Source organism: Thermodesulfobacteriota bacterium, from assembly GCA_031082315.1.
Classification (GTDB): Bacteria; Desulfobacterota; QYQD01; order QYQD01; family QYQD01; genus QYQD01.
On sequence record JAVHLC010000005.1, the window covers coordinates 115,344 to 173,014 of the forward strand.

Consider the following 57,671-nt stretch of genomic DNA (forward strand, 5'->3'; position numbering starts at 1 on the left):
CCGATGGCTATTACTACAGCCTCGCAACTCCGCTTTTGACCATCATTCAGTTTAATGCCTTTTACCCGGTCATTTTTGCGTACGATCTCTTTAACTGAATTTTCGGTTATGACCTCTATACCCGCCTCGGCTAAACGGTTGCCGATGATGCTCCCGGCTGTCTGGTCAAAGGCGGTGCTCAATATGCGGTCGGCCAGTTCGACTACAGTGACCTTAAGACCCCGATCATGGAGGCTTTCTGCGGCCTTAAGACCGATAAGACCCCCGCCGATCACCACGATTTGTTTTATTTTGCCGACCAATGCGTCCAGCTTCCTGGCATCATCAAGGGTGGTGAAGGTATAGACATCAGGTCCGTCTTTGCCCTGGATGGGCGGGATAAAAGGCTTCCCTCCCGTGGCGATGAGGAGTTTGCCGTAGGGGACTTTGTCTCCATCTTCCAATAGCGCCCGGCGCGCTGCGACATCGATTTTTGTGGCGGTGCGTCCCAGCAAGAGGGTTACCTTATTATCGCAATAGAATGCCTCCGGGCGGTAGGCCAGGTCTGCCTCACGTATCTTTCCACGCAAAAGGTTGGCGATAAGGGGGCGACTGTATGTGGCATAGGGTTCAGCGGCAATGATAGTAATCGGATTTTGCCGGTCTGTCTGACGAATCCCTTCTACCGCCCCTATGGCCGCTACGCCATTTCCAATAATGACATATTCCATGAATCTATTTCTCCTCGTAAAGTAGGGCCTCGTTGGGGCAGGCGGAAACACAGGCCGGCAGATCGCGGTCCGGACAGAGGTCGCATTTTATCACCTTCCCCCGGTCTGTGTCCCTTTTGATAATTCCATACGGACAGGCCATGACGCATGACCAGCAGCCCACACACTTTTCCGGTATGTGTTTTACTATCTCGGTCGCTGGATCCTTGACTATGGCCCCGGAAATACAGACCTGGACGCAAGGCGGCTCGTCACAGTGACGGCAGTGGACAGAGAACGAGACCGGGCCGCATTCTTCCACGACATTGCGCGCCGGCCTTTTCGCTTCCTGCTTAAAGGCCCTTATGATGTCTTTGGATATGGAATGTTCAACGATACAGGCGATTTCACAGAGCCGGCAACCGATACACACGTCTTCCCTTGCATAGACCTTTTTCATCTTCGCGCACACCTATGCCCCGGCATGTTTAATGCCAAGGATATTTAATTCCACTTCATTCAGCCCTACGCCGCGAAGCTTTTCGCGGTTACCCCGCAGGCTCTCGATGGCATTGAGACCCATGCCGCCCAGCATCTCCTGAATTTCATGCCCCCAGGCCCGGACCAGGTTGGCCAATCTCCGGTGGGCGATGTCCGGATTGATCCGCTTGGCAAGATAGGGATCATTCGTAGCGATACCCCAGGGGCATTTACCGGTATAGCAACGCTGGCATAGAGTACAGCCGACGGCGATCAAGGCCGCCGTCCCGATATATACCGCGTCTGCGCCGAGGGCGATGGCCTTTACTACATCGGCGCTGCAGCGGATGCCGCCCGCCGCCAGCAGGGAGACGCGGTTTCGTATCCCTTCCTGCCTCAGTCTTTCGTCAACAGAGGCCAGGGCCAGTTCAATGGGGATGCCTACATTGTCACGGATCATAGTGGGGGCGGCTCCGGTGCCTCCCCGGAATCCATCTATGGCGATGACATCTGCTCCGGCCCTGGCTATACCGCTGGCGATGGCCGCGGAGTTATGAACCGCGGCAATCTTTACAAAGACCGGCTTTTCATAATCGGTGGCCTCTTTAAGGGCGTAAATGAGTTGCCGCAGGTCTTCGATGGAGTAGATATCATGGTGAGGCGCGGGTGAGATGGCGTCGCTCCCCTCCGGGATCATCCTGGTGATGGAGATTTCTTTTCCTATTTTTTCGCCGGGTAAATGGCCGCCGATACCGGGTTTTGCCCCCTGGCCGATTTTGATTTCGATAGCCACACCGGCATTGAGGTACTTGCTATCCACGCCGAAACGACCGGAAGCGCACTGAACAATGGTATTTTTACCGTATTTATACAGGCTTTGATGCAGGCCGCCCTCGCCGGTATTGTAAAGAATCCCTAATTCTTCCGCAGCCCGGGCCAGACCGACGTGAACATTCAGATTGATAGATCCATAGGACATGGCCGAGAACAGGATAGGGTAGTTAATCTGCAACTGCGGCGAAAACTGCGTTGTGAGTTTAGGCCTGCCTTTTTTCATCTCTATTTCGACAGCATCCGGTTTAGAGCCGAGCCAGGTCCTGAGTTCCATCGGTTCCCGGAGGGGGTCAATGGAGGGGTTGGTCACCTGACTGGCATCTAAGACCATACGATCCCAATAGACGGGGTAGGGATAAGGGTTGCCCATACCGGTCAAAAGGACGCCGCCGGTATCCGCCTGCTTATAAATATTTTTGATAAACTGCGGGGCCCAGAGGGCGTTTTCTCTGAATTCGGAAGGGTTTCTCCTGATAGTCAAGGCCCCGGTGGGGCAGAGGGCCTCGCAACGGTGGCAGCCGACGCATTTGGTTTCATCTTCGGTAACGCGTCCTTCTTTTTCATTGTAGATATGCGCGCCGTAAGAGCACTGACGGACGCAGACCTGGCACTGGATGCACTTTTCCGGATCACGCTCGATGATGAAGTCGTGGTAATTTTTAGTTATTGGCTGGTGTAACACTTTTATGTGCTCCTTAGAGACCGGCTATATAGGATATGCGCATTTTTGTGCATACATTAATGCCGTCAAAATTTCTTCCCGGGGAAATAAAAAAACGTCCGCTGGATACGCGTATAAATAATAAGTCCAGTGGACGCCTTTGTCTACCTCTGAAATACCACTCCGTACCCCAGATATAGATACAATTACTGCAATATACAATTTTGTCAACAAGTTTGTTATCTAATTCACATTTACTCCCATTGCCCGTTCCGGCCTTTTTTCATCTCGATGTGTTCAATCTTTCCCCGGGAGTTAATGAATATGTTCATTATCCAGCTTACGGTACTTATAATCAAGGCGCCCCAGACCGCCGGCCAAAAGCCCTGGACCTCAAAGCCCTTAAGTATGGAGGCTACGATTTTGAGCATAAGGCCGTTTATGATAAAAGTCAGAAGCCCTAAGGTAAGGACGTTTAGAGGGAGGGTTAAGATCAGTACAACCGGACGAATAAAAGTGTTCAGTATTCCAAGGATCAAGGCGCCGACCAGGGCCGGTAGAAATCCGGTGATCTCTATCCCATCTACCACATGGGCAGCGAGGAAAAGGGCGCCGGCGTTTATGATCCAACGGATGAGAATGCCTTTCATTTTGTTACCTGGAGTTCATCCGGTCTGCGACCAGCCATAGGCCGGAAGCCCCGGGATTTACCTCTTGATGGGGAAAGTATCCAGACAGACAGATTCTATCCACTTTTCTATCTGGTCCTGATAGGCTTCTTTTTTCGTCTCTTGTCCGCAATCCTTGCAGACTACCCGGGCATTGTATCACTTTCCCAGGATAGCGGCTTCTCCACCGCAGAAGATGCAAGTCAGTTTTTCCATTTACGATGTCTCCTGTTTCTCCATGGACGTGATCATGTCGGCAATGGTCATCTTGATACGTTCGCCAAAGCCGATTTCCTGGCGTAGTTCCTGCTCCAGCCTGGCCAGATCTCTATAAAATCGGCTGCGGTCAAGCTCACGGCGGGCGGGCTTCTCTATAGTATGCCCCGGCGCATCTCCGACCGGCGGGACCAGTTTTGGACAGCCTTCACCCCGAACCAGCGCCAGGTCCGGCCTGCGATATGAGTGTGGGACTCCGTGCAGCCGGCATATCATCGGACGGAAGGCATACAGGCCGCAGAGACCTCTATCATTGAGCGGGCACATCAGGTCAATTTTTTTCCCCTCAGCCTCCAGCCGGTCGCGGTCCTTTACAAATTCACGGGCGAGACGCCGCACCTCATTTTGTCTTTCCGGGCTGAGGGTCTGGAAGCCCTTCGCAAGGTAGAGATACTCCGCCACCGTATAATGGAAAAAGTAACTCGTGCAACAATTGCCGTCACAACCCGCACAGGAGCAGCCATAGTAAGCTGTTATCTCATCGTAAGCCTTGTCCATGGCCTGGTAGATAGTCTTCAGGCGCTCCATGAAACGGCCAAGCCCCCGGGCCAATTCTGTTATTGCCAGTTGTACAGATGACATTGATAAATTTTGTGCCAGTTTACAAAATGAACGATAAAGTAAAACACCCACATTTAAATTAATATAACATATTTTTTATCAATAAAAAATCACATATGAAACACATATGTCGCATAGCGACATAAAGGACAATGAAAATAATTTATTACGCCACAGTCGCAAAAGGGGGAGAATTACGCCCCCCTTTGCAACAAAAAGGGTCTCCGGTGAGAGAGACCCTTTTTGTTGTAGATATTTTGCTGGATGCCGTGCCTATTTTTCCATCCTTACCACCAGCACCGAGCAGGGGGCGTGATTAACCACCCGCGAGGCCACGCCACCCATGATAAAACGGGCCGTAGCCCCTAACCCGCGGCTGCCTACGGCAATAAGGTCAAACTTGCCCTTTTTGGCCGTCGAGATGATAGCATCGGCTACCGAGGTTGATGCCATCATGAGGGTCTTTGGAATTAATCCCGTTGTACCAAGCACTTTTTCGGCCTGTTCCAGGACATTTTCTCCATAAGCCGTGGTTTTCTGTTCCAGGGATTCCCGTTCACGGGCCGTATATTCGATATCTATATCGGCAATAGAGGGCGTTACCGTCATAAGGGTCACCTGAGCGCCCGTGGCCTTGGCCAGCTCGGAGACCATCTTGACCGCCTCCATGGCATATTTGGAACCGTCGATCGGCACTAATATCTTCATTTTTACCTCCTGTCTTAGATTGTAGTACTGTCAAGAATCTTGCCACAGAGAACACAGAGATATCATCAGGTTAAGACAGCATCTGGTTCCTCCCTAGCTTCTCCAATGTTCTTGTTTGTCCCTATAACATGGCTTAATCACAGCCCTGGAGAGTGTACAGGTACCGGAAGTGCCATAAAACTATTTCTTTTTTCATTGCTCTGTCTTTTTCTTTTGATTTCTTTACCTTGCTCTGTGCACTCTGTGTCCTCTGTGGCTTATTTCTCATGAAGCTTTTGACATTACCAGGTTTTTTTATTCCTTCTTGGCCTTGGATTTGGTCATGGTCAGGCCCATCCCATTAAACAATTCATAGATGGAATAACCAAACCACAACGTGTAGATGACGTAGAAAACCAGCAACGCCACCAGGAGCACCACGTGGTCTTTGACTTTCTCCGGTTTTATCCCATAGAAGTTATATCCGGGCTCGATAACCTTGGTCAGCACGTCGCCCAGGAAGATCGATCCCTCAAAACGCTCCTGCTTTTCCAGCTCCTTGATCAGCTTCGTGAAAGCAGTGTGCCAGATATACATGACTTCTTTTTCATTGAAGCCGTATTTCGCGGCCACCTCGTCTCCCCGGTTGTTGAACATAAAGTCCGCGTCGTTCTCCGCAGCCAACATGGTCTTACCATAGTCGCCACCGGTCAACGTAACTTTCTCGCCCGCCACCGTAACAGTGGATCCGTTCTTGCCGAAGAGAATGGCGGCTTTTTCAGCCTCGCCGGCAGCTTTCATCTTGAAGCTCATTTCCAGCGGTTTGCCTACGAACTTCTCACTCTTCTCCATGTACTTCGGTATGAAGTTCGTCGATCCCTTGGCCAGGGAGTTGAACATGTCGTCCGCGTAGATAATGACCGTTTTGTTGTCAACAAGCGGTACAAACATGATGACGTAGAAGACAATGAAAAAGGAAATCATCAACATCAGTCCGAGATTGAATGTCTTGGGGTTTTTCACTAACATGGTTTATCCCTCCCCTCTCAGTTCTTTCATGTTTCCGAAGAATTTGCCAAAGACAAACACGCCGAAGGTCGTGACCACTAAAAAGAAGAGGACTATGCCTATGGTATCAAACATGTTGCCCATACCTTTGGATATCTCTATCCACCCCAGCTCGCCGAACTTCTTCGGAAGGGCAAAGAGCCGGTTGACAAAGCCGGCCAGAACGGCCATGGCATAAAAGGCCCGGATATAGATACCCCGGACAACCTTCGTGGTCAGAGCGCCGACCTGGATGCCGATAAGCGACCCCAGGAGCATACCCATAGCCAGGGTATAGAAGACAAAGCCGTAGATGGCGTACTGCGAGATGGAGGCGAACCCGGCCGTCATGATGATCTGGAGGATGTCCGTACCCACCGTGGTGAACGAAGACACGCCCAGCATATAGACAAAGATCGGGAAGGTCAAGAAGCCGCCGCCGACACCCATGATGGCCGCTACCAAACCCACAAAGGAGCCGCAGATTCCGACGATCCAGGCCGATATTTTCCTGCCGCCGGGAACAAGGTCCTCATCAAAGGTGAGTAGGGGAGGAATTTTCAAGGCCTGCATCTTCACCGGCAGTCCGGTCAATTCAGCCACCGGGCCGCCTCCGTGGGCCCCGCCGGTGTCGCCGGTCTTCCTGGCTTTGAGAAAGTCAGCCAGCGAGTAAATACCCAGGAAGCCGAGGAGTACCGCATATATGATGCTGATGAAGGTGTCGCTGATAACCGGGTTCATGTTGTAAAGGGCCCGGTTGAGAAGCCCGCCCGCCAATGCCCCAGGGACCGAACCAAGGACGAAGGCCACCGCCAGGCTGACAGAGACGTTACCCAGCTTCTTATGCACCGCCGTACCCATGATGGCCTTGGCAAAGATGTGGAAGAGGTCCGTACCCACCGCCGTGATACCCTTGATTCCGGCGCTCATCAGGGCCGGGGCGATGACAAAGCCGCCTCCTGCGCCAATGCAGCCCGTAATCAGGCCGGCGATGAGGCCGATAGCAATCGAGGACAGAAATATAGTAGTCGTATAGGTGGCCGGGGCGTATGCCTTCTTGCCGCCCAGGATGTGCGGAAGGTCTGCCGCCGAGGCCACCATTACGGCCAGGATCGGCAGCGACAGGGCAATTAATATCAGCAATTTTTTCCTGTTTTTCAAGATGGACAGGGACGTCTCATAGTCCCATCTGGCGTGCGCGGCGGACGCCATAACTAACGCCTGATAAATTGTTTTGAATAGTTTCATTCAGAAAACCTCCTTGCTTCGAGAGATTGAGAATCATCATAAAAATAACAGAACTTCTTTGGTATGTTTATGCCCTCCATATTTAGAGAAATCTTATTCTGACCATAAGGCCCTACCTCCTTTTAAATAATAGTGAAATTTTATGTGATAACCTGCCCTGCCGGTGGTTCTGCCCTTCTTAGCGTGGGAGAGAGGAGGCATTTCCCTACCTCCTTGCGGAGGTCCCTGGCCATGACCGGCTTAATAATATACCCGGAGACCCCGAAATCGAACCCCTTCTTCATGGCTTCCAGCTCCTCCAGATATCCCATGATCAAGATCGTTGTTGCCGGAGATATCTCCCGTATCGTTCTCAGGAGTGCAAAGTTATTGTAGAGAACCATCTGGACATCAAGCAGCATGATGGCAAAGGATATCTCCCGGATTTGACGAAGCAAATCCTCATTGTCGTCACTTGTGTAACATGAGACAGAACTGTCTCCCTCCAGTATCCTTGTAAAGAGTTCCAGAATCTCCGTCTGTCTGTCGGCGATAAGTATCCGTGGGATCAAAGTAAGATCATCTCCCCTAACAAAATTTGGTAATCAGCTCATTAATCTCCTGGATTATCCTGCCTACATCCACCAGGCCCACTACGGTATCGTCCTCTAATACGGGTAATTCCCGGCGGTTGGTTTTGAGAAACAGGTGGATAACCTTGATCAATCTGTCCTCAGGTTCAAGGCGGGGGACTTCCTTATCTGCCACATCTTCTACTTTAAGCCCGGCCAGTTTCTGACATGACTCCAGCAAAATACCGTTCCAGGTTACCACGCCCCGCTGGTTTGAACTTTTCATAAAAGACGGGCGTACGCTTTCAAGAACACATTCCAGGGTAAGCAGCCCCCAGAAAGATTGATTCTGGTCAAAAACAACAATGGCCCCGGGCACAGCACGCTTTCCGCGGACACTACAAAGCATCTTAATCGCTTCCGGGAGAGTCTGAGATTTAGCAGTAGTCAAAAAATCTTCCGACATAATCTCCCGCATACGTTTTTCAACCATCTGGTATTCCCTTTCCCATCTGCCCGCTTCCATATTCAACACTTGTGCCATCATGACAAAATAAGGTATATTTTTCTTATCTTGTTGTTATAGCGTAATAATAAACAAGCGGTAGTATCCCTACCGAAGTGGAGTTAAGGATTTAAGTGAAACATTCAGATGACAGTTGATATAAAAAATGGACGGGGTACCCAAAAAAGGAGGGAGATAGTCTCGGATAGTTATTATTCTTGCGCGGCCTTAAAACCGGCCGAATGGATGCCGTAGTCTCTCATAAGGCGGTGCAGGTACTGCCGTTTTAATCCGGATTCCATGGCAGCCCGGGATACGTTGCCCGAATGCCGGGCCAGGACGTAGGAAATATAGCGGCGGTTAAATTCTTCGATCGATCTTTCCCGGGCATCCTTGTATGGAAGGGTAAGAACCGCGTCTGTGGTTTCTTGCGGCCCTGAGACGGAATCGGCGGAAAACAGATTTTCCGTGTCGAGCCGGTTGCCTGAACAGAGTATCACAGCCCTTTCGATCACATTTTCCAGTTGTCTGATATTGCCGGGCCAGTCATGTGACTTTAAAGCGGCGAGCACCCCCGGAGAGAAGCCCTTGATGTCCTTGTTATTGAGGCTGCTGTATTTAGCCAGGAAATAGTGGGCAAGGATAGGGATGTCTTCCTTGCGGTCGCGTAGCGCAGGCAGGTGAATATGGATGACATTAAGACGGTAATAGAGGTCTTCCCGGAAGGTTCTCTCCTTGATCATTTTTAGAAGGTTCCGGTGGGTGGCCGATATGATGCGGACGTTGGCCTTAGTGATCTTGCTATCACCGACCTTTTTGAATTCTCCTTCCTGGATAACACGAAGGAGTTTGACCTGGATAAGCAGACTTAAGTCACCAATTTCGTCCAGGAATAGTGTACCGTTTTCGGCTTCTTCGATCAGGCCCTTGTGTTCCCTTATCGCACCGGTAAAGGACCCCTTCAGATGTCCAAAAAGCTCACTTTCAATCAAAGACTCAGGGAGGGCGGAGCAGCTTACAGGGACAATTTTATAATTACTACGGAGGCTCTGGGCATGGATGGCTCTCGCCACTAATTCTTTCCCACAACCACTCTCCCCGGTAATCAAGACTGTCGCGGATGTCTTGGCAACCTGGTTGATTTTTTCATAAATCTGCTTCATAATCGGACTCGATCCAATGATCGTCCCGTATTGCATAGTTTCTTCGAGTTTCTGCTTTAGGCGCTCGTTTTCAGTACGTAGTCGGTGCCATTCGAGGGCCTTGTCAATGGTGACGAGAATCTTCTCCTTGCGGAAAGGTTTGGTGATATAGTCAAAGGCCCCTTTGCGCATGGCGTCAATTGCAGTCTCGATCGTACCGAAAGCGGTCATGATAATGACCGCTGTGCTTTCATCTAATTGTTTGACTTGTTCGAGGGTACTAATGCCATCCATCCCCGGCATCTTAAGGTCTGAAATGACTAGTGCACACGGGTTCTCCTTCAGTAAGTCCATAACGGCCAGCGGATTAGAGCAGGTCAAGACTTCATAGGCGGTGTTTTTCTCTACAATCCTTCGGAGAAGTTCCAGCATATCGGACTCATCATCCACGATCAATATCCGTTCTGACATCTTGTGCTCCTTCTGAATATAGGCAACTTTATGGTAAAGTTAGTCCCCGATGGCTTGCCAGTTTTGCTTTCACAGGAAATATTCCCACCGTACTTTTGTATAATTCCATAGCTTACAGAAAGGCCCAATCCCGTCCCTTCGCCTTCCGGTTTGGTGGTGAAAAAGGGATCAAATATCTTATCCAGGCATTTTTCGTCTATGCCATCCCCGGTGTCTGAAATACGGATAAAGACGTGAGAAGACCCGTCCATCCCGGTCGAGATGCCAAGCGCCCCCCCGTTCTTCATAGCCTCAACAGCATTGGTGATCAGACTCAGAAAAACCTGTTGAAGTTGTTTGGTGTCTCCACAGATCAGGGGAAGAGAAGGGGCGAGGTCTCTCTCCACAGTAATGCCGTGGATGAGCAGGGTATGGTCTATTATACCCAGAATCATTTCCAGGGCATGGTTGACATCTGCCGACACCTCGTCTCCTTCCGCAATGCGTGCGAAGCCGAGAAGATTTTCCACCACCTTCTTACAGTACAGCCCGTGACGTTCAATGGTCCGAAGGTCCCGATGAATTAGACTCTCCGTATCTGTCTTTTCGAGCAAGAGATCACAAAAGCCCAGGATAATCGACAGGGGGTTATTTATCTGGTGAGCCACTCCCGCGGCCAGCGTGCCCAGCGAGGCGAGTTTTTCGGTGGTTATCAGTTGTTTTTCAAAATTACGGGTCTCGGTGATGTCTCTGGCAATGCCCAGGACGCCGCATACATCTCCTTTTTCATCTCTGATGGGTACCAGGTTGGCGCTGAACAAGAAGGCACCGTCTCCTTTCCGGATAGTAAATTCCGCTTTGACACTCTTTGTGCCGGCGTATATCTGGTCGATTAACCTGATCTGTTCCTGGGCATCCACCTCCGGCATGAATGATAAAAGGGAATGGCCGATAATCTGTTCGACGTCCCTGGAAAGGAATCGGGCCATCCATGGATTGATAAAGGTATAGCGGCCCTTGCGATCCAGAATATAGATCAGGTCTTCTGTCCCATCAATTAAGGCACGACAGATTTCTTCAAAGTGGGCGACTCTTTTTCGTTTGCAGTGTTTCATAACTCCAGCACCAATATCTCCTTGACTAATAAAGAAATTTAAGTAATTAATAATTTGCTTAAGTCTGTCACCTTTTACCACACATCGCCTTGGTTTTCAAATTGAACTGCATAGATAATCGCAAGTTAAGCCTATGACGACTACCCCAAAAACCACTTCCCCCTATAGAGGGAAGAGTATAGCCATTGCTGTCTATGCGGCTATGGTTTTATTACTCGGCGGGGCGCTTTTTTTGAGCATCTTTTTAGAGAAGCGGACGCGAAAGATCGCGGTGGAGCAATTCAATCAACAGCAACTCCTCCTTGCCCGGTACGCAGCGCGGCAACTACAGAATAACCTTGAACTTATTTGCGACGAGCTGCGGGTGTTAAACTATTCTCCTTCCATCCAGTATCTTGAATCCGTGGCATGGGCGAGGCGGATAGAGATAACCATGTCTGTTCTGAAGCAAAGCGGTGTCCTCTTGATCTCCCGCATCGATCAGGATGGAAAGAAGGAGTATTCCGTCGATAACCATGGGAAACACTCCATTTTGGATCTTAGTCACAGGGCGGGTATAAGAGATACGCTTGAGCTTGCTTCGGTAACAGACAATAAAGACAAGGTCTTCATCAGCAATGCCTTTTGGGATGAGGAGCGCTATCCGGGAAGGTTGCTTCTCACCATGAGCATACCCACCTATCAGGAGTCGATCGATGAAGCGCATCCGGTGCCCACGGGGAATTTCGTCGGGATAACACAGGTTACCCTGGATATTACGACCTTCGTAAAAAGGATTGTAATGGATATCCGTTCAGGAGAGACCGGCTATGCCTGGGTGATCGATGACCGCGGGGTCTTCTTATATCATCCACTGGCAGAGTTCATGGGTGCGAACGCATTTGAGGTGCGCCCGAAAAAAGCGCCTAAAATATCCTTTGTCCGCATCCATCGCATTCAAAAGGAAAGGATGCTCGCGGGCCGGGAGGGAACCAGTTGGTATATTTCCGGCTGGCATCGGGAGACCAAAGGTCCTATAGAAAAGCTGATCGCCTACACACCGGTAATTGTCGGTCATCCCGGGTCGCGGCCTTCCTGGTCGGTGGCTGTGGTCGCCCCGATAAGTGAAGTAGAAGAGGTCATTAAGAAGGATCTGACGCGGCTACATGTTATGCATGGCGTGATTGTCCTATCCATCATTATGATAGGGCTGACCGCTTTTATGTACGAGCGGCGCTGGGAAAAGAAGCTTTCCGAGGAAGTAGAGGAAAAAACACGGAGCCTGAAAAGATCTGAAGAACGTTATCGGTCGTTAGTAGAGAATGCTGAGGACATGATCTATTCTCTGGACAGGGATGGAAATATCATTTCCATCAACCGTTATGCCATAAACCTTCTTTCTGGTAATCTGTCCGGTGTCCCGCCCGGGTCCATTGAAGGGCGGAATTTTCTCAAAATGTGCGTTTGCGATAAATTAACCTTGGCGACCATCCATAGGGTATTTGACGCTGGGGAACCCGGGGACCTCGAACATCGGGCCGAGATCGGAGGGAAAGAATACTGGTTTAGCACCCACTTAATCCCTATAAAGGACACAACTGGGGCGGTAAGGGCCCTGCTTGGCATCTCACGCGATGTTACCGAGCAAAACAAGATGGCCGGTCAGATGGCCAACACCGAGAAGCTCGCGTCACTGGGACTACTGGCTGCCGGAGTGGCCCATGAAATAAACAATCCGATCGCTATTATCATGGGGTTCTCCGAAGTCCTGTTGGAAAAATGTCCTCCCGGAGACGAGCGGCATGATATGTTAAAAAGGATAATCCACCAGTCACAGGTATGCGAAAGGATCGTATCGCAGCTTTTGAGTTTTAGCCGCGCCTCCGAGTATGCCGAGGATCTTACGGATATCAACCAGGAGCTGGGAAATATCATTAAGGTAGTTGGGAACACACTTCTGATGAAAAAAATCAAGGTTAACCTGGACCTGGTTCCTGATCTGCCTAAAGTCAAGGCGGATCCCACACAGGTTCAGCAGGTCTTCCTCAACCTGATAAACAATGCCATAGGGGCTATGCCGGGTGGGGGAGAACTGGCTGTTTCTACTGCCTTTGATACGGATAATAATTTGGTCCGGATATGTTTTTCTGATACCGGTTGTGGTATCCCGCCAGAGTCCAGGACAAAGATATTTGATCCATTTTTTACTACCAAAAGGACAGGGGAAGGGACTGGTCTGGGACTCACGGTTTCCTACAATATAGTCAACGGTTACGGAGGAACGATTAACTTCATAACAAAGACTGCGGAGGAGGCAGGTGACAAAAAAGGGACGACCTTTATCGTGTCTTTGCCTGCTTTCTTGTGCTCCTTTGATAGATAGGAGAACTCATTATAGTTGGAGGAAAAGACATCATGACCGAGAAAATTCTGATTGTGGATGATGAACCTGATATGCTTAAACTGCTTGAGGTCATTATCACTGACAAAACCGATTATAACGTAACAACTACAAGTAATCCTCTGGAAGTTCCCGGATTAATTGCCGGGGGGGATTTCGACCTGGTAATCACAGACCTGCGCATGCCTGAAAAGGATGGGATGGAGATCATCGAAGAGGCTCAAAAGAGCGGGCTGGAGATACCGTTTGTCGTCATCACCGCTTATGGAACCATTGAATCGGCAGTTGAGGCGATGAAAAATGGCGCCTTTGACTATATAACCAAGCCCTTCCGCAAGGAGCATATCCTGCTCACAATAGAAAGGGTTATGAGGTATCGCCGGTTACAAAAAGAGAACATCAGATTAAGGAAAGAGGCAAGTCAACCGTCCGGTACGCCTTCTTAAAGTTAACGTCTGCTCCGGCACTGGATATGGCTGTTCAGCAGATCAAAACCGATCTTCCCCGTTTTAACTTTAATCCTCACCCGATTAGCCGGTCTATCCCTGAAACCGGCTAATCGGAAAACCGCCCAGGCGAAGCAGTTAGCCATTGGGTGTGCTTTAAACTCCATTACCGTCCCGGCTGTGCCTGGATATAAGGGGTATCTGTCCGCCTCTTTCTAGGAACGTCCATAGGTTGATCTGGTTCGTTCATGATCTCCCTTGCCGTATCGAATTCTCCGACCTCAGCAAAAGTAATCGCCACCATCCACTGCTCAAATCTTCTAATTAATCCTTTCATGGCATCCTCCTCTGTTAGTTGATATTTTTGACAGGGTTTATCTCCCGCCGGGTTCGCAATGCTCAAATAACCAGCTTTTGTTTATATTAATAACAAGATTCGTGCCAGATTTGTCTGGTTATGGACATAAGTATAACTAACTGTAATAATTTGATTTATGTTAATAAGAAACCCTGCGCGGGAAACTTACGGCAGGTTTTTTGAAAATACCAGGTGACAGGTGAAACTAAAAGGAGACAAGCTATAGAATACAGGGGGCAGGAGGGGAAAGACGGAAGTCAGGAGTCAGAAGAATGACAAATTCCAAAGCTCAAAGTCCAAATGACTAAATGGAGGCTCTATTGGTATCTTTTGCCAGTAACAAAGGACTACTGACTACTGACATTCACTATAATCGTCCGGCGACCGGCAACCGAACCTACTCCAGGACTATATCTACAATTTCTGTAAGGTTATCAACAAAGACAATCCTAATCCCATCTTTTGCGCCAGCCGGCAGCGTATCCACGTCTACTTTGTTCTTTTGGGGCAGAATGACCACTTTTACCCCGGCCCTCCGCGCAGCCAGTATCTTCTCTTTGATGGCCCCCACGGGTAAGACCCGGCCGGTTAGGGTCAACTCTCCGGTCATGGCCACGTCACGCCTGGCCGGTCTTTCAGTGAGTGCGGAGATTAGGGCCAGGGCTATAGTGATCCCGGCCGATGGCCCTTCCTTAGGTGCAGCGGCCGCTGGAACATGGATGTGGATGTCCTGGAAGTCAAAGAAATTCTCTGCGATATTAAAAATACAGGCATTGGACCGTATATAACTGAGAGCCGCCTGGGCGGACTCCTGCATAATTTCGCCAAGCGAGCCGGTCATAATAAGCTTCTTGCGACCTTTCATCTTGGTAGCTTCGACAAAGATGATATCACCACCGACCTCCGTCCAGACCAGTCCGGTCGTTACGCCGACGCGGTTCCTGGCCTCTGTGGCCTCGAACAGGTACTTGCGTGGCCCAAGGTAATGCTCAATTGAATCCGGGAATATGGTCCGCCGAGACATATTATGTCCTGGCTCTGTAACAATCGCCCGCGCCATCTTTCGGCAAATAGAGCCAATTTGTCTCTCTAAGTCACGTACCCCCGCTTCCCTTGTATATTCACGAATAATTTTATATAGAGCCACATCTGTAAACTCCGGCGGATAGGCCGTTAGGCCGGTTTCCCTGATCTGACGCGGGATAATATATCGCGTGGCAATGTTTTTTTTCTCCTCTTCCGTGTAACCGGAAAGTTTCACTATCTCCAGGCGGTCACGGAGCGCCCCGGGGATACCATCAGCGGTGTTGGCCGTGGTGATGAATATGACCTTTGAAAGATCGAAAGGGACATCGAGATAATAATCTGTAAACTTATCATTCTGCTCGGGATCGAGTACTTCAAGGAGAGCAGATGCCGGATCGCCCCTGAAATCCTGACCTATCTTGTCTATTTCATCCAGCATAAGCACGGGGTTTTTATACCCGGCGCGGCGAATTTCGTGGATAATTCGTCCGGGCATTGCTCCGGCATAGGTGCGGCGGTGGCCTCTGATTTCAGCCTCATCCTTCATGCCGGCCAAGGAAATCCGGACAAATTTGCGTCCCAGGGCATGTGCCACCGACCTGCCGAGGGAAGTCTTTCCGGTTCCCGGCGGTCCCATAAAACAAAGAATGGGGCTTTTTGTATCCTGGACGCACATCTTTCTTTGCAGGGCGTTCTTAACGGTTTCTTGTAATTCCGACGTGTTAAAGGGTTTGGACAGGTAATGAAAGGCGCTTTTTTTTATGGCCTCTACAGCAGAGTCGAGAATAGCATACCGGGACATCATGATGAATTCGGTTTCCGGCCAGGTAGCCTTGGCCTTTTCCAGAAACGCCAGGCCGTCGAGACCTTTCAACTTTAAGTCAGCCAATATTAAATCAAACTCAGAAGACTCGATTAACCGGAGGGCCCCTGTTCCATCGGTAGCAGTAACCACAGTGTAGCCTTCCTTTTCGAGCATATCCTGCAAATTTCTACGGACGTTCTCGTCTTCGTCGGCCACCAGGATGCGGTATTTAATCTTAGATCGCAATACCCGGACGGCGAGGTACTCAAGAATCCTGGCTTTTATATCTTCAAGTCCGTAGTGATCCTGGTGAAGTATCGTTTCGGCACGGGCAAGGTCTAAATTGTCTTCAGTTGTCTTATCCCACGGCAGGGAGATCAGATACTCCAGGTAGTTCAGTATGATGCCATATTCGGCGGTCATCTGTCCCATTTTGGACAGTTTTTTCAACTCATGGAGGGCAACTTCCTGCACCTCGGCAGGCATGTGCGCCTTATCGATGGCCAGGCGTAGATCCTCTATTTCTGCCTCATGCGGCATCTGCTCAGATTTTTTAGAACCAAAAAATTTCATGATACACTTTTAAAATAGGGATCGGTATATAACCCTTATTACTAAAGCCGGTTATTTTAAACCGCAGTAATCGCCTGCGCTCAAGCTACGGATATTAGCGTGCTTCCATATTAACCGGTTTAATCGGCAAGGCAATAGTAATCTTGGTCCCCTTTCCTTCTTCGCTCTGAACAGAGATTTCACCCTCATGGTCTTCCATGATCTTGCGAGAAACAGCGAGTCCCAGCCCAGTTCCCTTTTTCTTGGTCGTAAAAAATGGATCGAATATCTTCTTGGCCACCTCATGGGGCATACCCATACCGCTATCCAGGACTGCAACCTTAACCTGCCCGCCCTCACGCCCGGACGAGACAACCAGTTTACCACCCTCCGGCATAGCCTCAATGGCATTCTTGATGAGGTTAATCAATACCTGCTTGACCTGCTGAGGATCAAAGAGTACGTCCGGCAGGCGGTCATCCAAGGCTTTTTCATACTCAATGCCCTTATCAATCATTTTGTTCTCCATAAGGGCTAACGTGTCTTCAATGACTGAATTGATATTTTGCAATTCCTTTTGCGGCCTGGCCGGACGCGTAAAGTCTCTGACCTCCGCCAACATCAACTCCAGACGTCTGGTCTCGGCCTGTATTATCCCTAATTTTTCCCGGTTGGCATCATCGTCTGAAAGGGATTTCTCTACCTGGCCGGCGAATCCACCAATAAGCATCAAAGGATTTTTTATCTCGTGCGAAAGGTAAGCAGCCGCCTCTCCTATGGCCGCAAAACGCTCCGAACGGACAAGCCTCTCCTGCATCTCGATGAGTTTTTGCATACTCTCTTTGACCTTATCCCTCTCCTGCCGCACCTCCGCCTCAGAAAGCCTCAAGTCAGCAGTCTTGGCGTCAACCTCCGCAGCCAGAATCCGTGACCAGCGCAGGGAAAGATAAATGGCCACACCCAGGCAGGAAAATACTATTAATTGAAAGATGCCTGCAATCAGCCATTGTCTTATGATGGCCGACTCTATGATTCCATAGACCTCGGTTACGGGGGCGGTCACCCCCACTGACCATAGATTGCCCCGATCCTCTTTGGATAGGAAAACAGGGCTATAGGCAAATAATTTTTTCATCTCACCGGTTACCCCGCGGTGCCATCCGGAGATATACCAATCCGTTCCTTCCTTGCCTTTGAGCAGATACTCTCGCACGATCCGGTTTATCCTCGCATAGGAGATATCCGGGTTCTTCTTTTGTCTGACGGTAAAGGAATCCTCGCCAACAAAGGTCTGCTCGTAGTGCGCCAGAAAAATCCCCCGGTCATCAACCACCCATCCGTAGCCTGTCGCACCCGAACGGACGCCCCGGGTATAGCGCTGCGCGATCCCTATAGGATCAACGACAATAAAAGTCAGGCCCTCAAACCTCCAGGCCGGAACGCCCTTTTGTCCGGCGGCACGTTTCCAGGTGGGCGTGGCCATTAGCATCAGCCATCTGCCTTTAAAAATACCTTTTTCCGCCCGAAAGGTCCGGCCGATTATTATGCTGTCTCTGTGTTCCGGGCGATCGCCCCATCGCCGGTAATCGTCATAATAGATTCCTAATCCCTCCGCGCCGGTAAATCCCTGCTCGGTAAAAACCACAGGGAACTTTTCGTCCCGGCCGAAATGCACAATCGCCAGGACATCCCAGCCCCTGAGCAGCGGAAAGAACGAGGTGATATCCCCCTTTATCGCCTCCATATTCCTTCCGCCCCGCTGCCAGAACTGATTGATGCGCCGTAAGATGGTATCGAGAAAATTAAAGTGGTTATTGATATCATGGGCTATCTTCCGCGCCAGGAGTAGCTGCTGCCGATTGAATTGATCCGTTACGGTTTTTTCAATCTCCTGATTGGCGCTATAGCCCAGATAACCGATGATGCCGGAGACAAGAATGAAAACGCCTACGGCAATAATGAGAAACTTCTTAGCTCTGATAACCGGCCCCTTACCCAGTGTTATAGCTGTCATCTTATGCATATCCGGCGAATTTATCAAGCTTAATCCAGCGTGTAGGGGCGGCTTATATCCTCCATCTCAAAATCTTCGGACGGCGTTTTTGCCGCGCTGTCCCTTTTTAAGCTTAATCCCGGCGGTGGATATGCCATGGTATCTCTGCTGCAGAAAGAACTGGTACATAATCACCATTGGCTGACCAACAAGGAGTCCATTGACGCAATTGCCATCGGACAGGTGACACCCCGCAGGTGACAGATATCTCGAAGCCGGGCCAGGTATCCCTGGCTCCCGCGCAGCAAAGGAATTAGGGCTGAAAAGGCAGTATCTCCATCGTCTGATGCGGGGAACAAACGTCGATTCCAAGACATTTTAAAATAACCCCTCAGAAAGTAACCACCGGTAACGCAGATAATTTATTTAATAACAAGGGTTAGATAAGGTTTATCTAGAAACCCCATCCGCAGGACAAGTGGGACGTTTGTCCTACTTAATGATTCTTAATGTTATTCTCTTTGGGCTCTGTTGTTAAAAAGAATATAGGCATATTTATTGCAAAAACAATTGTGAGTCGAGATTCATTTTGGCCGGTGGAAGCCTAACTTTTACCGGCTTGGCAGAAAGCTAACTAAAAGAAAGGGGGGATGACTTGAGTATAGGCTTAGTTCCGAAGTAATTTTTGAAAACTTAATTTTATGAAAAGGGAGGCGATAGATGAGGAGGGTATTTTTTATTTTTATAGTATTGGTGGTCTTTCTGGCTTGGCACGTGCCGGCCATGGCTGAGACCAACCAGGATCTGTTGGAGGAAATGAAGGCCATAAAGAAACAGTTGGATGACATGAAGGGCCTTCAGGAGAGGCTAAAGACTCTCGAGAAGAAACTCGAGGAAGCAGAGAAGGTAACCACCCAGATACAAAAAGAAGAGGCCCAGCTAAAAGAGGATAAGAAGACCCGGGCTATCTCCTACTGGAGGGACGGCTTTAATATCGAGACCCCGGACAAGCAATTCAGGCTGCAACTGGGGGGCGTCCTCCACTTCGACTACCGGCAGTTTGAGTCCGGCCGCAGCGCCAGCGGTTTTGATATACGCCGCGCCCGTTACGATATGCGCGGCTACCACTACCGGGGCGATCTGGAGCACATCTTCCGCCTCCAGATCGAGATGGCCGATAGCCCTTACCTCCGGAATGCCTACTGGATGTTCAAGCCCAATCCGGATCTCAGCTTCCAGATCGGGCAGTTCAAGATACCTTCCGGCGGGGCCGACTGGCTGACCGAAGAGGCCCACGTAAACTTTGTGGAGTATGCCACCGGTACGCCCGTCAGCCCGTTCTTTGATCGGGGCATCCGGGTCCAGAAAAACTTCCTGGGCAATAAAATCCAGGCCACCCTGGCCGCCTTCACCGGCACCGGTGTGGACGTAGATGTAAATCAGGGTGACTACGATAATAACAAGGACTACGTGGCGCGGCTCCTGCTCGTACCCTTTAAGGATGCAGAATATCCCTACCTGAAGGGGCTGCACCTGGCCGGAAGCTATCAGGACGGTATCCAGTCCATCAGGACCATACGGGGTGAGGCCACCAACCGGACGGAAAACTATGAATCCCGGTGGTATCGGTGGAGACAGACCCGTTTGGACCTCGATAAGCGTAAACGCTATGGGGGCGAACTCCACTGGATCTGCGGGCCGACCGCATTCAGCTACGAATTTAACCGCGTGGAATGGGAAGATATTACAGTTCGTAATTCTACTTCCCCCTATGCAGTTATACAGAATTTGCGAGACCGCTACCATAGCGACGTCCACCAGGTGTGGATAAGTTACTTCCTGACCGGAGAGGAGAAACAGATTGAGGATGTCTTCTTCTCCTGGAGACAGCCCAAGCCCAAGAAGAACTTCAGTCTAAAGGAAGGTACCTGGGGGGCCTGGGAGATTCTGGCCAGGTACGCCTTCCATACCACTTCGGATGCCTTGTTTAGCGACGGTACAGGAGCTACAACAAACGCCGTCTTGCAAGGAAGCCGACAAGGTTACTCCATAACCGGCGGCGTGCGCTGGATATGGAACCCCAAATGCCGAGTCATGCTCGATATCAACCACTGCAAGAGCACCGAGGGTTCGATGTACACTGATGAGGCCAAAAGCGGAGGCACCGACACCACGCGTGCCATGGACAAGGAAACGGCCGCCATGTTCCGCATTATCCTGACCCCGTAAACTGTTCCGCCTAGTAACACGAAAAAGCCGTCCGCCTCAGGCGGACGGCTTTTTTTGTTGAATTAATACGACTCCGACATTTTTCACCCTCCCCTTAATCCCCTCCCATCAGAGACCGTGTCATAATCCTTATTTGCCATGGCGAGCGGCCAAAGGGAGCATGGCAATTTCTATGATTGCAATACGTTGTGAGATTGCGACACAACCTCTCAAGGGAAGGGAAAATACCCTCTTGAAATAATAAAGAGCCAAAAATAGATGGTGGATTGGGTCTGACAAGAAGCGCACAGCGTACCGTGCCAACACTCTTAGAACAGGAATGCCCCCAGGATGCCGGAACCGATGATGATGAAGGTCGGATCGATCCTGGTGAAGGTGATGAGTCCGAAACTTACGACGGCTATGGTTCCCAGAGGTATGTCGGTGATGGAACTCCTTCCCAGAAAGATGAGTACAGCCGCCAACAGCCCTACTACCGCCGGTTTGATCCCTGCGAACGAGCCCTTGACGATCCATGACTCTTTGTACTGGAGGTAGTGTCTCGTTACCAGAGTGACAATGATGATGCTCGGCAGGTAGCTGGCCACCATGGCTATGATCGCCCCAGGCAGGCCCCCGACCTTAAAACCCATAAAGGCGTTCATGACCGTAAGCGGTCCCGGTGTAACCTGGCCAATGGCGATTGCGTCGATGAATTCCTTGTTCGTCAGCCAATGGTGATTCTCTACCAGCTCTTTTTGAAGCAACGGCACCATGGCATATCCACCGCCGATAGTCAGGCCGTTTATCACAAACAAGATAGCAGCAAGCTTCAGTATTTCCATCTTAGCGCCTCCAATTGAGAATCAGGCCAAGAACACCAGCCGCCAGGATGATGCCGATGGGGTTAAGCTTAAAAATGGCCAACGCGCCAAAGGCGCCAACTGCCAACGCCACGCTCTTATAGCCGGTGACCAGCTTCTTTGCCATCTTATAGATGATAGACCCCAGGAGTCCAACCACCGCTGCGGCCACGCCCTTCATCACCGACTGGAGGAGCGGGTTATCCTTTGTCTGGAGGTAGAAGGCCGCCAGTATAATAGCGAGTACCGTCCCGGTAAAGGCCTGTCCGAGTGTGGCGGCAAGCACTCCGCGGAGCTTCCGCAGCTTGTAGCCGATGCAGATACCCGTGTTGACGATGGGGGGGCCAGGGGTCATCGAGCCGAGAGCAAAGCTTTCTATGAACTCATCATGGGTAATCCACTTACGCCGTTCGACCAATTCGCGCTCGAAAAACGCAATCATGGAATAGACGCCGCCGAAGGAAAAGGTGCCTATTTTGAAGAAGGCCAGGAAGATATTTCTGAGGGATGTCATGTTCGTGCTCCTTTAAGGAATTGAGTCGGGTTTCCTGTCACTGAATGGCTCTATGCAAAGCAGTTTTTTGCCGATTGCCCAGCAATTATTCCAAGGTATCCAAAAGGCACGGGTATCTCTATATACAGACTACCCCTCTTTGTTGCTCAGCTTATCATATACAAACAACCCGTGAATATAAAAATCCGCCGCCTGTGTGATTTTTTATGCGGCTTGATTTTGGAAAGGGAAATATATTTGAAATGGCTGCCGGAGGATTTCTTGGGATGTATTGCGGCGCGAGGCTGCAAAAATTTGTGCCGCCTACGGCAGGTCGCATACCGGCCAGACATGAAAATGTCCGGCCTCTTTATGGCCTACCCCTACTGCTCCTTTATGCAAATAAAGCGCCCAGGCCCAGTCCGGCTCGAATACACTGGTCGTGGATGACCAGTACACCTCCTGTACCTCTCCAAAAGGATGGCCGGAAGGAAGGGCCGGGCCGTGTGCCGAACAATCTACAAGCGATTCCAGTTCGTTTATATTCGGCAGACGCCATTGGCTGCTACCGCCCAGGCCAACCTTGTTTAACGAATCTACCGCCTTGAAGGCATCCGGCCAGGCCACTCCGCGTCCGGCCAGATCCGCCTTCCGCATCCATCTGAGCCCGGTGAGGCGGTCTATAGCCGTTTCACCCTGGACGTCGAAGCGGGGCACAGGCCAGGGACAGCCGGATTCTATCTCCCCGTCCTGCCCACGAAAGACCGCAGGCATCTCCTGGCCGCCGCAGCCGACCTCCCGACCCTCTGCATCAAAACAACGCCTCTGCCCTGTAACCGGCAGAACACTACTTTCTCCCCGCACCGGCCAGAGGAGATGATACTCATCTTTCCGGCCGTAAAACATGCGGCCCCCTTCCATGTGCACATACCAGGCATAGGCGGGGTTAATGGCCGCGCTTGTAGAGGTCCAGTACCAGCCGGGAAAGACATTGGTAAAAGGGTGGCCATCGGACAGGGCAGGTTTCCTGGTCTGGTGGCTCAGGAGGCTGCGCAGCTCCCGCCGGTTGGGCAGCCGCCAGTCCGTAACCCCCAAGGCACGCTCGCCGTTCATAGCCTCTACAAAGTCCAGGGCCTCCCCCCACGGCAATGGAAACCCGGCCGGGTTTCCATTGCGATTCCATATTAACCCGGTCAGGCGGTCCAGAACAACCGCTGTCTTGACCGCAAAACGCTCTTCCGGCCATGGTATGCCTTTCTGAAACTCGGCATCCTGGCCGCTTCCTGCGCAGGAGATCTCACGGCCGGCCGCATCGTAGCACCGGACCTGACCTGTCTGGAGGTAGCACGGCATTGCCATTGTTATCTGTATCCTGTACTTGTATTATAGTCGATAGTCAAGAGTCGGAAGTCAGTAATTGATAGATTAAGTCATGAGTGATGCGTTATGAGTTCCAAGTTTCGGGTTAAAGAACTCGTAACTCCCAACTCATAACTCAAATGGCAACGGACTACTGACAACGGATAGTGAATACTAAGCGGTGAAATGATTTTTTACAAATTGATCGGAAACTAACCCCTTTTTTCTTTATAATCGCATTCTTTTTGCGGACAGCGGACCTGTTTGGTTCCGTTCTTGTCAGTTTTGAGGAGCAGGAAAGGGGCTTTGCATCTGGGGCATTCTTCGGCTACGGGCTGTTCCCAGGTGGCAAACTGACATTTTGGATACTTGCTGCAGCCATAGAAAACCCGCCCCTTTTTCGTACGTTTTTGAATGATCTCTCCGTCACAGTCCGGTTCAGGGCACTTTATTCCGGTACCCAGAGGCCGTGTGTTTTTACAATCAGGATAACCGGAACAGGCCAGAAACGCCCCAAACCGGCCACGTTTCTGCACCATGGGCCGTCCGCACTTTTCACAGGTCCCGTATGACGTTTCGTCCTCTTTTTGTATCTCGATCTTTCCGTTTCGATCGCGATTAAAATCCTTGGTGTTTCTACATGCCGGGTAGTTAGAGCAGGCCAGGAAGGGGCCGCTTTTGCCTGTCTTAATTACCATGGGATTTCCACATTTATCGCAGGTCACATCCGTGGGCAGCCCTTGCCCCTTAAGCGAAACCATATTGCTCTCAGCCTGGTCCAGCCGCTCCTTAAAGGGACCGTAGAAGTGGCGCAGGGTGTCCGCCCAGTTGGCCTGGGCCTCTTCGATCTTATCTAGTTCATCTTCCATCCGGGCGGTAAACTTCACATTAAGTATATCCGGAAAATGATTGACCAGGAGGTCGGTGACCAGAAAGCCCAACTCTGTAGGTCTGAAGCATCCTTTTTCAAGGCTGGCGTATTTCCGGACCTGGATGTGTGAAAGGATGGTGGCGTAGGTACTTGGCCGGCCGATACCGCTTTCCTCCAGGGTCTTTATGAGGGTGGCCTCAGTAAAGCGGGGCGGCGGCTGGGTGAAGTGTTGCTTGGGAGTCAGGTTCAGGAGTCTTAATGCCTCTCCGGCTGCAAGTTTGGGGAGGGTTACCTCGCCCGCCTCTCCGTTTTCATCCAGTCCTTCTACATAGAGGGCCATAAATCCAAGAAATTTCATTATGCTTCCGGTGGCGCGGAATCTGTAAGAACCGGCCTCTATATCTACCATGGTCTGATCCATAACGGCTGAGGACATCTGGCTGGCCGTGAATCTCTTCCAGATCAGGTCATATAATAGGAAATGGTCTTTAGAGAGGAAGCCTTTTACCTTTTCCGGTGTAAGCGATGGGTCAGCCGGCCGTATGGCCTCATGGGCCTCTTGAGCGCTTTTACGGCTTTTATATACATTGGGCCTGGCAGGAAGATATTCCGGGCCAAAGGTTTGTTTTATCGTCTCTCTGACGGCCGTCACGGCCTCGGTGCTAAGGCGCGTAGAGTCAGTACGCATATAGGTAATGAGACCGACCGGTCCCTCCTCGCCCAGGTCTATTCCTTCATAGAGTTGCTGGGCCAGGAGCATAGTCTTTTTGGCGGAAAAACGCAGCTTGCGGTAAGCCTCCTGCTGCATGGTACTGGTTATGAAAGGCGGGTTGGGATGACGTTTTTTCTCCTTACGCTCCACGTTTGCAACCCGGTAGGCATGTCCCTCCAGGTCTTTCAGTATGTTTTCGGCCTGGGTCTGGTCATTGATCTTTATTTTTTTCTGGTCAATGGCGACCAGCCTGGCCTCGAAGGAAGGGGGCTCCTTACCTTCTAATCCGGCGGTAATAGACCAGTATTCTTCAGGCACAAAGGCCTGAATCTCCCGCTCCCGTTCACAGACAATGCGCACTGCTACAGACTGTACGCGGCCGGCCGAGAGGCCCTTTTGCACCTTTTTCCAGAGGAGGGGGGAAATCTGGTAACCGACCAGGCGGTCCAGTATCCTCCTGGCCTGCTGGGATTCAAACTTGTGTATATCAAGAGAGGCGGGCGTTGCCAGCGCCCCGGCAATAGCTTTGGGCGTAAATTCATTGAAGAGCACGCGATGGAAGGTCTTGCCGGTGGACTTTAATTCATCTTGGATATGCCAGGCTATGGCCTCACCTTCACGATCCGGGTCAGGGCCAAGGTAGATGTCCGTTGCCTCCCTGGCCGCCTTTTTCAATTCCTGGATGATCTTTGCCTTGCCCTTTATTACCTTATACTCAGGCTGAAAGTTATCCTTAATATCCACGCCCAGGCTGTTTTCCGGGAGGTCTTTAATATGACCTACCGAGGCCTTTACCGTGAACTTCTTCCCTATGTATTTTTGTAGCGTTTTGGCCTTGGTCGGCGATTCCACAATGAGAAGCGACTTGGACATATTATCCCCTGTTATTTTCTGACAAATAGTTTTCCGGGTAACTGCTGAACCAGGCCCTTTAATTCTAAATTAAGAAGTATGCTGCTTACTTTTTGCACAACTAAGTTTCCTCTTCGGACTAATTCGTCAATATGTTGAGGATATTCTTCCACCAGCGCCAGAATATCCCTTTCTTCAGGCAAAATATCCTGAGGAGGGATACAGGCCGGTGGGCAATTTGTAGTTTTTTCGCCCTTTAATGCCGGCTCCATGGAGAATTTTTTCGGGGGGCGCAGTTCTTCTACTATGTCCTCGGCAGATTCAACGAGTTTTGCCCCCTGCTTAATAAGCTTGTGTGTTCCACTGCTCCGGAGCGAGTTTATGCTCCCGGGCACGGCAAATACCTCGCGCCCCTGCTCAAGGGCTAAGTTGGCGGTTATTAAAGAGCCGCTTTTCCCGGTGGCCTCTACGATAACCGTACCCAGGGCCAGGCCACTGATAATCCGGTTACGGATCGGAAAATTTTTAGGTTCAGGGGGCGTGCCCAAGGGATATTCGGATATAACCGCCCCGTTTTCAGTTATACGTTGATATAGGTCCTTGTTTTCCTCGGGATAGACGACGTCCAGTCCTGAACCCAGTACCGCTATGGTTCGGCCTTTGCCCCAGAGGGCGCCCAGATGGGCAGCCGTGTCGATGCCGCGCGCCATACCGCTCACGATGGTCAGGCCATGGCCGGCCAGAGAGCGGCAGAGCCCTTCCGCTGCCTTCTGTCCATAATAGGTGGCATGACGTGATCCGACCACTGCCACGCTAAAGGTATCGGCCTCACTCAAATTCCCCTTAATGTAAAGTAGGGCCGGCGCGTCATAGATATTTGCCAGATTTTGAGGATATGCCTTATCCTGAAAGGTGAGTATCTTTACCCCATATTTACGTAGTAATTTTAGTTCCTGTGCGGCACGTTCTTTGGAGGCAAAGTTGCGTATAGCCTCTATGGTCGCCGACCGAATTCCTTTTATTGCCGTAAGCTCAGTTCCTTTGGCCTTGAATACTTCTTCAGGTGTGCCAAAAACCTTGATAAGCTGCCGGTAGGTGACACCCCCAATCCCGGGGATCAGGTGGAGGGCCATCCAGTAATACAAGTCATCTGTCATATATTTTTAAAATAGCAGTCAAACGGGGCTGACTATAATAGATAGGGCAGAAGTGTCAAGTCCTTTCTGGGGCAGCAGTACTACAAATAAAAAAGGGATTAGCCATCATGACTAATCCCTTAACTTTATTGGCGGGGCCGACGAGACTCGAACTCGCGACCTCCGGCGTGACAGGCCGGCGTTCTAACCAAACTGAACTACGACCCCGACGATTGTTTTAAGGCAAGAAATGGTAGGCGGAACAGGGCTTGAACCTGTGACCCCCGGCTTGTAAGGCCGATGCTCTCCCAACTGAGCTATCCGCCCCTGATCAGGTTTGTACTATTAACAACTCCATTTTGGCAAGTCAAGCAAAATGTACATAAAGCTATAAGAAGCAATATATCAATGGGCGGTAATTTCTGGAAGAACTTCTCCCTTAGGGAAAACACCTACCGGAGAGGATGCCGGACCCTTGAATAAAGACTCCGGGTCATCCAATACCAGCGCCTTCTTGAGCACCTCATCCATGCTTTCAACCATTTCCACTTGGATAGATTTAATCAACCTAGGGGGAATATCTTTGAGGTCTTTTTCATTCTCACGAGGGATAAACACCGCACTCACATTACTCCGCCTTGCCGCCAGCATCTTTTCTTTAAGCCCGCCAATAGGCAGTACACGGCCCCTCAATGTAATTTCGCCCGTCATGGCCGTATCTTTATGGACCGGGATCTTAAGCAAGGCCGAGGTTATAGCCGTGGCCATGGTAATACCGGCCGACGGACCATCTTTGGGGATAGCTCCTTCCGGCACATGAATATGGATATCTATCTTCTGGTAAAAATCAGCATCCAGTCCAAGGCTTTCAGCCCTGGAACGGACATAGCTGAGGGCGGCTCTGGCCGATTCCTGCATGACATCGCCCAGCTTACCTGTGATGGTCAGGTTGCCTTTCCCGGGCATGATAACTGCTTCAATCTGCAGTATCTCCCCGCCGAACTCTGTCCAGGCCAGTCCGGTAGCCACCCCGATCTCATCCTTCTCTTCAGCCAGGCCATAGCGGTAACGAGGAACACCAAGATATTTCTCCAGGGACTGGGCATTAACCACTGCCTTTCGCCTCTCCTCTTTGTTTTTGGCAATCTCCTTGGCCACCTTACGGCATATACTGGAAATCTCCCTCTCTAAGTTACGGACGCCGGCTTCCCGGGTATAACGGCGGCTGATCCCCAGAATAGCATTATCTGTAATATCCAGGTCACCCTTCTGAAGACCATTAGCCTGAATCTGCTTTGGGATTAAAAATTTTCTGGCAATATTTAATTTCTCTTCTTCCGTATATCCGGAAAGTTGAATAACCTCCATCCTGTCCTGTAAGGGAGGTGGAATAGCGTGGAGAGTATTAGCCGTAGTTATAAAGAGAATTTCCGATAAATCATAATCGATATCGAGATAATGGTCATTAAAGCTATAATTTTGTTCCGGATCAAGCACCTCCAGGAGGGCAGCGGAAGGATCGCCGCGAAAATCCATGCTCATCTTGTCCACTTCATCCAGACAGAAGACCGGGTTATTGACTTTGGCCTTGCGCAAAGATTGTATTATCTTCCCGGGCATAGCCCCGATATATGTCCGCCGGTGACCGCGGATTTCCGCCTCATCCCTTACTCCACCCAGAGATAAGCGGATAAAGTTTCGCCTGGTAGCCCGCGCTATGGACTTGGCCAGAGAAGTCTTTCCTACTCCGGGCGGGCCTACCAGACAGAGAATCGGCCCTTTCATCTTTTTGACAAGACTCTGGACCGCCAGGTATTCAATAATCCTTTCCTTCGGCTTCTTAAGACCATAATGATCCTCTTCCAGGATCCTCTCTGCCTCGTTAATATCTATCTGATCCCTGCTCTTTTCATACCAGGGGAGGGAAATCAACCAGTCTATATAATTACGGACAACAGTAGCCTCAGCGGACATAGGCGACATCATCTTCAGTTTTTTGAACTCATTACGCACCTTGGTTGCGGCCTCTTTTGACATCCGCTTCCGTTTAATCTTTTGCTCGAGTTCATTCAGCTCATTTTTAAAGTCATCTTTGCCGCCCATCTCCTTCTGGATGGCGCGCATCTGTTCGCTGAGATAATACTCCTTCTGGGTCTTCTCCATCTGTTTTTTGACCCGGTCTTTTATGCGATGCTCGATCTGAGCGACCTCTATCTCGGCGCACATCAGGTGATAAAGCTTTTCCAGACGCTTGGCCAGATTCAACGTCTCCAGGATGGTCTGTTTGTCTGCGAGGCGCAAGGTCAAATGGGATGCCATGGTGTCGGCTAACTTAGAGACGTCGTCAATAGAAGCAATAGATAAAAGTACTTCTGAAGGTATCTTTTTGTTAAATTTTGCATACTCCTCAAAGGTAGAACGTACGGTGCGCACCAACGCCTCTTTTTCCAGACCATGCTCACCCATATCAGCCATCTCCTCAACTTCAACCAGGAAGAAGTTTTTATGGGGCAGGAATTGCGTTATCTTCCCGCGTCTCTTACCCTCGACCAGGAGTTTTACCGTACCGTCCGGCAGACGCAGGAGTTGTAATATACTACCTATGGTTCCAATGGGTTCTATATCTCTTTCGCCGGGTTCATCTCTTTTGGCATCCTTTTGAGCTGTAAGGAAAAGATCCGCCTTTCGACCCATAGCATCTTCTAATGCCTGGATGGACTTCTCTCTTCCCACAAAAAGCGGCGCTACCATGTGCGGGAAAATCACTATATCACGCAGCGGTAAAAGCGGGACAACGATCTTCTCCCTTTTCAAGGCATCCTCTTTTCCCTTTGCGTTAGAACCAAACATAAATATACCCCTTATGCACTACGCGCTTTTGTTGTCTCATACAGGATAATGGGTTCCTCTCTATTGAGTATTACCTCTTCGCTGATCACACATTCCCTTGCGTCCCCCTTAGAGGGGAGTTCATACATTATGTCCAGCATGGCATTTTCAAGAATAGATCTTAATCCTCTGGCGCCGGACTTCCTCTTCATACTTTCACGGGCCACGGCCACCAGCGCCCCTTCGGTGAAGCGTAAGTTAATATGATCAAGATCGAAAAGCTTCTTATATTGTTTGACCAGGGCATTTTTAGGCTCTTTCAATATCTTGATAAGCGCCTCTTCATCCAGTTCTTCCAGTGTGGCCACGACCGGCAATCTTCCCACAAATTCCGGTATAAGGCCAAAACGCAAGAGGTCTTCCGGCTTGACCTCACCCAGGATATCACCAAGCCTGGACTGAGACGCCCCGCGAATATCGGCGCCAAAGCCCATGGACTTGACTCCGATCCTGTTTCTGATGATGTTTTCCAGGCCAACAAATGCCCCACCGCAGATAAAAAGGATATTAGTAGTATCCACCTTGACAAATTCCTGCTGGGGGTGTTTGCGACCACCCTTGGGCGGGACGTTGGCCGTAGTCCCTTCTATAATCTTGAGTAATGCCTGCTGTACGCCTTCGCCGGAGACGTCACGGGTGATAGACGGGTTGTCTGATTTTCGGGCGATCTTATCGATCTCATCAATGTAAACTATACCCCGCGAGGCCAGGGCCACATCGTAGTCAGCCGCCTGCAGCAGGCTTAAGATAATATTCTCAACATCCTCGCCCACATAACCGGCCTCGGTGAGAGAAGTGGCATCGGCAATAGTAAAGGGGACATTCAGTATCTTGGCCAGGGTCTGGGCCAGAAGAGTCTTCCCGCAACCCGTTGGGCCGACAAGGAGGATGTTACTCTTTTGCAGTTCTATACCCTGGGTATCGACCCGGCTGTCAATCCTTTTATAGTGGTTGTGCACCGCTACGGCCAGTATCTTTTTTGCCCTTTCCTGGCCGATTACATATTCATCCATGATATTTTTGATCTCTCGAGGTTTTGGTATCGAGCCGCTCCTCTTGGCCACCTCTTCCTTCTCATACTCCTCAGCCATAATATCATTACAAAGCTCTATACACTCATCACAGATATAGACAGCCGGCCCTGCGATCAGCTTCTTGACCTCGTCCTGGCTTTTACCGCAAAAAGAACAGAGTAAATCGCTTCCCTTTCTATCACCCTTTTTTGACATTAAATTTCCTCCTTTTTAAGCACAGGCCGTTTAGCTATAACCTCATCAATGAGGCCGTATTCCATGGCCTGCCCGCCGCCCATGAAGAAATCGCGGTCCGTATCCCTGCTGATCCGCTCAATGGATTGGCCGGTGTGATCCGACAAAATCTTGTTCAGCTCTTCGCGCAACCGCAAAATCTCCCGCGCCTGAATATCTACGTCTGTGGCCTGACCTTGGGCGCCGCCCAGGGGTTGATGGATCAAAATACGCGAATGCGGCAGCGCATAGCGTTTGCCCTTAGCCCCTGCGGCCAGGAGTAGCGCGGCCATACTGGAAGCCTGCCCCATGCACAAAGTCACAATATTTGGTTTTATGTACTGCATGGTATCATAGACGGCCAGTCCGGCCGTCACTATTCCCCCGGGGGAATTAATGTACAGGGTAATATCCTTATCCGGGTCTTCAGCCTCCAAAAAAAGCATCTGCGCAATCACCAGATTAGCCAGGTCGTCATCTATTGAAGACCCCAAAAAGATTATTCTTTCCTTTAAAAGGCGCGAATAGATATCATAAGCCCGTTCACCGCGTGAGCTCTGTTCTACAACAATAGGTATTAATGTCATCTTCCAATCTCCATCTATTTTCAATACTTATTCCACAGCAGCCTGAGCCAATTTTATCTTCGCATGTTCTATAAGATAATCCAGTGTCTTCTGGGGTAATATATAATCCGGCAATGATTGCATAAGGTTAGGGTTGGCGCGCAGGTGATTAGCCTCTTCCGGCTTCATGTTGAGTGTGCGGGCGACCTTAGCGAATTCTTCGTCAATATCCTTCTCTTCCACCTTTAGATTTTCCCTGCGTGCTATCTCCTCCAGGATGAGCGAGCCACGGGCTCGCTTCCCCGCCTCTTCTCTAAATTTGTCACGTAGTTCTTTATCGGAAATACCCGTAGATTCAACGGGTATGCCCATTCTTGCCAGCTTACGCCGGGACTCATCCACTATAGCGTCTATTTCTCCTTCCAGGAGACTCTCCGGCAATTCAAAATCACATTTTGCTATCAGCAGATCCATAACCTGGCGCCGCATATCGGCTTCAGACTGCTTTTTTTGAGCCTCAACCAGGGTCTCTTTGACCTTATTGCGCAGGTCTTCGAGGTTCTTAAAGTCAGCGCCCAGATCCACAGCAAATGCATCATCTAAGGCCGGGACAACCCTTTCTTTTATGTCATTTACACCAACCTGGAAATCCATAGTCTTCCCGGCCATTGTTTTATTTGCAAAATCCTCTGAAAAGGTCACCTTTATTTCTGTTTCGGCATTTTTCGACAAACCAATTAATTGCCTTTCAAAATCCGGGTTGAAAAGCCCGGAGCCGACCTCCAGATGATAACTCTGTCCGTTACTTCCCTCCACGGGGTTGCCATCCCGAAATCCCTTATAATCAATAACCGCTACATCTCCCTCTCTGATCGGCCGGTCTTCATCAATGGATTTAAAATGAGCATTCATCTGCCGGAGCTCATCCAGTTTTTTTTCTACGTCCTGGTCGGTAACCGGCGACTCCTTCCTCTCAATCTCCAGTTCCAGGTAATCCTTCACTTCTATAAGCGGCTTAACCTCTACCGTAGCTGTGTATTTAAGATACTCCCCGGGCTTGAATTCTTCCTCATCAATCACGGGCCTGGCCACTGGAGAAAGCCCTGTCTCATGAACGGCCTTGGGGTAGGAATCGTTGAGAAGTTTATCCAGGGTATCTACTTCCACATTTTGACGGTAGTAACGTTCTAAAATCTCCCTGGGGATCTTGCCTGGACGGAAACCCTTTATCCTCACTTTCTTGTTTAAGGCCCTGTAAGCGTTTTCAATCTCCTCAGCCACGACTTCTTGAGGAATCTCAACATAGATCTTCTTGCGGACGGCGCTTATATCCTCAACTCTGCATCTCACGTTTTTTGTACTCCTGACCTCTTGAATTAGTAATGGTGCGAGAGGGGGGATTTGAACCCCCACCCACGGTAGCGGACTGGATCCTAAGTCCAGCGCGTCTGCCAATTCCGCCACTCTCGCTTACGCGTTAAATTTAATGCAGATAATAACTTAAGTCAAGAAGAGAAAAATTCCTGTCAAGCCAATTTAGAACTGTCCTATTTTACTTGATAATCTCCTCACTTATTACGCACAGTCTCTTACTAAAGGGGGGTTAAAAGGATTTTCCGAGTAACAGAGAGGGGGAATAGATGCCTTTTTACAATTTTGTTTGCCATTTATCTAATATTGGTATAGAAACAATGAATTGCTGTTCATACGATCTTAAGTAAGGCTTTTTCGAATAAAAACGGCGAGGAGGGAGGCACTATGAAGACGGCGGGGCTTTTTTTAATTAAGGGGGGGTAGAGGCACGGTAACCAAGGTTTCGTATACAAAATTTACCAAGCGTGGACGTCTGTATTTCGCACCTTCGCCCATGCTATAACTAACCAAACTAACAGGGGGGGATCTTGATGAAAACAACGAGAAAAATTTATCAGGTGTTAGTTATGGCGTCCGCCGCACACGCCAGATGGGACTATGAAGCATCCATGTCCATCTTGAAAAACAGGAAAAAGTTGTTGATATTACTTGCATTGCTGCTGCCGATCCTGGCCGTAATGGTGGCCTCGGCGGCAGACCTTCCGCACATCTTGGGCGGCAAGAAGGCATACGCCCCGGCCACCTATACGACTACTATATTTCTGTCCTCGATAGCCATCGGCCTCATCGCCGGACTGATTACGGGTTGCATCGGCGCAGGCGGAGGCTTTGTTATCGCCCCGGCCCTGATGAGCGCTGGTATCAAGGGTATCACGGCCGTGGGTACGGACCTTTTTCACATCTTTGCCAAGGCCATCATGGGAACGGCGGTGCACAAGAAACTGGGTAACGTCTCCGTGGGACTGGCCATCGCCTTTGTCGGCGGGTCCATCTTTGGCGTGCTTGGTGGCGGGGTTATCAACCGGGCCCTCTACAACATGAACCCGGTTATCAGTGACACCTTTATCAGCATCGTGTACGCCTTACTGCTCGGTTTTCTCGGCATCTATGCCATGCTGGACTTTGTGAAAGCCAGCAAGAAAGGCGACGAGGGTGGGGCACACGGCGGTGGCCCGGTTGGCGAGTTGACCGGCCTGCCCCGAAAACTCCAGGCCATCAACATGCCGCCCATGATCGCCTTTGATGAGGACCTGGTCCCCGGCGGCAGGAAACTCTCGGCCTGGATTGTGGGTATTTGCGGGACCTTTGTCGGTTTTGTGGCGGCCATCATGGGTGTCGGCGGCGGCTTCCTGACCTTTCCGATATTTGTCTACATGCTCGGTGTGTCTTCGTTTACCACGGTGGGTACCGATATTCTTCAGATCATCATGACGGCCGGCTTTGCCTCTATCTCGCAATATGCCATCTATGGATTCGTCTTCTACACCCTGGCCATGGGCATGCTCCTGGGGTCGCTTATCGGCATCCAGGTCGGGGCGTTGACGACCAAGGTGGTGCGCGGTATTTATATCCGTGCCTTTTATGCCATGGCCGTTCTGGCCGGTTTCTTCAACCGGCTCTTTGCCCTTCCGAACAAATTCAACGAGTTAGGGTGGATTGACATAGCCAAATCGACCGCCGGTATGTTCGATACCATAGGCATAGTCCTCTTTTTTGCAGTGGTCACGACATTCGGCGCGTTCGTCTTTGGCAAGTTTTTTGGGAACATGAAAGAACTGAGAGGGGAGGGATAAACCATGTTAGTAAAAAACGCAAAGGCATTCAATCTGGGGCTGCTCTTGTTAGTCTCTTTTGCCATAGTATTTTACGTTATCATGTTTGTGCCGCTTTTCAATGGCAAGACTACCATTATCTATGCGGATGACATGTTCAACTCCCTGGCCAAGGGATCGACCTACTTTATCCCGAAGTACGTGGAAAAGACGCATAAGTTTGCGGGTAAACCCCTGGATATGACCATCAAGATGAAAGATGGATCCGAGGCCGAAAAAGCCGCCATACTTTTCAGTAAAAACGGCTCGAATGCCGTGGTAGCAGGAGATAAGGTCACTCTAAGCGGCGGAGACTTTGGCAAGACGTTGCTGGTCGCGGAGAACGACGCTGATCTTATGTTTAATGACCGGGGGGCGGAGGTGGCCGCCAAATACGGTTACGATGAGAAGGAGGTCATGTATATCTGGCATTCGGCCTTTAAGGGGGTCAAGAAGGATCTGGATAAGCAGGAACGTTTTGAGGAGTCTCTTTTCCTGGATGAGGTAATAGGCAAGGTTATTGAGCCCGGCTACAATTTTTACGGTATAACGCAGGAGAAGGTCAAAGACCACGTGGCGCTTCTGGTGGCGTTGCTGGGTGGCTACGTCATCTACACGTTGTGGTTTGGTTATTCGATCTATGAGTTATTCAACGGAATAGGACTGACCATGACCAAATCCAAGGCCAAGAAGGAATAAAAAACCTAAGACAGGAGGTAAGCATGAAGATATTAGTGCCGATCGACGGTTCCAAATATGCCATGGAGGCGGTCAAGATGGTCTCCGATATGGCCAAGGCCACAGGCGCTCAGGTAGCCCTTATGACCGTAACGCCTTCTATTGCCGATATAGATATTGAATATACGGCCCGTGAACGGGAGTCCCTTGAGAAAAAAGTTACTGCCTATGCAGAAAGGGCGTTAGAAGAGGCTCAGAAGGTTCTCTCAGCGGCTGGTATAAGCCCGAAGACTTCAGTGGTTTCATCAAATTCGGTGTCTGATGCCATCATTACCACCGCCAAGAAAGGTAGGTTTGACATTATTGCCATAGGCAGCCGTGGGTTAGGGGCCACGGCCCGGATCATCCTGGGAGGTGTGGCCTCACGAGTGGTAAACCATGCCCCCTGCTCGGTGCTGGTGGTAAGGATGGAAAAATAGGCAAAGCATCCAGTGGGATATCCACATGAAAAAGGGTCTCTATCACTAGAGGCCCTTTTTTGTGTGAGGTCCATATCCGCGCAAGATACCGTTGATGCGTACACCGGGGCTGGCCTTCTAACTTACAGCCCCTTTCCGGTTGACGTTTTGTGCTGTATAATTCATTATAAAACAAAGGGCCTGTACATTGCATAGCGAGCGCGTTCCCCGCTGCTTGCAGCGGGGAGCTTCAATTTTTAGAGATATGAGGTAGTTGCTTTGGCTTTCTGGGAATCAATAAAAAGGCTTTTTTCAAAAGAAGAACCCCAACAACGTCTGAGCGCAGCGGAGGAAGCGGACTTATATGCCGCCTTTAAGCTCCGTTATTGGCACTTTACGACCCTGCTGGGTTCTAATAATAAAGTCCTTGAAATAATGGCCGACATGGAAAAGATGCTGTACGGTAAGCGCAGTTTCGGCATGGACTTTGTCAGGGCAAACTGTACTGCTATCTCTGTGAACCTGTATAAGATGATAAAGGGTATCAATGAACTGGGGGGAGGCAAATACTGGCGGCTTTTTGAGGCTGCAAAGGACGTGTTCGGTAAGATCGACACCGCGCTGGCCGAACGAAAGGTCCTGGCTGGAGGAGCATTCGTTATTCCCCTTGACCACGTTGATGAAACCATGGCCGAGCAGGTGGGAAGCAAGATGGCAAACCTCGGCTCCATTGCTAAATTGTCCGGTGTACGGGTACCTGAAGGGTTCACTGTTACGGTCGCCGCCTACGAGAGATTTATAATCTACAATAAGCTACAAGATGAAATTAACCGTTGGATCAGTTCCGTAGATCTCTCGGATATCGAGAAACTGGAGAAGGAAGCCTCCAGGATTCGCGCCGCCATTCTTCAGACCCCGCTTCCTCCTGAACTTGAAGAGGCCATCAAGGCTGCCTACCGGCAGCTTGAGGGAAAAACAACACCAGGGGTCAAAGTTGCTGCCAGAAGCAGCGCCCTCGGTGAAGACCAACATAAGGCTACCTTTGCCGGACAGTACCGGTCGATCCTAAATGTTGACGGTACAAACCTTGTCAACGCCTATAAGGAAGTGGTTGCCAGTAAATATTCCCTCTCAGCTATTGCCTACCGACTGAATATGGGTTTCCGTGATGAGGATATTGCCATGTGTGTGGGCGTTGTGGCCATGGTCGATCCGGTAGCCAGCGGGGTGGCGTATTCAAGAGATCCAGAGGACTTCCGCAAAGACCAGATAATCATCAATGCCACCTGGGGACTGGCCAAGGCAGTGGTTGACGGTACGACCTCCCCCGATCTTTTCGTGCTGTCGCATACCAAGCCTGTAAAAATACTGGCTAAAACTATCCGCCCAAAGGGGATAAAATTAGTTCCGGCTGCCGGAGGCGGACTTGGTGCGGTCGAAGTCCCGGAAAAAGAACGTGAGGTTCCCTCTGTTACGGATGAGCAGGCACTTTTTCTGGCTGAGATCTGTTCGCGCCTGGAGGCCCATTTCGGCGGAGCACAGGATGTAGAATGGTCCATCACAGGCGACGGTTCTGTAGTGATACTCCAATGTCGTCCTTTAATCCGCCTGAAGTCGTCCATGGAACGAAGGAAGCCCGTTATACCGAGCGAGGAAAACGGACCTGAGCCACTACTGTACGGTGATATCACGGCTAGTCCAGGGGTGGCTGCAGGTCCGGCGTTTTTGCTACAACATGAGGATGACATGGCGCACTTTCCTGATGGTGCGGTTATGGTTACCAAATTTGCTTATCCGCGTTGGGCCGCAATACTGCACAAGGCCGCGGCAGTAGTGGCTGAACAGGGCGGCGTTGCCGGACATCTGGCCACCGTTTCCCGGGAATTTGGCGTCCCGGCGTTGGTTGGAGTGCCTGCGGCCGCCACTAAGATAAAAAATGGCGATCTGATTACTGTGGATGCGGATAACGGCAGGATTTATTCCGGGCGGATCGAATCGCTCTTGGGCGTGCGACCCGAAAGGCTGAGTCTCATGAAGGGAAGTCCGATATACAGGACCCTCGAGCAGGTTCTCACCAATATCACGCCCCTCAACCTGACCGATCCCGATTCGGTAGATTTTACCCCGTCAAAATGCCGAACGGTGCACGACATTACTCGTTTCATTCACGAGGTATCGGTCCGGGAAATGTTTGAATCCGGCGATCAATATCATCTTTCGCAGAGAGCAAGCAAGAGATTGGTCTGCGGAGTGCCGATGCAATGGTGGGTGGTCGATCTCGAGGATGGCTTCAAGGTCCCAGTCGAGGAAAAGAGAGTTTCAATTGATAACATCGCTTCAATCCCTATGCTCGCCCTGTGGGAGGGGATTACCGCCATACCCTGGAAGGGTCCGGCCGTGGATACCAGGGGCATGGTATCCATTATGTTCGAAGCCACTATGCGCCCGGAGATAGGTCCGGATACGGGGGCAAACTTTGCCGAACGGAATTACTTCATGATCTCCCGGCATTTCTGTAATCTCAGCTCAAAGCTCGGGTTTCACTTTTCCACGGTGGAGGCCTTTGTTGGAGATATACCGGGAGAAAATTACGCGAGTTTTATATTCAAGGGGGGAGCGGCCGACGTGACACGTCGCCAGCGCCGCGTTGCCTTTATCGGTGGGATACTCAGTAGATTTGACTTCCGGGTTGAGGCAAAAGAGGACGTAGTCTCTGCCCGCTTGGAAGGGTGCGATCAGGAATTCCTCAAAGAGCGTTTGAAAGTTCTGGGCTACCTCGTCTTGCATACCCGGCAGATGGATATGATTATGTCCAATGAGGCCCTTGTCAACTATTATCTGAAAAAAATGCTCGATGACATATATTCGTTCGTGAAGATAGAACGAAAGGAAGAGAATACGGCCCCTATTCTAGGGCTGAAAAGTTAACGAGCGTATCTGAGGGGCCAGAGTTTGAAGAATTAAGTCCCTGACAAGGAGTTGGGAGATATTATATGAAAGGCGCTTCCCGACTGCCTCTCCCAACTCCCTAATTGACTCCGAGTAAATTATTGTCTTACTACCAGGATGGGACAAGGCGCTTGTTCGATAACCTGTTGGGCAGTGCTCCCCATGACCGCATGGGTGATGCCTGCACTTCCGTGACTCCCGATAACAATCAGATCGCTCTTCCCCTCTTTTGCTACACGCGCAATTTCATCAGCGGGGTACCCTTCGTCGACCACTATGCCGGTTACGGATAGCCCGTACTCTTTAGCGATCTGTTCTGCTTTCGTCATAATTGCCTTAGATTCCACGGCAAATACCTCGCTGAGGCCGGTCTTGGTGGCCAGGTCAACCTGATCACCGTACACCGGAACGACATTCAGGATGGTAATCTTGGAACCCAGTTCTTTGGCGAGGCGACAGGCCGCGTGAATGGCATGGTTGCTGGACTCTGATCCGTCAGTGGGGACGAGAAGTGATTTGTATTCACCGCGTTTGGGCTCTCCCTTGGCTACCAGAACACTGCATCCCACATGGCCGATTACGTTTGCAGTTAAACTTCCCATGAAAATCTTTTTCAGACCGGCCCGGCCACGCGTCCCCATCACGACCAGATCTGTCCCGAGTTCCTTGACTTTTTCACTGAAACGCACATGCGCTTCACCAACAGACACAGACTCGGTAGCCTTTACACCGTCCCTGGCAGCCCGAGCGACCAGCTCGTCTATGGTTTTTTTCATTTTGGCCCTGAGTTTGTCAGTCAGTCCTGGGGCCGTAGTTTCAAACTCTTCGTTCACATCCACCACCGCTGCTATATCGAGCGAACTCCCGAAGCGTTTAGCTATCGCTACTGCCTCTTCGATTGCCAGGCGGTCCTGTTCCACTCCGTTACTGGCCAAAAGAACTTTTTTCCACATGAATTATACCTCCTGTACTCTAAAACTCCTTAATTTATGATGTTAACATATCATGGTTAGCTATAGGACGGTTATATACTTCCCGGAATTACCAGCACTGCACAGGATGCATGGCCGATTACTCTTTTGGTGACGCTTCCCATTAATAGTTTGGTCAGTCCGGTCCGGCCGTATCTGCCCATTATAATAATATCAACCTTTTTCTCCCTGGCCAGATCCGCTATAACCTCATAGGGCTCGCCTTCACGGACTATTCCTTCGGCTTGGATATTGGATTTGGCGGCGCCCTTTACGACCCTTTCAACGATTTTTTCTGCTTCACTCGTGTATTTTGTAGGTCTCTGGCCTTTAACTACACACACTGCACTAAGTTTGCTGTCGCAGGCTGCGGCAATACTTATGGCCTCCTTCACGGCCGCTTCAGCATATATTGAACCATCCGTGGCCACGAGTATATTTTTCAGACCAACCGATCCTCGAAGAGGAATGACCATTACCGGACACGGTGCATGGCCAATGACGCGAGCGGCTACACTACCCATAAGTAGTTTTTTAAGTCCGGTTCTTCCATGTGTCCCTATGACTATAAGGTCGGCTTTTTTTCTCTTTGCTTCACTAACAATGAACTCATAAGGCTGCTCACCCTCATGAATAACGGTCTCACACGTTATGCCCTTTTGGGAAACACGTTCTTTTGTTTCCTCCAGTAAGGTCCTGGAATCCCTTTCCATCTTTTCTACGGCTTCAGGGGCCAGAGACATAAACTCGGGGTTGAGTTCCACGACGTTTAAGACATAAAGGCTGCTTCCACACTTTCTAGCTATATTCACTGCCCCATCCAAGGCCTTCTCACTATACCTTGACCCATCTGTGGCCACGAGTATTTTTTCGTGTCTGCTCAAAGGGCATAGCTTACAGGTGGTGGCGATAGTCTCCTCGCTTTTCATAGCCGAAATACCCCCCCTCTAACCATAATAGTCTATCTCAGTCTATGCTTATAGGCAACGTCAGTCATTAGTCACCGGTCATTGGTTAACTGTGGAAGATTGCTCTCTTTTATCAGTGACAAATGACTATTGACTAACGACATTCACTATAATTACGCCGGATAATATACGCCGGAAAAGCCCTGATCTGTTCCGGCAGATATATAAAAGACTTTTCAATATTGCGTTTAAAAAGTCAACAAAAAAGTGACAGATGTCAAATCATACTTGACATTGAAGAACAATTCATTTATAAAACGACGCATTGTAATTTTACAACACTGGAGATGCAAAATGAAACGATACTTGTTTCCAATTGCCATTTTTTTACTCGTCTTTCTTTGGATAAGCCCGGCGCTGGCTGCGGTTGATCCGGCCGCGGCGGCGGATGCCGGCGGGCCATGGTGGCAGTGGCCGATTATACTTTTTGTGGTCACCTTTGTCATGGGGATTGTCGCTGTTTTGGGCGGTGTTGGCGGCGGGGTATTGTTCGTCCCGATCATCAGCGGATTTTTCCCCTTTCACCTTGATTTCGTACGCGGGTGTGGTTTACTGGTGGCCCTTTCCGGGGCCCTGGCTGCCGGGCCCGGTCTCCTCAAGAGGAACATGGCCAGTCTGCGTCTGGCTATACCAGTGGCGGTAATCGCCTCGGCCTGTGCCATAGTGGGAGCCATGCTGGGTCTGGCCCTTCCCACGAATGTCGTCCAGACCGCATTGGGGGCAACGATTCTTGGTATTTGTGTTATCATGCTCACCGCCAAGAAATCTGAATTTCCCGAGGTCAAGAAACCCGATGCCCTGTCCACCGCTTTACACATCACAGGCATATATCGCGAGGAAAGCACCGGTAAGGATATCGAGTGGCGTGTACACCGGACGCCTCTGGGACTGGCAACCTTTATCATCATTGGCGTCATGGCCGGTATGTTTGGCCTGGGTGCCGGCTGGGCGAATGTGCCGGTGCTCAACCTCATGATGGGCGCTCCGCTTAAGATCAGCGTGGCTACGAGCAAATTCCTCTTATCCATCACCGACACCTCGGCCGCGTGGATTTATTTGAATAAAGGCTGTGTCATACCGATGATGGTAGTTCCGAGTTTGATCGGCATCATGCTGGGATCTTTGATCGGGGTTAAGATCCTGGCCAAGGCAAAGCCCACCTTTATCCGCTGGATGGTTATCGGCATTCTGGCCTTTGCCGGACTCAAGGCCCTGACCAAGGGATTAGGGATAACACTTTTTTAATGAGATATTAAGGAGGCGACGTCTAATGGCAACCAATGCGATAAAGAAACCGAGAGCAGCCGAGGAACAAGTTGTATATGCCAGTGTCCTTGAAAAGGGCATGCTCGCAGGACTTGGAATCCTGGTTATAACCTTTGTTGTGTACGTCTTGGGTATCTTTGAACCATATATACCGGTAGAAGACTTAAGTCGATATTGGTCTATGAATGTCCATGATTACCTTCAGGCGGCCAATATTACCCCGGGCTGGTGGTGGACTTCCCAACTGGGTAAGGGTGATTTTTTAAACTTCATCGGCATAGTCCTGCTGGCCGGTGTAACGATCATCTGTTATGCCGCTATCATCCCCACCTTGTTGCGGAAAAAGGACATTGTTTATGCCGTGCTGGCCCTACTTGAGGTCATTGTCCTGTCTGCCGCCGCATCAGGTTTAATTGCGACTGGCGGACATTAATGGCATAACGTTGAAACAATGGTTCTAAAAAGCCGGCATGTCTTGCCGGCTTTTTAATTTCCCAACAGTGACGTTCTCGTAAGAAAGCCTTTTCACCGCCGAGCACGCAGAGTCCGCAGAGAAAAACTATAAACTATTCAATAGCTATCTCGGCGTGCTCGGCGTTCTTTGCGGTAAAATTTTATTTTTTACCAAGTTGTCAACAGCCATATTCGCTTATGGACCCATCCGCAGAGAATCCTCTTCTTGTCAGCATTGGGCAAAAAGATTATATTTAGCCTAAGTGAAAGAGAAACAAGTACCCTTAATATCCATATTTCGGAAGACGGTGGCCCGATACGGCATGTTTCGTGCCGGGGATAACGTGGTGGCGGCAGTCTCCGGCGGCCCGGATTCGGTGGCCCTGCTCCATCTCCTGTGCGAACTGAGAGAGACCAGTCCACTCAACCTTTCCATTGCCCATTTTGATCATGGCCTCCGCGGGAGAGAATCTGCAGAAGATGCCATTTTTGTCGGAAACCTGGCCGAGGAACTCGGCTTGCCTTTTCATACGGGCCAGGGCAATGCCCTGGCCTTAAAAGAGAAAGAAGGACTTTCTCTGGAAGAGGCCTGCCGCGAACTTCGTTATAAGTTTTTGCGGGAAGTAGCGGAGAAGACAGGGGCCCGGAGGGTAGCCATGGGACATACGGCCGATGACCAGGCCGAGGAATTTTTATTGCGATTGATCCGGGGGGCCGGGGCCAAGGGGCTATCCGGCATGCCCTTTATCCGGGAAGGGATATTTATCAGGCCTTTGCTCGAGGCCTCGCGAGCCGATATTTTATCTTATCTAACGGCTAATAAATTTTCTTTTCGGATTGATAGTTCAAACGAGGCTCGGGGTTTCCTGCGGAATCGTATCCGGCATGATTTATTGCCCATGCTGGAAACCAATTTTAATCCGCGCATCCGTCGAATCTTGCTTCAGACTGCTTCCATACTGCGGGAGGATGAGACCCTGCTGGCGAGTATGGCTGAGGAGGCTTGGACAGGCCTCGCTAAATTGGAAGAAGGACCGGAGGGACAGGTGATAGCGCTGGATTTGAGGCGTTATCAGGAAATTCCAAGGCCGATTCAGATGAGGGTCATGCAAAAGGGCCTTGAATTAAGCGGGACAAGATTGAAGGACATCGGGTTCAGGCATCTGGAATCTATTCAATCCCTGGCCATGAAAGACGGCCCTTATAGAAGGATTTCTCTGCCCGGCGAAGTAACAGTAGAGAGGATTTATCAGGAGTTGAGATTTAGCCGGAAGAAGATCGATAAGATGCCAAAAGATTTTTTATATGAGATAAACGGCCCAGGGAGGTACTTTTTGCCGGAGATAGGGCGAACTATTTCTTTTGAATTAATGGAGGGATTGGGCGCTTCTTTTGATGACAAATCACGCTCCGCTTCATATTTTGATTATGGGCGGATCTTTTTTCCCCTGGCGGTGCGTAGTTTCCGGCCGGGTGACCGGTTTTATCCAGACGGCATGGGCGGCAGTCAAAAGGTCAAGGACTATTTTATTAACAAAAAAATACCACGGCCTCTCAGGTCAAAAATACCCATAATTGAGCAAGGCGGTCAGATTGTGGGGATACCTGGATGGCGGGTTGATGAACGGTTTAAACTTACCGAAAAGACAGAACAGATACTCAGGGTTTCACTAGACTAAGGTGCCTGTTTAGCCACAAAGGCACCAAGACACAAAGAATGAGTGTGACATTAAGAGAATTATTCTATAATCTTAGTGCCTTGGTGGCTAAATAGCTGCTGAGGGCACGAGGGCATATGTTTTGCTTGCAAAAAATGGCATTTTCCCTTAGTTTAAAGGTGAAATTCTTTTTTGGACGCAGATGAACGCAGATTTTACTTTTTAAATTTCGAATTTCGAAATTACTGTGCTGCGGGTATCGGCGAAAATCTGCGTCCCTATTAAATCTTACTGAGAAGCAGAGCAGGGGAGGACTTTTTGAATACGTTTTATAAAAATTTATCTCTCTGGCTGGTTATCGGCCTGGTAATGATCCTTTTGTTTCAATTCTTCAATCGTCCGGGAGAGGATAGCAGTGAGGTAACCTATAGCGACTTTCTGGATAAGGTGGAAAAGGGAGAGGTGTCGCGGGTAACGGTGCAGGGAGAGCGCATCCATGGGCAGTATGTTAATGGCCGGGCCTTCAAGACGTATGCCCCGAAGGATGTTGACCTGGTTAAAATTCTGCGGCAGGCTAGCGTCAAAATAGCGGTAAAACCGGCGGAAGAATCCCCATGGTATTGGACACTTATTATCTCATGGCTGCCCATGCTGCTTCTCATAGGGGTCTGGATATTTTTTATGCGTCAGATGCAGGCCGGGGGCGGCAAGGCCCTTTCTTTTGGCAAGAGCCGGGCCAGACTCCTTTCCGGCCAGACTGTCAAGACAACATTTGCCGATGTAGCAGGTATAGATGAGGCCAAGGAGGAGCTGTCCGAGATTATCGATTTTTTGAAAGATCCCAAAAGGTTCACGCGTCTCGGAGGACGAATTCCCAAAGGCGTGCTCCTTATGGGAGCGCCGGGGACGGGGAAGACCTTACTGGCTAAGGCCATAGCCGGAGAAGCCGGAGTACCTTTTTTCAGCATAAGCGGTTCTGATTTTGTGGAAATGTTTGTAGGTGTGGGCGCCTCCAGAGTACGAGACCTCTTTGTGCAGGGGAAGAAAAACGCCCCGTGCATTATTTTCATCGATGAGATCGACGCGGTGGGCCGCCACCGGGGCGCCGGACTGGGAGGAGGCCATGATGAAAGGGAACAGACCCTAAATCAGCTTCTCGTAGAGATGGACGGGTTTGAGTCGAATGAGGGGGTTATTATCGTCGCGGCCACCAACAGGCCGGATGTCCTTGACCCGGCCTTGCTCAGGCCCGGCCGGTTTGACAGGCAGATAGTCGTACCCACACCTGATATCCGCGGCCGTGAAGGTATTTTGAGAGTGCATTCGCGAAATATGCCCATGGATAGTGATGTGAATTTGAGCGTCCTGGCGCGGGGCACGCCCGGCTTCAGCGGAGCGGATCTGGAAAACATGGTTAATGAGGCAGCCTTACTCGCAGCCCGGAAGAATAAGGAAAAACTCCAGATGTCTGATTTTGAGGAGGCCAAGGACAAGGTCATGATGGGCACGGAGAGGCGTAGTATGATCATCACTGAGGAAGAAAAACGCATAACCGCCTTTCATGAAGCCGGCCATGCCCTGGTAGCTAAACTCCTGCCCGGGGCTGATCCCATCCATAAAGTAACCATCATTCCCCGCGGCAGGGCACTGGGTCTTACCCAACAACTACCTATTGATGAGAGGCATACCTATCAAAAGGACTATCTGATTAATAATCTCGTCATTCTCCTGGGAGGACGGGCGGCCGAGGAGCTTGTTTTAAAACAGTTTACTACCGGCGCCGGCAATGATATCGAACGGGCTACCGAATTGGCACGTAAGATGGTTTGTAACTGGGGTATGAGCGAAGATATGGGGCCGCTGTCTTTTGGCAAGAAGGAAGAGCACATCTTTTTGGGTAAGGAAATAGCTCAGCACAAGGATTATAGCGAGGCAACAGCGGTTCGGATTGATGAGGAGATTAAACGGCTGGTAACGGAAAGTTATCAACGCGCTAAAGACATTATCCATGAGAATATACAGTCCCTGCATAAGCTGGCCGCCTCCTTACTGGAACGGGAGTCGCTGGATGCGGGAGACATCGACAATATCTTAGGGTTAAACGGAAGAAGAGAGCCGACAGCAGCTTAACGCCAGATCCGCTTATACCGGATGTCATTAGTCAATGGTCAGTTGGCACTGGTAAGAATGGTCAGCCTTCCACACTGAACCGATGACCGATGACTAATGGCCAGTGTGCCTATAGTAAGGGACCTTCCTTACATTTATTTAGTGTTCATCCGGAAATTACTGTTTACGGCTTCACGCTTTCAGCGATCAGCGATTAGCTGTCAGCAAAAATCTAAGACAAGCAACACATTAAGCTGAACGCTGATAGCTGAGTGCTGATTGCTCCGTCCGGAATCCTTGAGTTTCCGGATGGAGCCTAGTTAAAGTATCCGGCCTACGGTCGGCCTATGGCCGGGTGTCTTTTGGTTATCATGGATGAAGAGGGTTTGACATTGGTCTGCAAGGGCAGGGTGCTGTCCTTTGGTGTAAAGACCTATGTAATGGGCATACTTAATGTCACGCCGGATTCATTTTCTGACGGCGGACGCTATACGGCGCCGGATGCGGCCCTTAAGCACGCGGAAGATATGATTGGGGCCGGGGTGGACATCATTGACGTAGGCGGAGAATCCACCCGTCCTTTTGCGCAGCCTGTCTCCGTCCGGGAAGAACTGTCCCGGGTGGTGCCCGTGATAGAGGCTATCCGAAGACGATGGGATGTCCTGCTCTCTATAGATACTTATAAGGCCGAAGTAGCCGGTGCAGCCGTTTCTGCCGGCGCGGACATAGTCAACGATGTTACGGCGCTGCGTTATGACCCGGCCATGGTTGATGTGCTTCTCAAACATCAGGTCCCGGCCATTCTTATGCACATGCAGGGAATGCCGCAAGACATGCAGGTAATGCCTTATTATGACGATGTGGTGGGGGAAGTAATGGCTTTTTTGCGTGAACGCCTGGCCTGGGCTGAGACAAGGGGGATGGATAGAAATAGATTTATTCTCGATCCCGGCATCGGCTTTGGCAAGAACGCGGATCACAACTTAATGCTTCTTCGGTCTATCTCTGCTTTTCAGGAACTGGGGCGGCCCATCCTGATCGGGCCGTCACGCAAGAGTTTTATAGGCAAGATATTGGATATCGACGTTGGGGAAAGGGATGGGGCTACGCAGGCCGTAGTGGCTGTGGGTGTCTGGGAGGGCGCGCATATAGTGCGGGTACATGATGTGCGTTCTGCCGTATACACGGTCCGCATAGTAGAAGCCATCAGAAAGGGCAGCGTTCAGCATACAGCAGTCAGCCATTAGCTATAATGATAGAAAGCACGCAGGAAAATGATTGAATATTTGACTACATTGCGCTGGCAGGATGTCCTGGACATCTTGCTGGTAGCCTTTATTATCTATGAGATAATCCTTTTTATTCGCGGTACCCGGGCAGTGCAGATGGTGGCCGGCCTGGCTATTCTGGTCGTTTTCTATTTCATGGCGCGCGAGGTGGGACTGCAAACCCTGCACTGGCTGCTCGGCACCTTTTTAAGCTCCTTTTTTCTTTTAGTGGTCATCATTTTTCAGGATGACATTCGCCGGGCCTTAATGCAGGTCGGCCGTACCCCGTTTCTAAAGGCAGATACAGCCACGCTGCAAATTTTGGAAGAGGTGGTCCGGTCGGCTGTATCGCTGTCGAATAAGGGAATTGGTGGATTAATAGCTATCGAGAGGGAGGCCGGCCTGAAGGACTACCTGGAATCCGGCGTGCCCATCGATGCCCGGGTCAGCCGGGAGATACTCTTGAGTATCTTTTATCCGACCTCACCCATACATGATGGAGCAGTCATCATTCGTAATGGCCGCATCTCGCATGCGGGGTGTTTTTTGCCTCTTTCCACCAACCCTTTTTTGAGCAAAAAATTAGGTACGCGCCACCGGGCTGCAGTCGGCCTGACCGAGCATACCGATGCGGTGGTAGTAGTGGTCTCGGAGGAGACCGGGACTATCTCTGCGGCTATTGACAGCAAAATAACACGCGATCTCGACGCTGCGACCTTAAGAAATATGCTTCAGGGTATCTGGAGAGAGGAAAAGGACGGCAGGCAGTGGTGGAAGAAACTCATGGGTACAAAGATTAAAAAATGAAGGCCGGCAAGACGCAGAGATTCTGGAGAAAGAATATCGGGCTTAAGCTCTTAGCCCTGGCGTTTGCCCTATTTTTGTGGTTCTTTGTGGTGGGGGAGGAAAAGGCCGAGGTAAGTCTTAGTGTCCCCCTGGAATTGGTTAACATGCCTGATGATCTGGTTATCAGCAATGAGTTTAGCGGCGCGATAGATGTGCGTATCTATGGGCCGCGTAGTCTGGTGCGTGAACTGGTCACCCGGCGTCTTAGCCATGTGGTGGATTTGGCTAAGGCCACACCGGGAAAGATGACATTACATATTACTCCTGAAGGTATCCGTCTCCCGGGGGAGGTCCAGGTAACACGTATTCATCCTTCCCAGGTGAACCTGGTCCTGGAGCCGCTGTCCCGGCGGGAAGCGCCGGTTGAGGCCGTGTTAAAAGGCGCAATAGCCGCTGATTATGAGCTAAAGGGCGTGGAACTTAAACCGGCTAAGGTAGTTTTGTCCGGTGCGGTCAGGGAAGTGGCTAAGGTAAAAAAGGTCTTGACCCGGCCCATTGATATTTCAGGACTTAGTGTAAGCACGAAGGCTGTAGTAGGTCTTGACTTGCAGAGGTATCACCTGAGGGTGGTGGGTGAACCACAGGTGACTGCCTATATACAGGTTGAAGAAAAGATTATACGGAAAAGCCTGGTTATACCTGTGGAGGGTGCGGGTGCGGCCTATGGGTATAAGATTGACCCCCGTAACATAGAAGTATCAATGCAGGGACCGGTGAGTGTGCTGCGAAATGCGGCCCGGAAACAGGATATCCGGGCGGTGGTGCAATTGGGGGGACTCGGTCCCGGCACGTATGTGAGGCGGCCTGTTGTTGAAGCCCCGGCAGGTGTAGAGATAGAGAAGGTTAAGCCGAAATCGGTCAGGGTAATTATTTTTAAAGAAAAGCATTCAGCGGTCAGCGATCAGCCATCAGCAAAAAGATCTCAAATTTCAAATCTGAAATCGAGAAAGCCGGTGGCTGATAGCTTGAGTTCACTTTAGAAACAACAGGTGATATATGCGTAAGCTTTTTGGTACGGACGGCGTGCGCGGTGTGGCCAATATCTATCCCATGACCACGGAAATAGCCATGCAATTGGGGCGTGGCGTTGCCTATGTATTTAAGGACAAAAACCGGCGGCACCGCATAGTTATCGGAAAGGACACGCGGCTTTCGGGTTACATGATTGAGAATGCCATTGCCTCCGGTATCTGTTCCATGGGGGTGGATGTGCTCCTGGTCGGTCCGCTTCCGACACCCGGCATAGCCTTTCTTACCAAGAATATGCGCGCTGACGCCGGGGTCGTTATCTCGGCCTCTCATAATCCCTTTCAGGACAACGGAATAAAATTTTTTTCCGGCAGCGGGTTTAAGCTTCCGGACGCCACGGAACAAAAGATCGAAGACCTTATTTTTTCCAAGGAAATTGACTCCCTGAGGCCCACGGCAGATGAGGTGGGAAAGGCATTCCGCATCGATGACGCCACCGGGCGTTATATCGTTTTTCTCAAGAACACGTTTCCTTCTGCCTATAGCCTGGATGGCCTGCGGATCGTGCTTGATTGCGCCCATGGGGCGGCGTATAAAGTGGCTCCGATCGTCTTTGGCGAGCTTGGCGCCGACCTGACCCTGGTCGGAGTCAACCCGGATGGGACGAATATCAACCGTGGTTGCGGGGCCCTCGATACAAAGTTGGTGCAAAATAGCGTCCGGGAACAGGGCGCTCACCTGGGGATCGCCCTCGACGGGGATGCAGACCGCGTTATCTTTGTGGATGAGAAAGGAAATAAGGTTGACGGAGACCATATCATGGCCATCTGTGCCTCTATGATGGCCGGGGAGAAAAAACTGCGCAAAAAGACCCTGGTTAGCACGGTCATGAGCAACATGGGTCTCGAGGTGTGCATGAGGAATATGGGGGGCAACCTTGTCCGTACCCAGGTCGGTGACCGTTACGTGGTGGAAGAAATGGTCAGGGGCGGGTACAACCTTGGGGGCGAACAATCCGGACATCTGATTTTTCTCGACCATATCACTACCGGCGACGGCATATTGGCGGCGCTGCAGCTCCTCGCGATCATCTGTAAGACCGGGCGGCCCCTTTCCGAGCTGGCGAAGATTATGGAATCATATCCCCAGAAGCTGATAAATATGCGGGTAAGTGTGAAAAAAGGTCTGGATGAGATTAACGGCTTTAAGAAAAAGCTGGCCGCGGCAGAGCGTGAGCTTGGGGGCCGGGGACGGGTTCTGGTGCGTTTCTCCGGCACAGAGCCGTTAGTCCGCGTGATGGTGGAGGGGGAAAGAGAGGATCAGATCGAGGCCCTGGCGCAGGATCTGGCTTTATTTCTGGAAAAGGCCTTGAAATAAGAAAGGGATGCCCTGTGCTCCTGGCGATAGATATAGGCAATACAAATATCGTATTCGGCCTCTTTAAAGGAGCCCGTCTCCTTAGAGACTGGCGTTTGCGTACAGACCCGAAGGTGACCGCCGACGGGCTCCTTATCAGCTTTTCCTGCCTTATATCCCGTGAAAACATAGCCATTTCTGAGATTCGCGGCGCGGCCATTTCCTGTGTAGTCCCTTCCATGCTTTATGCGGTCGAGACCTTTTGTCAGGAATACCTGAAAGTTAAGCCGCTGGTGGTTGGGCCGGGGATTGCGTCCCCGATAGAGATCTGTATAGATAACCCGGCAGAACTAGGGGCTGACCGCCTGGTCAATGCCGTAGCGGCCTTTGCCAGGTATCCGAAGGGCGTGATTGTCGTGGATTTCGGCACCGCCACCACATTTGATTATGTCTCGGGACGCGGGGAGTACCTGGGCGGGGCCATTGCGCCCGGTGTGCTTATTTCCTGTGAAGCCCTCTTTGCCAAGGCCGCCAGGCTGCCCCGTGCCGCTATATTTGCCAGACCCCGGGCGGTTATGGCCAGAGATACGGTAGCGGCCATGAATGCCGGTATTGTCTATGGTTTTGCGGATATGGCCGATGGTATCGTTACCCGCATGAAAAGGGAGATTGGAAGCCCGGTCAAGGTAATTGCCACAGGAGGGCTGGCTTCTCTTATCGTCTCTGAATCCAGGACCATAAAGGCAGTCGAACCCCATCTTACCCTGGAAGGGCTGCGCCTCATCTATGAGCAGAACGTCTAGATATTCAGGAATAATCAGACCCGGGAGATTGGGCAAAGGCGACCGGATCGCCCTGGTGGCTACCGGCAGCCCCTTTGAGAAAGAGGATTTTGATAGGGGCGTACAGCTTCTGGTCTCCCTGGGTTTTGAAGTCAAGCATCATCCCCTGTTATTCGAACGAAACGGTTATCTGGCCGGTTCTGATGAACATCGGGCCCGGCTTTTAACCGGGGCGCTTACAGATGATGAGGTCCAGGCCGTGCTCTGTGTACGCGGCGGCTATGGCACGCTGCGTATGTTGAGTCATATAGATGCCTCGCTATTTAAGACCCATCCCAAGATCATTTTGGGTTTTAGCGATGTCACCGCCCTCCTGAACTTTGCCTTTGACTCCGGCGGTCTGGTCACATTTCACGGGCCGATGCTGACCGGACTGCCCGGTCTTTCTGATGATGGGCTGCGTCGCTTCCTGGACCTCCTTACCAGAGAGTCGCCCCTGATTATAGCGCCTTCGCGCCGGGAGATTATTCAGAAAGGCCGGGCGCAGGGCCGGCTTATGGGAGGAAATCTTACTACCCTGGTTCACCTGCTGGGCACGCCTTACGAGCCTTCCTGGGAGGGCCGCATCCTTTTTGTTGAAGAGTGCGGGGAAAAACTCTATCGCATTGATCGCCTTTTTACCCAGCTTAAACTCGCCGGGAGGCTTTCGAAGCTGGCCGGATTGGTCCTGGGGCAATTCACAGAAGGGGTCGAAGAGGAAGAGGTGTGGGAATTTGCCCATCAGAACCTGCGGGACCTGGATATCCCGATTGTTGCGGGCTTCCCCTTTGGGCACGGCAAGGAAAATATGGCCGTGCCTATTGGCGCTATGTTCAGATTGGATGGATACGAAGGGACGCTGGAATTGACCGAGCCTTGCATACAATAGGCCTGCATTAACAGCTAACATGCCTGTCTTTTCAAAAGTTGACACTCTTATGCATCGGGCCGTGGAGGAAGGCGTTTTTCCGGGCGCCGTGCTCCTTATAGCGGCTGAGGCCAAGGTCTTATCCCATCGCGCCTACGGACATGCCTCCATTATTCCAGCCAGACAATCAATGACGACAGATACACTTTTCGACCTGGCCTCGCTTACCAAACCCCTGGCCACCACTATGGCGATTATGAACTTGGTGGCCGATGGTAAGCTGAAGATCGATCAAGAAATAGGGGATATTCTGGGTCTTGGCCGGGATAACCCCAAGGCGGGGATTACCTTGAGACAGCTTCTCTCCCACTCCTCGGGTATGCCTGCCTATCAACCTTATTTTGAGCAGTTAAGGGCTTATCCTCCGGGGGAACGAAAGAAGATATTACGCGGGTGGCTCCTGGATGAACCCTTGGCTGCTGTCCCCGGGGAAGCGGCCCTTTACAGCGACCTGGGGTTCATGCTGCTTGAATGGATAATTGAAAGGGCCTCCGGCCAGGGATTGGATGAGTTTGTCTTGGCCAGGATTTACCGGCCGCTGGGCCTGGTTTTTACCGGATTTCGGCCCCTTAACAGCCGCAGTTTACCTGATCCCGGGGTGATAGCGGCCACAGAGGAGTGCCCCTGGCGCAAAAAGGTCTTGTGCGGCGAGGTGCATGATGACAACGCCTATGCCGTGGGCGGGGTGTGCGGTCATGCCGGTCTGTTTGGCACGGCGGAGGAGTTATATGGCCTCCTTAAGATGATATTAAAGTCCTATCGGGGGGAAGTAGAGACGGGAATCTTCAGCCGTGAATTGATGACGGCCTTTCTTACACGGCAGGAGTTGCCCCGTGGAACCACCTGGGCGCTGGGCTTTGATACCCCATCCGAAGAGGGTTCAAGCGCCGGCCGGTATTTTTCCCGGAAAAGCGTCGGCCACCTCGGGTTTACCGGCGTGTCTTTCTGGATGGACCTGGAGAGAGAGATAATCATTCTCCTCCTTACCAACCGTATTCACCCCAGCCGGGCCAATGAAAAAATAAAGGCCTTCCGGCCCCTCATCCATGACGCCATAATGGAAGCCCTGATTTAAGTCTCAAAGCTCAAAGCTTTTGTCCTTGACGGGACTGGTCCGCTTAAATATACTCCTCTCTGGTTTCGTTGGCATTCGTAGGCATCTTACCGATAACTGAGCGGCCGCGGACTTCGAGTAGCAGGCCCTGAGCCAGGATCAGGAGCAGACATGAACAACTTCAGTGAAAAAGTTAGCTTTATCTGGTCGGTTGCCGACCTCATTCGCGGACCCTACCGGCCAAATCAGTACAAGGACGTCATGCTCCCCCTGACCGTTCTTCGCCGCCTCGACTGCGTGCTCGAGCCGACTAAGGAAAAGGTCCTTGAAGCAAAGAATAAATGGAGCGGCAAGGGGAAAGGGGTTTTTGACGCCAAACTGATCCGGGCTTCAGGTGTGCCTTTCTACAACACCAGTCGTTACACCTTTGAAAAGCTCAAAGGTGATCCGAACAACATCGCCGCAAATCTGACCGACTACATCAAGGGTTTCTCCATGCGGGCCCGAGAGATCATCGAGCACTTCGGATTCGAGGAACACATCGACAAGCTCAACAAGGCCGACCGGCTCTATCTGGTCGTGTCCAAGTTCTGTGATATCGACCTCCATCCGCACGTCGTCTCGAACATCGAGATGGGCTACATCTTCGAGGAGCTGATCCGGAGGTTCAACGAGGCATCGAACGAGGAGGCCGGCGATCACTTTACGCCCCGTGAGGTCATTCGCCTGATGGTGAACCTCCTCTTTATGCCGGATGGCGACATCCTTACCACCAAGGGAATCGTGAAGACCCTCTATGACCCGGCCTGCGGAACGGGCGGTATGCTCTCCGTGGCCGAGGACTACGTGCGCGAACTCAACCCCGACGCCCGCCTGGAGGTCTTTGGCCAGGACTACAACGCCCAAGCCTACGCCATCTGCGGCTCGGACATGATGATCAAGGAACAGGACATCGAGCACATCGCCTTTGGCGACAGCTTTACCGACGACCGGTTTCCTCGTCACAAGTTCGATTACATGCTGGCCAATCCGCCCTTCGGTGTGGAGTGGAAGCCGGAAGCCGACTTCATCACACGCGAACATGAAGAACAGGGCTTTGGAGGACGTTTCGGCGCGGGACTGCCTCGCATCAATGACGGCTCCCTTCTCTTTATCATGCACATGATCAGCAAAATGAAGGACCCCAAGGAAGGGGGCACCCGCCTGGGGATCGTCTTCAACGGTTCGCCGCTGTTCACCGGTGCGGCCGGGTCGGGAGAGAGCGAAATCCGCCGCTGGATCATCGAAAACGATTGGCTGGAGGCCATTGTCGCCTTGCCGGACCAGCTTTTCTACAACACGGGCATCTACACCTACCTCTGGATCGTCACCAACCGGAAGAAGCTGGGCCGCAGGGGCAAAATTCAACTGGTGGACGGAACGGCCTTCTTCAAAAAGATGCGTAAATCCCTCGGCAACAAGCGAAACGAAGTCTGCGACGATCAGCGCGATGAGATCACCCGGCTCTACGGGAATCTCAAGGATGCCGAGCACATCCGTGTCTTCGACAACGAGGATTTCGGCCACCGCCGCATCACGGTCGAGCGGCCGCTTAGGCTCAACTTTGCTGTAGACAAGGAGCGTATCGCGCGACTTGAAGAGACCAAGGCATTTGCAAATCTGGCCACCAGCAAGAAACGAAAGGATACCAAGGCTGCACAGGCGGAGATCGCCGAGGGGCGGAGGCTCCAAGAGGCAATCCTTTCCGCACTGGGCCGTCTCGATCCTAGGGGCGTCGTCAAGAACCGCGAACAGTTCTCGGAGATGGTGAAGATGGCGTTCAAGAAGGCAGGTCTCAAGATTCCCGCCGTCCTGTTGAAGGCCATCCTCATGGCCCTGGCTGAGCGGGACGAGACTGCAAATATCTGCACCGACACCAATGGCAACCCCGAACCAGATCCCGAACTCCGCGACTACGAGAACGTCCCGCTCAAAGAAGACGTGGACGAATACATGAGGCGGGAAGTCCTGCCCCACGTGCCCGACGCCTGGGTGGACGAGTCCAAGACCAAGGTCGGCTACGAGATCAACATCAACCGCCACTTCTACCACTACGCGCCGCCGCGACCGCTGGAGAAGATCGAAACGGACCTCAAGAAGATCGAGAAGGAAATCGCGGACATGCTGGCGGAGGTGACGGAATGAGCGAAAAAGACACACCCCGCCCGGGTGGAGAGATTATCGTTTACCAGGCCGAGGACGGCGGCAACCGCATCCGAGTGCTGCTGGAGGGCGAGACCGTCTGGCTGACCCAGGCGCTGATCGCCGAGTTGTTTCAGACCACCGTTCCGAACGTAAACATCCACCTGAAAAACATTTACGCGGAAGGCGAGCTGGCCGAGGAGTCAACTATTAAGGAATACTTAATAGTTCGCCAGGAAGGCTCCCGCCAAGTCTCCCGCAACGTGCTTCACTATAGCCTCGAGGCCATTTTGGCCGTGGGCTACCGGGTGCAAAGCCCGCGTGGCACCCAGTTTCGCCAGTGGGCCACCGAACGCCTGCGCGAATACATCGTCAAGGGATTCACGCTCGACGACGAACGGCTCAAGGGCGACAGCGGGCTGGTGGACTATTTCGATGAACTGCTCGCCCGCATCCGAGAGATTCGCGCCAGTGAAGCGCGCGTCTACCAACGCATCCGGGAGATCTTCGCGCTGGCCTGCGACTACCGGGAGGGCGAGGAGGAAACGCAGCGGTTTTTCGCCACCATGCAGAACAAGATGCACCATGCCGCCACCGGCATGACGGCGGCGGAGATCGTGCGACGGCGCGCGGACGCAGGCAAGGCCAACATGGGTCTGACCGCGTGGAAAGGCGGCCGGGTGATCAAACGCGACGTGGGCACGGCCAAGAACTACCTCGACACCAGGGAGATCGACACGCTCAACCGCATTACCGTGATGTTTCTCGACCAAGCCGAGTTCCGCGCCCAGCGGCGGCAGGATATTCGTATGCGCGACTGGGAAGGGTTCCTCGATAAGTTCCTGCACGACACCGAATTGCCCGTGCTCTCCGGACCCGGCACGATTAGTCGTGACGAGGCGCTCGAATGGGCGCAGGGACAATACGACGCCTTCGCAGAAAGGCGGCGACTGGAAGCGGAAACCGAGGCCGAGGCGCGGTACGTGGAAGACCTACGCACGTCCGCAAAGATGCTGGAGACGCGGCGCAAGAAACTGCGGACGCCCCCAAAGAGCAAGAAGAAGGCGAAGGGCGCGCGAAAGCAACGCGGGAGGGACGGCGAATGAGCAGGCAGTCCTATCCGAAATATAGGCAGTCCGGTGTGCAATGGCTCGGTAAGGTGCCCGATCATTGGGAGATGCTACGCCTGAAGACCATTGCGACTCTCGGCTACGGTGATTCACTTGCTGCTGATGACCGCCTTCCCGGTACGTGCCCTGTATATGGGTCAAATGGTGTTGTAGGCGAACATGATCGAGCCAACACCAAAGCGCCGTGCTTGATCGTTGGGCGGAAGGGGTCTTTCGGAAAGGTTGCTTACTCGAACATTCCTTGTTTTGCTATCGACACAACGTACTTCATTGATGACCGCTTCACATCGAATGATTTGCGATGGCTGTACTACTCCCTTCAGTGGCTTCGACTTGATTCCTTTTCAAAAGATTCCGCTGTCCCGGGCCTTTCACGCGAGGACGCCTACAACAACGTTCTCCCTTTTTGTCCGATAGAAGAACAACGCGCCATCGCCGCCTTTCTTGATCGCGAGACGGGGCGAATTGATGCGCTGGTCGAGAAAAAACAGCGGCAGATCGAGTTGCTCCAGGAGAAGCGATCCGCCCTTATCAGCCACACCGTCACCAAGGGGCTCGATCCCAACGCCCCAACGAAGGATTCCGGCATCGAATGGCTGGGTGAGATTCCGGAGCATTGGCCCGTTGTGCGGTTGCGTTTCCGTGCGAGGATTAATCCATCGAGGGCGGAGGTCAATGGACTTCCTGTGGATACCCAAGTTTCGTTTGTTCCAATGGAAGCTGTCTGTGAATACGGCGGGCTTCGTCTTGAGC

Annotated in this window: 48 protein-coding genes and 3 tRNA genes (2 of these 51 cut by a window edge); 22 read left to right on the plus strand and 29 right to left on the minus strand. The window is 51.1% G+C overall.

What is annotated here, in order from left to right:
* The 12 genes from RDU59_06380 to RDU59_06435 all read right to left on the minus strand — a co-directional run.
* On the minus strand, nt 1-710 hold the 5' portion of the coding sequence (locus tag RDU59_06380; protein ID MDQ7838101.1) for an FAD-dependent oxidoreductase. It extends 547 nt beyond the left edge of the window; 710 of the gene's 1,257 nt are visible here — the first part of the coding sequence; its start codon is at nt 708-710; its stop codon lies beyond the left edge, outside the window.
* Nucleotides 711-714: 4 nt separating this feature from the next.
* Nucleotides 715-1,149 (minus strand): 4Fe-4S dicluster domain-containing protein, encoded by a 435-nt coding sequence (locus RDU59_06385; GenBank protein ID MDQ7838102.1) that lies wholly within the window; start codon nt 1,147-1,149, stop codon nt 715-717.
* Nucleotides 1,150-1,161: 12 nt separating this feature from the next.
* Nucleotides 1,162-2,685: a glutamate synthase-related protein gene (locus RDU59_06390; protein MDQ7838103.1), complete on the minus strand. Its 1,524-nt coding sequence runs from the start codon at nt 2,683-2,685 to the stop codon at nt 1,162-1,164.
* A gap of 233 nt (nt 2,686-2,918) precedes the next feature.
* Nucleotides 2,919-3,314: a phage holin family protein gene (locus tag RDU59_06395; protein MDQ7838104.1), complete on the minus strand. Its 396-nt coding sequence runs from the start codon at nt 3,312-3,314 to the stop codon at nt 2,919-2,921.
* A gap of 234 nt (nt 3,315-3,548) precedes the next feature.
* On the minus strand, nt 3,549-4,190 hold the full coding sequence (locus RDU59_06400) for a YkgJ family cysteine cluster protein (protein ID MDQ7838105.1): 642 nt from the start codon (nt 4,188-4,190) through the stop codon (nt 3,549-3,551).
* A gap of 252 nt (nt 4,191-4,442) precedes the next feature.
* Nucleotides 4,443-4,877: a universal stress protein gene (locus RDU59_06405; GenBank protein ID MDQ7838106.1), complete on the minus strand. Its 435-nt coding sequence runs from the start codon at nt 4,875-4,877 to the stop codon at nt 4,443-4,445.
* Between the two features lie 294 nt (nt 4,878-5,171).
* The gene (locus RDU59_06410) at nt 5,172-5,885 is read right to left on the minus strand and encodes a hypothetical protein (protein MDQ7838107.1); all 714 of its coding nucleotides are present in this window, start codon (nt 5,883-5,885) and stop codon (nt 5,172-5,174) included.
* Between the two features lie 3 nt (nt 5,886-5,888).
* Nucleotides 5,889-7,151, minus strand: coding sequence for a sulfite exporter TauE/SafE family protein (locus RDU59_06415; GenBank protein MDQ7838108.1), 1,263 nt, complete (start codon nt 7,149-7,151; stop codon nt 5,889-5,891).
* 140 nt (nt 7,152-7,291) lie between these two features.
* A complete protein-coding gene (locus RDU59_06420) occupies nt 7,292-7,702 on the minus strand; it encodes a response regulator (GenBank protein MDQ7838109.1) in 411 nt (136 codons plus the stop codon).
* Between the two features lie 16 nt (nt 7,703-7,718).
* Nucleotides 7,719-8,228: a CBS domain-containing protein gene (locus tag RDU59_06425; GenBank protein ID MDQ7838110.1), complete on the minus strand. Its 510-nt coding sequence runs from the start codon at nt 8,226-8,228 to the stop codon at nt 7,719-7,721.
* 191 nt (nt 8,229-8,419) lie between these two features.
* Nucleotides 8,420-9,820, minus strand: a complete 1,401-nt coding sequence (locus RDU59_06430) for a sigma-54 dependent transcriptional regulator (protein MDQ7838111.1) — start codon at nt 9,818-9,820, stop codon at nt 8,420-8,422.
* A complete protein-coding gene (locus tag RDU59_06435) occupies nt 9,802-10,914 on the minus strand; it encodes an ATP-binding protein (GenBank protein ID MDQ7838112.1) in 1,113 nt (370 codons plus the stop codon). The genes RDU59_06430 and RDU59_06435 overlap by 19 nt, the downstream gene beginning before the upstream one ends.
* Before the next feature lie 133 nt (nt 10,915-11,047).
* Here RDU59_06435 and RDU59_06440 point away from each other — a divergent pair, with 133 nt between their 5' ends.
* Together RDU59_06440 and RDU59_06445 are read left to right on the plus strand one after the other, a co-directional pair.
* The gene (locus RDU59_06440; GenBank protein ID MDQ7838113.1) at nt 11,048-13,276 is read left to right on the plus strand and encodes an ATP-binding protein; all 2,229 of its coding nucleotides are present in this window, start codon (nt 11,048-11,050) and stop codon (nt 13,274-13,276) included.
* Between the two features lie 32 nt (nt 13,277-13,308).
* Entirely contained in the window at nt 13,309-13,740 is a 432-nt protein-coding gene (locus RDU59_06445) for a response regulator (protein ID MDQ7838114.1), read from the plus strand.
* 166 nt (nt 13,741-13,906) lie between these two features.
* On the opposite strand, the gene RDU59_06450 is transcribed toward RDU59_06445, so the two are convergent.
* From RDU59_06450 to RDU59_06460, 3 genes are all read right to left on the minus strand, one after another.
* Complete coding sequence (locus tag RDU59_06450) at nt 13,907-14,077, minus strand: hypothetical protein (GenBank protein ID MDQ7838115.1); 171 nt, start codon at nt 14,075-14,077, stop codon at nt 13,907-13,909.
* Between the two features lie 418 nt (nt 14,078-14,495).
* A complete protein-coding gene (gene lon / locus RDU59_06455; protein MDQ7838116.1) occupies nt 14,496-16,502 on the minus strand; it encodes an endopeptidase La in 2,007 nt (668 codons plus the stop codon).
* Between the two features lie 94 nt (nt 16,503-16,596).
* The gene (locus RDU59_06460) at nt 16,597-18,495 is read right to left on the minus strand and encodes an ATP-binding protein (protein ID MDQ7838117.1); all 1,899 of its coding nucleotides are present in this window, start codon (nt 18,493-18,495) and stop codon (nt 16,597-16,599) included.
* Nucleotides 18,496-18,630: 135 nt separating this feature from the next.
* Here RDU59_06460 and RDU59_06465 point away from each other — a divergent pair, with 135 nt between their 5' ends.
* Both RDU59_06465 and RDU59_06470 read left to right on the plus strand, forming a co-directional pair.
* Nucleotides 18,631-18,735: a hypothetical protein gene (locus RDU59_06465; GenBank protein ID MDQ7838118.1), complete on the plus strand. Its 105-nt coding sequence runs from the start codon at nt 18,631-18,633 to the stop codon at nt 18,733-18,735.
* Nucleotides 18,736-19,194: 459 nt separating this feature from the next.
* On the plus strand, nt 19,195-20,703 hold the full coding sequence (locus tag RDU59_06470; GenBank protein MDQ7838119.1) for a porin: 1,509 nt from the start codon (nt 19,195-19,197) through the stop codon (nt 20,701-20,703).
* 308 nt (nt 20,704-21,011) lie between these two features.
* On the opposite strand, the gene RDU59_06475 is transcribed toward RDU59_06470, so the two are convergent.
* The 12 genes from RDU59_06475 to RDU59_06530 all read right to left on the minus strand — a co-directional run bounded on the left by RDU59_06475 (nt 21,012) and on the right by RDU59_06530 (nt 33,140).
* The gene (locus RDU59_06475; GenBank protein ID MDQ7838120.1) at nt 21,012-21,527 is read right to left on the minus strand and encodes a chromate transporter; all 516 of its coding nucleotides are present in this window, start codon (nt 21,525-21,527) and stop codon (nt 21,012-21,014) included.
* 1 nt (nt 21,528) lies between these two features.
* Nucleotides 21,529-22,059: a chromate transporter gene (locus RDU59_06480; protein MDQ7838121.1), complete on the minus strand. Its 531-nt coding sequence runs from the start codon at nt 22,057-22,059 to the stop codon at nt 21,529-21,531.
* Nucleotides 22,060-22,362: 303 nt separating this feature from the next.
* Nucleotides 22,363-23,397, minus strand: a complete 1,035-nt coding sequence (locus tag RDU59_06485) for a DUF1566 domain-containing protein (GenBank protein MDQ7838122.1) — start codon at nt 23,395-23,397, stop codon at nt 22,363-22,365.
* Between the two features lie 212 nt (nt 23,398-23,609).
* The gene (gene topA, locus RDU59_06490) at nt 23,610-25,853 is read right to left on the minus strand and encodes a type I DNA topoisomerase (protein MDQ7838123.1); all 2,244 of its coding nucleotides are present in this window, start codon (nt 25,851-25,853) and stop codon (nt 23,610-23,612) included.
* Between the two features lie 11 nt (nt 25,854-25,864).
* Nucleotides 25,865-26,989 carry a DNA-processing protein DprA gene (gene dprA, locus RDU59_06495; GenBank protein MDQ7838124.1) on the minus strand — a complete coding sequence of 375 codons (1,125 nt, stop codon included), beginning with the start codon at nt 26,987-26,989 and terminating at the stop codon, nt 25,865-25,867.
* A 129-nt stretch (nt 26,990-27,118) separates the two neighbouring features.
* A tRNA-Asp gene (locus RDU59_06500) sits at nt 27,119-27,196 on the minus strand.
* Between the two features lie 23 nt (nt 27,197-27,219).
* A tRNA-Val gene (locus RDU59_06505) sits at nt 27,220-27,295 on the minus strand.
* 78 nt (nt 27,296-27,373) lie between these two features.
* Nucleotides 27,374-29,818, minus strand: coding sequence for an endopeptidase La (gene lon / locus RDU59_06510; GenBank protein ID MDQ7838125.1), 2,445 nt, complete (start codon nt 29,816-29,818; stop codon nt 27,374-27,376).
* 11 nt (nt 29,819-29,829) lie between these two features.
* Nucleotides 29,830-31,086 (minus strand): ATP-dependent Clp protease ATP-binding subunit ClpX, encoded by a 1,257-nt coding sequence (gene clpX, locus RDU59_06515; GenBank protein ID MDQ7838126.1) that lies wholly within the window; start codon nt 31,084-31,086, stop codon nt 29,830-29,832.
* On the minus strand, nt 31,086-31,691 hold the full coding sequence (gene clpP, locus RDU59_06520) for an ATP-dependent Clp endopeptidase proteolytic subunit ClpP (GenBank protein MDQ7838127.1): 606 nt from the start codon (nt 31,689-31,691) through the stop codon (nt 31,086-31,088). Before clpP ends, clpX begins: the two co-directional genes overlap by 1 nt.
* Before the next feature lie 27 nt (nt 31,692-31,718).
* Entirely contained in the window at nt 31,719-33,020 is a 1,302-nt protein-coding gene (gene tig / locus RDU59_06525) for a trigger factor (protein MDQ7838128.1), read from the minus strand.
* Nucleotides 33,021-33,053: 33 nt separating this feature from the next.
* Nucleotides 33,054-33,140: transfer RNA gene (locus tag RDU59_06530), tRNA-Leu, on the minus strand.
* A 434-nt stretch (nt 33,141-33,574) separates the two neighbouring features.
* Between RDU59_06530 and RDU59_06535 the strand changes: the two genes are divergently transcribed.
* From RDU59_06535 to RDU59_06550, 4 genes are all read left to right on the plus strand, one after another.
* Nucleotides 33,575-34,837, plus strand: coding sequence for a sulfite exporter TauE/SafE family protein (locus tag RDU59_06535; GenBank protein MDQ7838129.1), 1,263 nt, complete (start codon nt 33,575-33,577; stop codon nt 34,835-34,837).
* A 3-nt stretch (nt 34,838-34,840) separates the two neighbouring features.
* Nucleotides 34,841-35,554, plus strand: a complete 714-nt coding sequence (locus RDU59_06540) for a hypothetical protein (GenBank protein ID MDQ7838130.1) — start codon at nt 34,841-34,843, stop codon at nt 35,552-35,554.
* A 23-nt stretch (nt 35,555-35,577) separates the two neighbouring features.
* The gene (locus RDU59_06545; GenBank protein ID MDQ7838131.1) at nt 35,578-36,012 is read left to right on the plus strand and encodes a universal stress protein; all 435 of its coding nucleotides are present in this window, start codon (nt 35,578-35,580) and stop codon (nt 36,010-36,012) included.
* A gap of 258 nt (nt 36,013-36,270) precedes the next feature.
* On the plus strand, nt 36,271-38,919 hold the full coding sequence (locus RDU59_06550) for a PEP/pyruvate-binding domain-containing protein (protein MDQ7838132.1): 2,649 nt from the start codon (nt 36,271-36,273) through the stop codon (nt 38,917-38,919).
* Nucleotides 38,920-39,038: 119 nt separating this feature from the next.
* Here RDU59_06550 and RDU59_06555 read toward each other — a convergent pair whose 3' ends face one another.
* Nucleotides 39,039-39,893 carry a universal stress protein gene (locus RDU59_06555; protein ID MDQ7838133.1) on the minus strand — a complete coding sequence of 285 codons (855 nt, stop codon included), beginning with the start codon at nt 39,891-39,893 and terminating at the stop codon, nt 39,039-39,041.
* Nucleotides 39,894-39,964: 71 nt separating this feature from the next.
* Nucleotides 39,965-40,840: a universal stress protein gene (locus RDU59_06560; protein MDQ7838134.1), complete on the minus strand. Its 876-nt coding sequence runs from the start codon at nt 40,838-40,840 to the stop codon at nt 39,965-39,967.
* A gap of 333 nt (nt 40,841-41,173) precedes the next feature.
* On the opposite strand from RDU59_06560, the gene RDU59_06565 reads away from it, so the two are divergent.
* The 14 genes from RDU59_06565 to RDU59_06630 all read left to right on the plus strand — a co-directional run.
* A complete protein-coding gene (locus RDU59_06565; protein ID MDQ7838135.1) occupies nt 41,174-42,124 on the plus strand; it encodes a sulfite exporter TauE/SafE family protein in 951 nt (316 codons plus the stop codon).
* A gap of 25 nt (nt 42,125-42,149) precedes the next feature.
* Complete coding sequence (locus RDU59_06570) at nt 42,150-42,578, plus strand: hypothetical protein (GenBank protein ID MDQ7838136.1); 429 nt, start codon at nt 42,150-42,152, stop codon at nt 42,576-42,578.
* 283 nt (nt 42,579-42,861) lie between these two features.
* Nucleotides 42,862-44,277 carry a tRNA lysidine(34) synthetase TilS gene (tilS, locus tag RDU59_06575; GenBank protein ID MDQ7838137.1) on the plus strand — a complete coding sequence of 472 codons (1,416 nt, stop codon included), beginning with the start codon at nt 42,862-42,864 and terminating at the stop codon, nt 44,275-44,277.
* Nucleotides 44,278-44,574: 297 nt separating this feature from the next.
* Nucleotides 44,575-46,386 (plus strand): ATP-dependent zinc metalloprotease FtsH, encoded by a 1,812-nt coding sequence (gene ftsH, locus RDU59_06580; protein ID MDQ7838138.1) that lies wholly within the window; start codon nt 44,575-44,577, stop codon nt 46,384-46,386.
* 350 nt (nt 46,387-46,736) lie between these two features.
* A complete protein-coding gene (gene folP / locus RDU59_06585) occupies nt 46,737-47,612 on the plus strand; it encodes a dihydropteroate synthase (protein MDQ7838139.1) in 876 nt (291 codons plus the stop codon).
* 27 nt (nt 47,613-47,639) lie between these two features.
* On the plus strand, nt 47,640-48,440 hold the full coding sequence (gene cdaA, locus RDU59_06590; GenBank protein MDQ7838140.1) for a diadenylate cyclase CdaA: 801 nt from the start codon (nt 47,640-47,642) through the stop codon (nt 48,438-48,440).
* Nucleotides 48,437-49,459 carry a CdaR family protein gene (locus RDU59_06595; GenBank protein ID MDQ7838141.1) on the plus strand — a complete coding sequence of 341 codons (1,023 nt, stop codon included), beginning with the start codon at nt 48,437-48,439 and terminating at the stop codon, nt 49,457-49,459. Before cdaA ends, RDU59_06595 begins: the two co-directional genes overlap by 4 nt.
* 16 nt (nt 49,460-49,475) lie before the next feature.
* Nucleotides 49,476-50,825, plus strand: a complete 1,350-nt coding sequence (gene glmM, locus RDU59_06600; GenBank protein MDQ7838142.1) for a phosphoglucosamine mutase — start codon at nt 49,476-49,478, stop codon at nt 50,823-50,825.
* 14 nt (nt 50,826-50,839) lie between these two features.
* The gene (locus RDU59_06605) at nt 50,840-51,607 is read left to right on the plus strand and encodes a type III pantothenate kinase (protein ID MDQ7838143.1); all 768 of its coding nucleotides are present in this window, start codon (nt 50,840-50,842) and stop codon (nt 51,605-51,607) included.
* Entirely contained in the window at nt 51,591-52,514 is a 924-nt protein-coding gene (locus RDU59_06610; GenBank protein ID MDQ7838144.1) for an LD-carboxypeptidase, read from the plus strand. The genes RDU59_06605 and RDU59_06610 overlap by 17 nt, the downstream gene beginning before the upstream one ends.
* Nucleotides 52,515-52,533: 19 nt before the next feature.
* Entirely contained in the window at nt 52,534-53,628 is a 1,095-nt protein-coding gene (locus tag RDU59_06615; GenBank protein ID MDQ7838145.1) for a serine hydrolase, read from the plus strand.
* A 150-nt stretch (nt 53,629-53,778) separates the two neighbouring features.
* Nucleotides 53,779-55,791: a class I SAM-dependent DNA methyltransferase gene (locus RDU59_06620; GenBank protein MDQ7838146.1), complete on the plus strand. Its 2,013-nt coding sequence runs from the start codon at nt 53,779-53,781 to the stop codon at nt 55,789-55,791.
* A complete protein-coding gene (locus RDU59_06625) occupies nt 55,788-56,894 on the plus strand; it encodes a virulence RhuM family protein (protein ID MDQ7838147.1) in 1,107 nt (368 codons plus the stop codon). Before RDU59_06620 ends, RDU59_06625 begins: the two co-directional genes overlap by 4 nt.
* Nucleotides 56,891-57,671: the 5' portion of a restriction endonuclease subunit S gene (locus tag RDU59_06630; protein ID MDQ7838148.1), read on the plus strand. Its footprint extends 482 nt past the window's final position; only the first 781 of its 1,263 coding nucleotides appear in the window; it begins with the start codon at nt 56,891-56,893; its stop codon lies beyond the right edge, outside the window. The genes RDU59_06625 and RDU59_06630 overlap by 4 nt, the downstream gene beginning before the upstream one ends.

What these genes read in the sequence shown, in the direction of transcription:
- RDU59_06620 (MDQ7838146.1), top strand. Translation starts at nt 53,779, where the DNA reads ATGAACAACTTCAGTGAAAAAGTTAGCTTTATCTGGTCGGTTGCCGAC.
- RDU59_06400 (MDQ7838105.1), bottom strand. Translation starts at nt 4,190, where the DNA reads ATGTCATCTGTACAACTGGCAATAACAGAATTGGCCCGGGGGCTTGGC.
- RDU59_06425 (MDQ7838110.1), bottom strand. Translation starts at nt 8,228, where the DNA reads ATGGAAGCGGGCAGATGGGAAAGGGAATACCAGATGGTTGAAAAACGT.
- cdaA (MDQ7838140.1), top strand. Translation starts at nt 47,640, where the DNA reads ATGATTGAATATTTGACTACATTGCGCTGGCAGGATGTCCTGGACATC.
- RDU59_06595 (MDQ7838141.1), top strand. Translation starts at nt 48,437, where the DNA reads ATGAAGGCCGGCAAGACGCAGAGATTCTGGAGAAAGAATATCGGGCTT.
- RDU59_06625 (MDQ7838147.1), top strand. Translation starts at nt 55,788, where the DNA reads ATGAGCGAAAAAGACACACCCCGCCCGGGTGGAGAGATTATCGTTTAC.
- RDU59_06485 (MDQ7838122.1), bottom strand. Translation starts at nt 23,397, where the DNA reads ATGGCAATGCCGTGCTACCTCCAGACAGGTCAGGTCCGGTGCTACGAT.
- RDU59_06415 (MDQ7838108.1), bottom strand. Translation starts at nt 7,151, where the DNA reads ATGAAACTATTCAAAACAATTTATCAGGCGTTAGTTATGGCGTCCGCC.
- glmM (MDQ7838142.1), top strand. Translation starts at nt 49,476, where the DNA reads ATGCGTAAGCTTTTTGGTACGGACGGCGTGCGCGGTGTGGCCAATATC.
- clpP (MDQ7838127.1), bottom strand. Translation starts at nt 31,691, where the DNA reads ATGACATTAATACCTATTGTTGTAGAACAGAGCTCACGCGGTGAACGG.
- RDU59_06465 (MDQ7838118.1), top strand. Translation starts at nt 18,631, where the DNA reads ATGGTATCTCTGCTGCAGAAAGAACTGGTACATAATCACCATTGGCTG.
- folP (MDQ7838139.1), top strand. Translation starts at nt 46,737, where the DNA reads ATGGATGAAGAGGGTTTGACATTGGTCTGCAAGGGCAGGGTGCTGTCC.
- topA (MDQ7838123.1), bottom strand. Translation starts at nt 25,853, where the DNA reads ATGTCCAAGTCGCTTCTCATTGTGGAATCGCCGACCAAGGCCAAAACG.
- RDU59_06445 (MDQ7838114.1), top strand. Translation starts at nt 13,309, where the DNA reads ATGACCGAGAAAATTCTGATTGTGGATGATGAACCTGATATGCTTAAA.
- RDU59_06480 (MDQ7838121.1), bottom strand. Translation starts at nt 22,059, where the DNA reads ATGACATCCCTCAGAAATATCTTCCTGGCCTTCTTCAAAATAGGCACC.
- RDU59_06560 (MDQ7838134.1), bottom strand. Translation starts at nt 40,840, where the DNA reads ATGAAAAGCGAGGAGACTATCGCCACCACCTGTAAGCTATGCCCTTTG.
- RDU59_06565 (MDQ7838135.1), top strand. Translation starts at nt 41,174, where the DNA reads ATGAAACGATACTTGTTTCCAATTGCCATTTTTTTACTCGTCTTTCTT.
- lon (MDQ7838125.1), bottom strand. Translation starts at nt 29,818, where the DNA reads ATGTTTGGTTCTAACGCAAAGGGAAAAGAGGATGCCTTGAAAAGGGAG.
- RDU59_06435 (MDQ7838112.1), bottom strand. Translation starts at nt 10,914, where the DNA reads ATGAAACACTGCAAACGAAAAAGAGTCGCCCACTTTGAAGAAATCTGT.
- RDU59_06610 (MDQ7838144.1), top strand. Translation starts at nt 51,591, where the DNA reads ATGAGCAGAACGTCTAGATATTCAGGAATAATCAGACCCGGGAGATTG.
- RDU59_06535 (MDQ7838129.1), top strand. Translation starts at nt 33,575, where the DNA reads ATGAAAACAACGAGAAAAATTTATCAGGTGTTAGTTATGGCGTCCGCC.
- RDU59_06460 (MDQ7838117.1), bottom strand. Translation starts at nt 18,495, where the DNA reads ATGACAGCTATAACACTGGGTAAGGGGCCGGTTATCAGAGCTAAGAAG.
- RDU59_06385 (MDQ7838102.1), bottom strand. Translation starts at nt 1,149, where the DNA reads ATGAAAAAGGTCTATGCAAGGGAAGACGTGTGTATCGGTTGCCGGCTC.
- RDU59_06540 (MDQ7838130.1), top strand. Translation starts at nt 34,841, where the DNA reads ATGTTAGTAAAAAACGCAAAGGCATTCAATCTGGGGCTGCTCTTGTTA.
- RDU59_06475 (MDQ7838120.1), bottom strand. Translation starts at nt 21,527, where the DNA reads ATGGAAATACTGAAGCTTGCTGCTATCTTGTTTGTGATAAACGGCCTG.
- RDU59_06545 (MDQ7838131.1), top strand. Translation starts at nt 35,578, where the DNA reads ATGAAGATATTAGTGCCGATCGACGGTTCCAAATATGCCATGGAGGCG.
- RDU59_06450 (MDQ7838115.1), bottom strand. Translation starts at nt 14,077, where the DNA reads ATGAAAGGATTAATTAGAAGATTTGAGCAGTGGATGGTGGCGATTACT.
- RDU59_06405 (MDQ7838106.1), bottom strand. Translation starts at nt 4,877, where the DNA reads ATGAAGATATTAGTGCCGATCGACGGTTCCAAATATGCCATGGAGGCG.
- RDU59_06440 (MDQ7838113.1), top strand. Translation starts at nt 11,048, where the DNA reads ATGACGACTACCCCAAAAACCACTTCCCCCTATAGAGGGAAGAGTATA.
- RDU59_06430 (MDQ7838111.1), bottom strand. Translation starts at nt 9,820, where the DNA reads ATGTCAGAACGGATATTGATCGTGGATGATGAGTCCGATATGCTGGAA.
- RDU59_06570 (MDQ7838136.1), top strand. Translation starts at nt 42,150, where the DNA reads ATGGCAACCAATGCGATAAAGAAACCGAGAGCAGCCGAGGAACAAGTT.
- RDU59_06395 (MDQ7838104.1), bottom strand. Translation starts at nt 3,314, where the DNA reads ATGAAAGGCATTCTCATCCGTTGGATCATAAACGCCGGCGCCCTTTTC.
- dprA (MDQ7838124.1), bottom strand. Translation starts at nt 26,989, where the DNA reads ATGACAGATGACTTGTATTACTGGATGGCCCTCCACCTGATCCCCGGG.
- RDU59_06470 (MDQ7838119.1), top strand. Translation starts at nt 19,195, where the DNA reads ATGAGGAGGGTATTTTTTATTTTTATAGTATTGGTGGTCTTTCTGGCT.
- RDU59_06615 (MDQ7838145.1), top strand. Translation starts at nt 52,534, where the DNA reads ATGCCTGTCTTTTCAAAAGTTGACACTCTTATGCATCGGGCCGTGGAG.
- clpX (MDQ7838126.1), bottom strand. Translation starts at nt 31,086, where the DNA reads ATGTCAAAAAAGGGTGATAGAAAGGGAAGCGATTTACTCTGTTCTTTT.
- lon (MDQ7838116.1), bottom strand. Translation starts at nt 16,502, where the DNA reads ATGAAATTTTTTGGTTCTAAAAAATCTGAGCAGATGCCGCATGAGGCA.
- RDU59_06555 (MDQ7838133.1), bottom strand. Translation starts at nt 39,893, where the DNA reads ATGTGGAAAAAAGTTCTTTTGGCCAGTAACGGAGTGGAACAGGACCGC.
- RDU59_06410 (MDQ7838107.1), bottom strand. Translation starts at nt 5,885, where the DNA reads ATGTTAGTGAAAAACCCCAAGACATTCAATCTCGGACTGATGTTGATG.